The sequence below is a fragment of the Leptospira congkakensis genome (genome assembly GCF_004770265.1).
Taxonomy (GTDB): Bacteria; Spirochaetota; Leptospiria; order Leptospirales; family Leptospiraceae; genus Leptospira_A; species Leptospira_A congkakensis.
The window spans coordinates 634,384-682,760 of record NZ_RQGQ01000016.1; the positions used below are offsets into that span (position 1 = coordinate 634,384).

Annotated in this window: 41 protein-coding genes (1 of these 41 running past the window's edge); 16 read left to right on the forward strand and 25 right to left on the reverse strand. The window is 38.5% G+C overall.

From position 1 onward, the window contains the following. The 7 genes from EHQ70_RS13295 to EHQ70_RS13325 all read right to left on the reverse strand — a co-directional run. Positions 1–873 carry the 5' portion of a DUF342 domain-containing protein gene (locus tag EHQ70_RS13295; protein ID WP_135587098.1) on the reverse strand. 798 nt of this gene lie to the left of the window's left edge, so the window shows 873 of its 1,671 coding nt (coding positions 1–873); the start codon lies at positions 871–873; its stop codon lies off the left edge, out of view. Further along, complete coding sequence (locus EHQ70_RS13300) at positions 874–1,941, reverse strand: glycosyl transferase (RefSeq protein WP_135587100.1); 1,068 nt, start codon at positions 1,939–1,941, stop codon at positions 874–876. After that, positions 1,938–2,771 carry a TrmH family RNA methyltransferase gene (locus EHQ70_RS13305; protein ID WP_135587102.1) on the reverse strand — a complete coding sequence of 278 codons (834 nt, stop codon included), beginning with the start codon at positions 2,769–2,771 and terminating at the stop codon, positions 1,938–1,940. Before EHQ70_RS13305 ends, EHQ70_RS13300 begins: the two co-directional genes overlap by 4 nt. 25 nt (positions 2,772–2,796) lie before the next feature. Continuing rightward, positions 2,797–3,630: a class I SAM-dependent methyltransferase gene (locus tag EHQ70_RS13310; protein ID WP_135587104.1), complete on the reverse strand. Its 834-nt coding sequence runs from the start codon at positions 3,628–3,630 to the stop codon at positions 2,797–2,799. Further along, a complete protein-coding gene (locus tag EHQ70_RS13315; RefSeq protein WP_135587106.1) occupies positions 3,627–5,558 on the reverse strand; it encodes a SpoIIE family protein phosphatase in 1,932 nt (643 codons plus the stop codon). Before EHQ70_RS13315 ends, EHQ70_RS13310 begins: the two co-directional genes overlap by 4 nt. A gap of 49 nt (positions 5,559–5,607) precedes the next feature. Continuing rightward, positions 5,608–6,897: a citrate synthase gene (locus tag EHQ70_RS13320; RefSeq protein ID WP_135587109.1), complete on the reverse strand. Its 1,290-nt coding sequence runs from the start codon at positions 6,895–6,897 to the stop codon at positions 5,608–5,610. 68 nt (positions 6,898–6,965) lie between these two features. Continuing rightward, positions 6,966–9,233, reverse strand: a complete 2,268-nt coding sequence (locus tag EHQ70_RS13325) for a lytic transglycosylase domain-containing protein (protein ID WP_135587111.1) — start codon at positions 9,231–9,233, stop codon at positions 6,966–6,968. Positions 9,234–9,281: 48 nt separating this feature from the next. On the opposite strand from EHQ70_RS13325, the gene EHQ70_RS13330 reads away from it, so the two are divergent. The 7 genes from EHQ70_RS13330 (at position 9,282) to EHQ70_RS13360 (ending at position 15,033) form a co-directional block, all read left to right on the forward strand. Next, complete coding sequence (locus tag EHQ70_RS13330) at positions 9,282–10,481, forward strand: LBF_1011 family protein (RefSeq protein ID WP_135587113.1); 1,200 nt, start codon at positions 9,282–9,284, stop codon at positions 10,479–10,481. Between the two features lies 1 nt (position 10,482). Then, positions 10,483–11,256 (forward strand): hypothetical protein, encoded by a 774-nt coding sequence (locus EHQ70_RS13335; RefSeq protein ID WP_135587115.1) that lies wholly within the window; start codon positions 10,483–10,485, stop codon positions 11,254–11,256. A gap of 68 nt (positions 11,257–11,324) precedes the next feature. Continuing rightward, positions 11,325–11,765: a bactofilin family protein gene (locus EHQ70_RS13340; protein ID WP_002989231.1), complete on the forward strand. Its 441-nt coding sequence runs from the start codon at positions 11,325–11,327 to the stop codon at positions 11,763–11,765. After that, positions 11,766–12,710 (forward strand): PdxA family dehydrogenase, encoded by a 945-nt coding sequence (locus tag EHQ70_RS13345; RefSeq protein WP_135587118.1) that lies wholly within the window; start codon positions 11,766–11,768, stop codon positions 12,708–12,710. Beyond that, positions 12,707–13,132, forward strand: a complete 426-nt coding sequence (locus EHQ70_RS13350) for a hypothetical protein (protein WP_135587120.1) — start codon at positions 12,707–12,709, stop codon at positions 13,130–13,132. Before EHQ70_RS13345 ends, EHQ70_RS13350 begins: the two co-directional genes overlap by 4 nt. Positions 13,133–13,144: 12 nt before the next feature. Continuing rightward, positions 13,145–14,266, forward strand: a complete 1,122-nt coding sequence (locus EHQ70_RS13355; protein ID WP_135587122.1) for a DegT/DnrJ/EryC1/StrS family aminotransferase — start codon at positions 13,145–13,147, stop codon at positions 14,264–14,266. Continuing rightward, entirely contained in the window at positions 14,266–15,033 is a 768-nt protein-coding gene (locus tag EHQ70_RS13360; RefSeq protein ID WP_208729548.1) for a hypothetical protein, read from the forward strand. The genes EHQ70_RS13355 and EHQ70_RS13360 overlap by 1 nt, the downstream gene beginning before the upstream one ends. Positions 15,034–15,061: 28 nt before the next feature. Here the strand turns inward: EHQ70_RS13360 and EHQ70_RS13365 are convergent, their stop codons facing one another. The 4 genes from EHQ70_RS13365 to odhB all read right to left on the reverse strand — a co-directional run bounded on the left by EHQ70_RS13365 (position 15,062) and on the right by odhB (position 21,502). Then, positions 15,062–15,898 carry a hypothetical protein gene (locus tag EHQ70_RS13365; protein ID WP_135587126.1) on the reverse strand — a complete coding sequence of 279 codons (837 nt, stop codon included), beginning with the start codon at positions 15,896–15,898 and terminating at the stop codon, positions 15,062–15,064. 164 nt (positions 15,899–16,062) lie between these two features. After that, positions 16,063–18,831, reverse strand: coding sequence for a 2-oxoglutarate dehydrogenase E1 component (locus tag EHQ70_RS13370; protein ID WP_135587128.1), 2,769 nt, complete (start codon positions 18,829–18,831; stop codon positions 16,063–16,065). Between the two features lie 34 nt (positions 18,832–18,865). Next, a complete protein-coding gene (gene lpdA / locus EHQ70_RS13375) occupies positions 18,866–20,272 on the reverse strand; it encodes a dihydrolipoyl dehydrogenase (RefSeq protein ID WP_135587130.1) in 1,407 nt (468 codons plus the stop codon). A gap of 6 nt (positions 20,273–20,278) precedes the next feature. Then, positions 20,279–21,502 (reverse strand): 2-oxoglutarate dehydrogenase complex dihydrolipoyllysine-residue succinyltransferase, encoded by a 1,224-nt coding sequence (gene odhB / locus EHQ70_RS13380; RefSeq protein WP_135587132.1) that lies wholly within the window; start codon positions 21,500–21,502, stop codon positions 20,279–20,281. 157 nt (positions 21,503–21,659) lie between these two features. Here odhB and EHQ70_RS13385 point away from each other — a divergent pair, with 157 nt between their 5' ends. Continuing rightward, complete coding sequence (locus EHQ70_RS13385; RefSeq protein ID WP_135587134.1) at positions 21,660–22,193, forward strand: gamma carbonic anhydrase family protein; 534 nt, start codon at positions 21,660–21,662, stop codon at positions 22,191–22,193. 192 nt (positions 22,194–22,385) lie between these two features. On the opposite strand, the gene EHQ70_RS13390 is transcribed toward EHQ70_RS13385, so the two are convergent. From EHQ70_RS13390 to EHQ70_RS13410, 5 genes are all read right to left on the reverse strand, one after another. Next, positions 22,386–23,042 carry a hypothetical protein gene (locus EHQ70_RS13390; RefSeq protein WP_135736268.1) on the reverse strand — a complete coding sequence of 219 codons (657 nt, stop codon included), beginning with the start codon at positions 23,040–23,042 and terminating at the stop codon, positions 22,386–22,388. A 102-nt stretch (positions 23,043–23,144) separates the two neighbouring features. Beyond that, a complete protein-coding gene (locus EHQ70_RS13395; RefSeq protein ID WP_135587138.1) occupies positions 23,145–23,660 on the reverse strand; it encodes a hypothetical protein in 516 nt (171 codons plus the stop codon). 26 nt (positions 23,661–23,686) lie between these two features. Next, entirely contained in the window at positions 23,687–24,436 is a 750-nt protein-coding gene (locus tag EHQ70_RS13400; RefSeq protein WP_135587140.1) for a hypothetical protein, read from the reverse strand. A gap of 103 nt (positions 24,437–24,539) precedes the next feature. Continuing rightward, a complete protein-coding gene (locus EHQ70_RS13405; protein WP_135587142.1) occupies positions 24,540–24,815 on the reverse strand; it encodes a hypothetical protein in 276 nt (91 codons plus the stop codon). A gap of 200 nt (positions 24,816–25,015) precedes the next feature. Further along, positions 25,016–25,366, reverse strand: a complete 351-nt coding sequence (locus EHQ70_RS13410) for a VOC family protein (protein ID WP_208729549.1) — start codon at positions 25,364–25,366, stop codon at positions 25,016–25,018. A 206-nt stretch (positions 25,367–25,572) separates the two neighbouring features. Between EHQ70_RS13410 and EHQ70_RS13415 the strand changes: the two genes are divergently transcribed. The 3 genes from EHQ70_RS13415 to EHQ70_RS13425 all read left to right on the forward strand — a co-directional run bounded on the left by EHQ70_RS13415 (position 25,573) and on the right by EHQ70_RS13425 (position 28,564). Then, complete coding sequence (locus tag EHQ70_RS13415; RefSeq protein ID WP_135587144.1) at positions 25,573–25,794, forward strand: hypothetical protein; 222 nt, start codon at positions 25,573–25,575, stop codon at positions 25,792–25,794. A 47-nt stretch (positions 25,795–25,841) separates the two neighbouring features. Beyond that, the gene (locus EHQ70_RS13420; protein ID WP_135587146.1) at positions 25,842–26,606 is read left to right on the forward strand and encodes a GNAT family N-acetyltransferase; all 765 of its coding nucleotides are present in this window, start codon (positions 25,842–25,844) and stop codon (positions 26,604–26,606) included. Between the two features lie 161 nt (positions 26,607–26,767). Next, a complete protein-coding gene (locus EHQ70_RS13425) occupies positions 26,768–28,564 on the forward strand; it encodes a methyl-accepting chemotaxis protein (RefSeq protein WP_135587148.1) in 1,797 nt (598 codons plus the stop codon). 65 nt (positions 28,565–28,629) lie between these two features. On the opposite strand, the gene EHQ70_RS13430 is transcribed toward EHQ70_RS13425, so the two are convergent. Next, entirely contained in the window at positions 28,630–30,393 is a 1,764-nt protein-coding gene (locus EHQ70_RS13430) for a GAF domain-containing SpoIIE family protein phosphatase (protein WP_135587150.1), read from the reverse strand. A gap of 318 nt (positions 30,394–30,711) precedes the next feature. Here EHQ70_RS13430 and EHQ70_RS13435 point away from each other — a divergent pair, with 318 nt between their 5' ends. Beyond that, positions 30,712–31,770, forward strand: coding sequence for a BPSS1187 family protein (locus tag EHQ70_RS13435; RefSeq protein WP_135587152.1), 1,059 nt, complete (start codon positions 30,712–30,714; stop codon positions 31,768–31,770). 16 nt (positions 31,771–31,786) lie between these two features. Here EHQ70_RS13435 and EHQ70_RS13440 read toward each other — a convergent pair whose 3' ends face one another. From EHQ70_RS13440 to EHQ70_RS13460, 5 genes are read right to left on the reverse strand one after another with little or no spacing between them, the layout of a single operon-like run. After that, complete coding sequence (locus EHQ70_RS13440) at positions 31,787–32,521, reverse strand: SDR family NAD(P)-dependent oxidoreductase (RefSeq protein WP_135587154.1); 735 nt, start codon at positions 32,519–32,521, stop codon at positions 31,787–31,789. A gap of 45 nt (positions 32,522–32,566) precedes the next feature. Beyond that, positions 32,567–33,598, reverse strand: a complete 1,032-nt coding sequence (locus EHQ70_RS13445) for an MBL fold metallo-hydrolase (RefSeq protein ID WP_135587156.1) — start codon at positions 33,596–33,598, stop codon at positions 32,567–32,569. A gap of 10 nt (positions 33,599–33,608) precedes the next feature. Continuing rightward, positions 33,609–36,035 carry an ATP-binding protein gene (locus tag EHQ70_RS13450; protein ID WP_244288336.1) on the reverse strand — a complete coding sequence of 809 codons (2,427 nt, stop codon included), beginning with the start codon at positions 36,033–36,035 and terminating at the stop codon, positions 33,609–33,611. A 45-nt stretch (positions 36,036–36,080) separates the two neighbouring features. After that, positions 36,081–37,016: a sigma-70 family RNA polymerase sigma factor gene (locus EHQ70_RS13455; RefSeq protein ID WP_135587158.1), complete on the reverse strand. Its 936-nt coding sequence runs from the start codon at positions 37,014–37,016 to the stop codon at positions 36,081–36,083. Then, positions 37,013–38,194: an NAD(P)/FAD-dependent oxidoreductase gene (locus tag EHQ70_RS13460; protein WP_135587160.1), complete on the reverse strand. Its 1,182-nt coding sequence runs from the start codon at positions 38,192–38,194 to the stop codon at positions 37,013–37,015. Before EHQ70_RS13460 ends, EHQ70_RS13455 begins: the two co-directional genes overlap by 4 nt. 101 nt (positions 38,195–38,295) lie before the next feature. Between EHQ70_RS13460 and EHQ70_RS13465 the strand changes: the two genes are divergently transcribed. After that, a complete protein-coding gene (locus EHQ70_RS13465; protein ID WP_135587162.1) occupies positions 38,296–39,546 on the forward strand; it encodes an OmpA family protein in 1,251 nt (416 codons plus the stop codon). A gap of 34 nt (positions 39,547–39,580) precedes the next feature. Here the strand turns inward: EHQ70_RS13465 and EHQ70_RS13470 are convergent, their stop codons facing one another. Further along, positions 39,581–41,104, reverse strand: a complete 1,524-nt coding sequence (locus EHQ70_RS13470) for a malate:quinone oxidoreductase (RefSeq protein WP_135587164.1) — start codon at positions 41,102–41,104, stop codon at positions 39,581–39,583. A 69-nt stretch (positions 41,105–41,173) separates the two neighbouring features. Between EHQ70_RS13470 and EHQ70_RS13475 the strand changes: the two genes are divergently transcribed. From EHQ70_RS13475 to EHQ70_RS13485, 3 genes are all read left to right on the forward strand, one after another. After that, positions 41,174–42,373, forward strand: a complete 1,200-nt coding sequence (locus tag EHQ70_RS13475) for a metallophosphoesterase (RefSeq protein WP_135587166.1) — start codon at positions 41,174–41,176, stop codon at positions 42,371–42,373. Between the two features lie 137 nt (positions 42,374–42,510). Beyond that, positions 42,511–44,292, forward strand: a complete 1,782-nt coding sequence (locus EHQ70_RS13480) for a methyl-accepting chemotaxis protein (RefSeq protein WP_135587168.1) — start codon at positions 42,511–42,513, stop codon at positions 44,290–44,292. Between the two features lie 310 nt (positions 44,293–44,602). Then, positions 44,603–46,363, forward strand: a complete 1,761-nt coding sequence (locus tag EHQ70_RS13485) for a methyl-accepting chemotaxis protein (RefSeq protein ID WP_244288338.1) — start codon at positions 44,603–44,605, stop codon at positions 46,361–46,363. A 158-nt stretch (positions 46,364–46,521) separates the two neighbouring features. Here the strand turns inward: EHQ70_RS13485 and EHQ70_RS13490 are convergent, their stop codons facing one another. Next, complete coding sequence (locus tag EHQ70_RS13490; protein WP_135587170.1) at positions 46,522–47,124, reverse strand: hypothetical protein; 603 nt, start codon at positions 47,122–47,124, stop codon at positions 46,522–46,524. A 27-nt stretch (positions 47,125–47,151) separates the two neighbouring features. Continuing rightward, positions 47,152–47,985 (reverse strand): hypothetical protein, encoded by an 834-nt coding sequence (locus EHQ70_RS13495; protein WP_135587172.1) that lies wholly within the window; start codon positions 47,983–47,985, stop codon positions 47,152–47,154. Positions 47,986–48,377: the final 392 nt, after the last annotated feature.

The window sequence follows — 48,377 nt, forward strand, 5'->3', positions numbered from 1 at the left end:
GGTTCCTGGAAAATCAATATTTCCTGTAGAATAGTCTACTGCTTCTAGTTGGATGACTTCATCCACTTTGATTTCCATGGCAGCAGAAAGGACTGGTCGGCCAGCAATTTTGGCGTACAGTTTGTCCTCTTTTAACTCTACATTGGGACCAAGATGCCAATCCACGGCTTTTTCTTCTTGATAGGGGATGATGGTTCCGTTGACGGTTTTTCCAAATTCCCCTTTTTTGGGAGGAATTCGTTCGGCAATGAGATCCCCCGGTTTTACGGATTGGATGACTGCTATGTTTTTATAATCAATACGACCGTGTTCATCTTCTTCTAGTTGGGGTTTGTTGTCTGAACGGAAGTATATTTTGATTTGACCATCTTTGCCTGGTACTGGCGGAAATCCTTTGGCAATGGTATAAGGAACAAAAAAGTTTGGGTTTTTGATTTGATTTTGAATGACCACATCAATGATACCGACGGAAATTCCCACCGAAGCAATTTGTTCACGTAACTGGTATTCGGTGAGAAGGTCCCCTCCATGTTTGGGTGGGTGGAGAACCATTTTGGCTTCCATATGATCTTCAGAGATAGTGATGTCAGCATAGGAACTGATAGGATCACCCTTAGACCAAGTTCCAATTTCTATTGGTTTGTTTTCGGCAAGGGCAACGATTTTTTTGATTTGTTCCTGGTTGTAACCTTCAACTCCAAAAAGTTGCACCCTTGCGAGGACATCTTTGTAATCGACTTTTTTACCTTTGGTCCCAGGTTTTGTGATTTTTAATACGGCTTTGCCACCGGAGTTTTCGATTTGGAAATAACCGTTTTCGGAGGCTTCTAAATCTTGTAGGATTCGATCTGTATAAGAGTCTGGGCCGGGCATTTAATTGTATTCTAACAAACGAGAAACAACATCCTCCTCTCCATCGGTTTTTAGTTCTAACTTCGGAGTCATGGAGTCGATTGTATTAATTAGAGTCAGCACTTCTTCAAATTGACAAGAAATTATTCTGCGAAGATCCATATAAGCAGAGCGAAAGTATAAATCCAGAGCATTTACCAAATGGATGTATTCGCTAAAATCACCACGATCTGTATAAAGAATAGGAGTTTTGGCATAATAACATTCGGCTAAAATTCCATATCCAGGTTTTGTACAAACAAAATCAGCAGCTGTCACTAGATCGGGATAATGTGATACTTCAGGGACTAAAATCCCTTCCGTTTGAATTCCGGGAACTCCATAAGCCACGAGCTGAATGGACTTTGGAAGATTTTCTGTTTGTAGTTTGGTTCCTTCTAGGCCATAAGCTCCAAAAGATAAAAGGATATAAGTGGTGTCGTCATTGAATCCAAATTTTTGTCTCGCTTGTAATTTGGAGAGGGTTGGTTTTCTCCCCACAAGACCAATGTTAGTTTTTTCTAAGAATGGAGGCATGGGGCAAAAAAATGGTAATACAAGGGCCTCTGTCGCAAATCCGTATTCCACTTCTAGTTGCTCACTTAAGTTCCCAAAATAGGAATCATCTTTTGCGTAATTTTTATAAATATAATCCCAGGTAAAGTTTCCAATGAAAATACTAGGAACTCCTGTTTCTAGAGCAATGGTGATGGGAAAAGAAGAACTATCGGTTAAGATTAAACCTATTTTGTTTTTTTTGCAATATTCTGTTTCTTCTTTTAGTAGTGATGTTTTCTTTTTTTCAAAATCGATAAGTTCATCTTTGGTGGTTTGTAAATCAATGGATAAAGAATTTTTTTGTGATACACCCACATCTAGTTTTAGGTTCCGAGTTTTTAGTTTCGGATGGGTGAAATCTAAAAATGAAATTCGAGTGCTGATTAAATGAATTTCTTCGATGAACTCTTCTTTTAGAAGACGCCTTATGATATTTCCAGACCGACTGATATGACCAAATCCATGGCCTGAAATATAAAAATAAATTTTCATTTGTTTCTTTGGCGAATGGATTCGTACAGTACGATTCCACAAGACATAGCCAAATTTAAGGAATCAGCTTCTCCGAGCATTGGTAAGTGGAGAGTGTCATCAGAAAGATTTTTTGCATCAGGACTCAGTCCATATTGTTCGCTGCCAAAAAGAAACACGGATTTTTCCTGCATATTGACGGAAGTATATAAGGTTTTTCCTTCGGGAGTGACCGCATAACGTTTGTATCCTTTATCATGGAAATTGTTAAGGACTTCTTTTAAATCTCCAATGTAAACTGGCAAAGTGAAAATAGTTCCAGTGCTTGCACGCACCACATTCGGATTAAAAAGATCGATCCTTGGATCGGTCACAATCACGAGACCAACACCAGCTCCTTCTGCTGTGCGGAGGATGGTGCCCAGGTTTCCCGGTTTTTCCACTCCTTCAATGATGAGGATGGGATTGGTATCGATGGATTTTATTTTTTCCCAAGGAACTTGTGCATCCGGCGTTTCTGCGACTGCGATAAGCCCGTCAGGTCTATCTCTGTAAGATATTTTTTCAAAAATTTTGCGAGGAAGTTCAAAGATAGGACAATGAACAGATCTAATGAGTGTTTCTTCATTTTCTCCCAAAAAACATTCTGGGGAAATGAATAAACTTGTGATGTTCACTGGCAAACAAGGGATAGGCGAGTTTTGGTTGTTTGTGATTGCTTTTTTAATTTCGCGATACCCTTCGATGAAGAATTTTTTTTCTTCATCGCGGTTTCTTTTTTCTTTAAGTCCAGCCACCCATTTGACTTTGGGATTGGAAAAACTAGTGATGTATTGTCTTCTGTTTGGCATACCGCTCTTTTAAGTTTTGCCTAATTTATTTAGAGAAGAAAGTACAAAATCCAGCAGGATATTTTTTCCCTGATTTTTCTGGAATGAATAATTCGGATGTTTGGTAGTTCCCTTTGGTTTTGATTCGTGAAGATAAAATTCTTTCTAATGTCAAAGGACTAAAACCTTGGCTATGACAACTGAGGATGACAAATTCAGGTTTGGAATCGGAGAGTTCCATGAGAGCATCCATCAGTTCACTTAAGTTCTCTTCAATTTTCCAAACCTCACCTTTGGAACCGCGTCCAAAACTAGGTGGGTCGAGGATAAGGCCTTGGTATTTTTTTCCGCGTTTGATTTCGCGTCGAATGAACTTCATCACATCATCCACAATCCAACGCACAGGTTTCGAATCGAGTCCAGAGAGTTTTGCATTTTCCCTTGCCCAGTCCACCATTCCTTTGGAAGCATCCACATGGCAGACACTCATCCCTGCATCAAGACATGCAAGTGTCGATCCGCCTGAATAAGCAAACAGGTTTAAAACTTCCAGGCCTTGTTTCTTTTTTCCAATCTCTCGGATGCGGTTCCAATTGGTTTCTTGTTCTGGGAAAAGGCCAATATGACCAAATGGAGTGAGTTTGATTTTAAAAGTTAAATTTGAGAATTCGATGGTGAAACTTTCGGGAACTTTTTTTTGGAAATTCCAATGTCCCGACCCAGAATCATTTTTGATATAATGGGCATGGAGGTCGTTCCAAATCTCAGGATTTTCTTTTCCATACGCTGAAGTGGGGGAGGAACGATGGAGTTTGTAACCGCCAACGATTTCTAATTTGGATAGGTCACCAGAATCCAAGAGTTCGTAACTTTTTGTCATACCAATTCCAGAAAAATAAAGGTTAGGTCGTCGTCCCAGTCTTTTATTTCTGTTTTAGAAAATGACTCTAAATCTTGGATGAGTTTTATTTTGAAAAGATGGTTTGGTATTTCACGGTTCACACGTAAAAATTCGAGAAGGCCTGATTCTCCATACATGGCACCTTCTGGATTAAAACATTCCAAAACTCCATCACTTAAGATAAGGATTCTATCTTTTGGTTCCACTCTATGTGTGGTTTCTTCGATTTGAATTTCTGGAAAAACTCCAATGATTTTCCCCTTGGGATGGACTTTGATGATCTCACCGCCCACCCTTTGGAGGTAAGCACTCGGGTGGCCGGCCCTTCCAAATCTCCAAACTTTGGTGGATGTATTGAGATATACATATGAAGCCGTAACATACTGCGGATTGCAGTTCCCGTATAACACGCGATTCATTCCTTCTAAAACTTGTTTCGGGGATGAGATATTGTCTTTTTGCGTGGTAAAGGCAACTTTCCCCATAGCAGAGATGAGAGAGGCAGGAATCCCATGCCCTGAAACATCACAAAGAACAATCCCTAGTTCATAAGGATTAGGAGAAAAGTATTCGTAAAAATCCCCACCAACATCTTTCATCGGTTGGATGTAAATTTGCATTTGTAAGTTTTTTACATCAGGAATTGTTTTTGGTAGGGACTGCATGAGAATGTCCCGAGAAATTTTTCTTTCCTTTCGTAGACTTGTGACTTGGGCCAGGGCTAAATCTTTTTCTTGTCGTAATAGTTGGATACGATCAGCCAAAGCAAATGCAAACAAAGTGATGTCTGCAAGGGAAGCGATGGGAAATAACATCTCTTCTAAAAATGGATTGGTAGAAAGAAATCCAAATTTGAGTAATCCATAAACAATACAAGTAATCAGTAATAAAACAAAGGCGATGGCAAAATAATAAAAAGACCTAAGCCGTTTAGAAATTCCCCAAATCAAAACTCCGAGTAAACTAAAACAAATGGATACGGAAAGCCAAGTCACACCAATCGATGCTTCTGAAATTCCACCAAACAAAGCCACTGCGGCATTGAGGAGTGAAAAAAATCCTAAAACCTGATAGAACCGAGCTATTTTAGGAACTCTGATTTTTAGTTTTAAAAAATTAGAAGTGAATAGAACAAAGAAAAAAAGACAGATACTAAAAAAAACAGGAATCCCTATCCGTTTCCAAAAATAGGAATCGGGAACAAAAAAATAACCCCAGAATCCGAGTAGAGAAAGTTGTCCGAGTCCAAAAAACAATACATAACCGATATAATAAAAATAGTTTCGATCTCTAACAAAAAATGCTATGGCTAGATTGTATAAAATGATGATTCCTAAACTTCCAAAAAATAATCCATAAATCCATTGTGTGATATAATCTTCTCTTTGGAGATTTCTTTGGTTGGTAAAAATAAGAGAAAACTGCAAAGAAATTTCTGATTTCATTGCAATGAGTATGGTTTCTCTTTCATGTCCGATCCGAAAGACAAAATTTCTATGAGGGATTTCTCTTTGGAACACGGGTTGGATATGCCCTGATTTGGAAATTATATATTTTGAACCATCGTTTTTGTGGAATAGTTCCACCAAATCAATATTATGTGCCTGTATGAGGAGGAGTGGGTATTTCGAAGGATCGGGAAAATCTTTGGGATCGAGCCTCAGCCAAAGTGTCCCTTCTAAAAATCCAAAGTTAACAAAGGGATCTTTTAATTTTTGGAAAGAACCAGTTTCTAATACAGATTCTAAGGGAACGGAAGAGGTAGGATCAATCCAATAAGAAAACTTTGTAGTATGGATGATCCTTTCTCCAATATCATTTTGGGTTTCTGGAAAAAGAGGATGGGTAAAAAAAAGAGTAAGGATGGAAAAGAGGAAGAAACTCGGAGCGGCGAATGGTTTTTTCAATTGTAGTTTGCGGACAAGGGTTTTATCCCTTGCCCTTTTTCATTAGGTGTTAGGCCTGTTTTTTGGCTGCTTCGTAAGAGATTTCTTGTGGACCAGTGTAAATTTGGCGAGGTCGGCCAATCTTTAAACTTGGGTCTTCGATCATCTCTTTCCACTGCGCAATCCAACCTGGAAGTCTTCCCATAGCAAACATTACTGTAAACATATTGGTAGGAATTCCAAGAGCACGGTAGATGATTCCTGAGTAGAAGTCTACGTTTGGATAAAGTTTTCTTTCTACAAAGTACGGATCGTTAAGAGCTGCTTCTTCCAATTCTTTTGCAATGTCAAGAAGTGGGTCTTTGATTCCTAGTTTGTTTAAAACTTTATCACAAGCAACTTTGATGATTTTTGCTCGTGGGTCAAAGTTTTTGTAAACGCGGTGACCAAATCCATTCAATCGGAAACTGGAGTTTTTGTCTTTGGCTTGTTCTACGATTTTTTTCACAGATAGCCCGCTCTTTTTGATTCCTTCTAACATTTCCAAAACTTCTTGGTTGGCTCCACCGTGACGTGGTCCCCAAAGAGCTAGGATTCCTGCAGAAATCGCACCATACAAGTTGGCAAGGGAAGATCCCACCAAACGCACAGTAGATGTAGAACAGTTTTGTTCATGGTCTGCGTGAAGGATGAGTAGTAGGTTGAGTGCCGAAACAATTTCTGGATCGATATGGTAATCTTCAGCAGGAACCGCAAACATCATATTCATGAAGTTAGATGCATAATCTAACTCGTTGAGTGGATGGATGATCGGTTGTCCGATAGATTTTTTATAAGCGTAAGCAGCGATCGTTGGAAATTTTGCAAGAAGTCGAATGATGGAGATTTCTCTGTGTTCCTCATTCATTGGATCATAACTATCTTGGTAGTAGGTAGACAAACATCCCATCATACAAGACATGATCGCCATCGGGTGTCCATCTTTTGGAAAACCGTTGAACAGACGTTTGAGATCCTCATGGATCATTGTATGGTTTGTAATGGAGGTATTCCACTCTTTGAGTTGTGTATCGTTTGGAAGTTTGCCGTAGATGAGTAAATAAGCTACTTCAGTAAAGGTAGACTTAGCGGCCAAATCATCGATAGGAATTCCGCGATAACGAAGAATCCCCTGTTCTCCATCGAGAAAGGTAATCTCACTGGTGCAAGCACCTGTATTTAAATAACCGGAATCAATCGTAACATAACCGGACAATTGGCGGAGTTTAGTAATATCAATTGCCTTCTCGTTTTCACTTCCTGTTAAAATCGGAAGTTCAAACTCTTTTCCATCCACTTTCAGAATTGCCTTTTCGGACATATCTTCTCCTGTATATCTCTGTCTATTTCTAATGATAGACAGAGGAAAGGGTGGGGAAAAGTCATTTTTTACAACTTATGGTATTTTTTCATGATGTCATATGCGTAGAAATTCGAAACTACGATGCGACAGTAATCCCTTGATTCTTTGTAAGGAAGATCTTCCAAAAAATGGTTAAAATCGCCGGTATAAACGGACTTCTTCCACTTCCGTAAATTCCCCGGGCCTCCGTTATAAGCAATGGAAGCCCATTTCAATTCGTTCCCATTGGATTTCAAAAGGTAGGCCAAAAACTTTGTCCCCAAACGGATAGAAGTTTCTGGTTCGTAGAGAGAGTAAGAATTGATTCCCATCCGAGAGGCTAATTCCTTCCCTGTGGCTGGCATAATTTGCATAAGGCCCCGCGCATTGGAACGCGAAGTGGCAGTTTCCTTAAAGAAGGATTCTTGGCGCATCAGAGCATAAACTTTGTCTTCCGAGATATCATTTTCCTGCGCGTAACGGGAAACAATACTTTGGTGGGGTCTGGGATAGATTCTGACGGAGAGGGAAGTGGGTAAAAGGATGGGATCATCCGGGATAAAATGTCTTTTGAGTAGAGACCTTGTATGAAATGCCGTATAATACGTGTTATATGTTAAGTCACCAATCCCCACCAAAATTTCATCCTTTTCTTCATCTGAAAGGTTTTCTCTTTTTGTGTGAAAGTTGACTAAACTTAAACCCAAACTATCTTCTCCCAATCGGAAGTATTCTTTGGCAAGATTTAGAAGTTTATGCCCTTGGATTCTCGAACTCATTCCACCTAGTTTGTTTCCAAGTTCATAAGAATCTTTTGGATACACAAATCCTAAGTTTCGACCAAGGATGGAGTAGGACTCTTCTGGAATTCCTGCCGTATAGGATAAATATTCAAAAAGATATTCTTTGTTATAGGTGGGATTGTCTGGTTTGTTTCCTTCTTTGATAATGGATAAAAATTCTTCGCGGATGACCCTTGTGTAATAGGATCCAGGACAAAGGGCATAGTATCTTTTTAGTTCTTTTTTTAATTTCTCTGTATCACCACTTTCTTTCAGAGATCGTAAATACCAATACACAAGTCGGCCTTTGACGGGAAGGTTTGGAATTTCCGCGAGTGCTCTTTCAAATTTTGTTAGTGGTGCATAATTTGATTTGTCTCCTTTTCGATTCACTAAGTATTCGATGAGACGATCTTGGTAAAAAAGATTAAACGGATATTTTCCTAAATATAAAATTAGGTTTTCAAAATACATTTCACGGTCACCTAATCTGTCGTAAGTGGCAGCAAGGACTCGGTAATAACCCGCATCTTTCCCTGGAAATGTTTTTAAAAGTTCAATGGCATTTTGGAATTTGTTTTGTTGGTATAAAATATCAGCTAAGCTAACAATATACGAAGAATCCATATCTACAAAGGTTTTATTGGAACGTAAAACCCTAAAAAGTTCGTTTATTTTCCCCGTTTTTGTTAAAATCGATGCGAGGTGTTTGAACCCTTCGTAATAAGCAAGTCTAGTAGAAAATAGTTCGGGTCTTGTTCGGAACAAGGCTTCTTTATCATTATTACTGATAGCCGGAAGTAATAATGTAAGTTCTGACGGAGCCAGTTGTAAAATACTTCCCGAACCTTTGTATTTGGACCAGTCAGCGGCGATTAGGTGGACCGTAGAATCGGAAAGCCCTTCTCTTGATAGGCAGTTCAACCATTCTTCAACCGCCGATTTTTCATCACCTAAGACAAGTTTTGCTTTTCCGTATCTGTATTGGGTGTCCCCAGTCAGAAGGTATTTTCTGTGAGATTCTTGGACGGAATTAATTTTATCTAATATTTCTTTCCACTGGTTGTTTGCGGCGAGAAGACGAACCAGTTCATCGAGAAGCCTACGACAAATAGGATCTTCTTCTAAATTCAATCGGTTTAGGTATTGGATTCTTTCGGCTGGGGTGAGGTAGTTTCTTTGTGTGATTTCCGTGTATAATTTCCAATAACTGAGTTTAAAAATAGTCGTTTGGAAAGGCATGGTTTGTGTCAGGATTTTTCTTACTTCTTCTTCCGAAGATTCTGTGACAAACACACCACGGACTAAGGAAATCAAATACCGAAATCGTTTCTCCTTTTCCCCGTTAGGTGATTTTTCGTGGAATTCGATCAGGCTGTACACTTCACTTTCGCGGGAAGGATTTGTATTTCGAAAATGGTTTTCGATTTGTCCCCATTGGTGTGATTTGATTAAATATTGAAGGTCAGTCTCCGCAAATAGGGATGTTGTGAAAAAGAGAAGAATTCTACTTGCTAACCAAAAATGCCTCATGCATACTTCCTATGATTACGAATTTAGAGAGGGAAGGTTCCTCTCCTTATGAGCTTACAAACAGAATACAAACTGCAATGGCCGGAATATCGTATTGAATTCCACCAAAGGCCTCATATTCCAAAATCGGCTACACTGCCGGAGCTCTGGCCGAGCTTACGTGCCTTTTTTTCAGGCAGTCAGTCTCGTTTTGCAAACTATCTCTTTTATTTATCGACCGATTTTTCCGGTGGGTTCAGCCTTTGTTCCATTTTAGGCGAAAATGAGGCAAACAATCGCTTCCGCGACCCGCAACTTCTCTCTCCCACTCCGTTTCCAAAAGAATCTTTGGCCGAGATCTGGAAACTTTGCCAAAATCGTGAGTTTGAAGAAATGGAAAGAGAGGATTGGGAACTCATTGGATTTGGATTATTGTACTCGGGTAATCTATTAGAGTTTCGCAATTGGGTGCTGAAAACCAAAGAATTCTTTGGTCAAACTGATGACAATCGTAGGTTTCTATATTTGCTAGGTTGGGAATCTTCTGTTTTCCCGTATGAAAACTCCATATTGCATATGTTAGTTGAGTATGTAAGGGGAAATTCCAATGTTTTGGATTTTAAAACTCTTACTGATGCAGTCATTGTCGATTCCCATTGGCAAATTTCAGGTGTTTTATTTCATGCGATTGAAACAGGCTGGTTTACAGGAGAAGAAACCTTCCGATTTTGGAAGTTCCTCATTGGATTTTATGCGGAATGGGAAGATTGGGAAAAACAAAAATTTCGTTCTGTATCTCTTGGAAAAATTCCTGCCTTCCCCGCATTACGATATGCCAAAAGATATTTCCCGTTAGATACATTTCACTCTTATCAAGTAGAATTAGAAACAAACTTACGTGGGGATTGGACTTATGGTGATGGATTTGGTTATGAGCTGACCCACCAAATGGATCCCTTTGTGGAAACAGTCGTAAGGTTTCGGAGCGATGGAGAAAGTTTCATAGACGAATTAAAAAACGAACTCATCAAAAGACCTTATTCTTATTTTCTCAATTTACAATTGGCATTTATTAGTTTTGTGAAAAAGGAGAACCAAAACTTTTTAGATTTTTATAAAAAAGCAGGGCGACTCAAATATTTACCTTTGGCTTTGAATTTGTATTGGCGTGTTTTAAAATCAAACGGTGAAGAAGTTTTGGCAAAATCCATTGAACGAACATTAGTTGCTACTGGGGAATCCACAAACATTCCAGAGGGTTGGGAATAAAATGCCGCTTTCGCAAGAACAGATTATGGAACTCTCCAAATTGCAGAAAATGCTAAGAAATTTGGAGAAAATTGAAAGAAATGCCAAAAACGATCTGCAAAAAGAACGAGTTGCTTTCGACATAGAACGTTACAGGCGGCGTATGCAAGAAGTGTCCCCAGAAGGAATTCCGGATAACTTGGAACAGACGATGCGGAATGCAAAAACCAGAGAAGAAAATCCTGAGAACCTCAAACACAAAATTATTTCTCAATATCCAGTGATGAAAGTATCTCCCAATTCGAATGATAGCGAAATCAATCAAATTGGAACCCTCGTGAATATTATGGATTTGGAATACATTCCTATCCTCGGTGACGGTCATATTAAATTTGATTATTCCCATGCCACAGAAAGGGATTCGGTTCTTAAGTATATGGAGAACTTACGCCGGAACATGAAGATCCTTGTGGAAACAGTGGAGGAGTATGCCGCTGCCGACAAACAAGAGTTCCGTGAACAGCTCTCCCGAATGAAAAACAAACAGTCTCGAATTTTCATTGCTGAGTCCTTTGAAACCTTGGGTAAATTCAGAGATTTCCTCACGGCGGTAAATAAGGACATCAAAGAGGGAAATAACGTCATTATGAATATGGAAGAACCGCTCAAATTCAATCCTAGGTTTGAAAAGGCCACGGTTTTGGAAGGTCGATCCATCATGGAAGGACTTCGCGAATTCCAAGAATTTGCAGAAGAGGCATGTGATTTGATTCGACTCCCGTCCTTTCGAGGGTAAAAAAACCTTTTCATTCCCGGGGGGAACGAGGACACTGTGAAAAATCACATTCACGGACTCGTAACAGCATGGCATTAGTCAAAAATCAGACCGAAGTTACCAATTCAACTATTGGAGAGAATTCTTACTTTAACGGTAAATTCTTCATCAATGGATCCTTAAAAATTGACGGTAAATTCGAGGGAAAATCCCTCCAAGCCGAACACCTCTACATTGGTGTTACAGGAAAGGTCAAAACCAATATCACTGCTGCCAGTGTCATCGTAGAGGGAATTGTTGCCGGAAACGTAACTGCAAGAAACCGCGTGATGCTCCTTCCTACTTCCAAAATTCTTGGAGATATCAAAACTCCAGAGCTTATCATCCAAAATGGGGTGATCTTGGAAGGACGTTGTATGATTTCCAACGACCTCAAACACAGCGCGAAAGACTTAATTGAATTGGAATACTCAAAAGATTCTTTAAGTGTTGAGAAGATTTTTGGGAAACAACCAAACGCAAAAGAATAATTGAAAACCATTCTGATTTCGGAAGGCGATCCAACAAGTATCAACTACGAACTTGTGGTTTCTGCCTTCCCTCATTTGTTAGCCTTAGGGAAACACCACCGCATCTACCTTGTACGCGGACCCCACAACCAAAACATTCCTTCTCTCCCCAATTTAACAAAACCCAGTAACGAACCGGGATTTTATGCTCTCTCTTGGAAAGATTCTAAAAAAACTCGTTCCTTTGTTCTAGGAAAACCTTCCAAAACTTCGGGCCAGATGGCTTATGATTCACTACTTGCTGCCATGGACTTGCAAAAGGAACTGGGAGCTGATCTCATCACTTTGCCTCTCTCTAAGGAGTGGGTGCAGAAAGCGGGGATCAAAGGATTTCGGGGCCATACGGAAACTCTCGCCGAGTATTACAAACGACCTACCTTTATGATGATGTCAGGGGAAAAATTAAACGTCATTCCCTTAACCACCCATGTTCCCTTGAAAGACGTGGTAAAAGAATTGAAAAAGTTTTCTTGGACGGAACTGAGTAAGGCCCTAACTCGTTCTCCCTTTTTAAAAAATCCCAAAATTGCCTATCTGGGACTGAACCCTCATGCTGGGGAAGGCGGAAAGATTGGGGATGAAGAATTGACCATTCTTGCCGGTGGCATTAAGGTTCTACGCAAAGCAAAGTTTTCTGTTGAAGGTCCTCTTTCTGCAGATTCTGCTTTTTTACCAGGAGCTCGCGCGTACGATTTGTATTTGGCAGGTTACCACGACCAAGGTCTCATTCCATTTAAATTGCTTGAAGGGAAGAAGGGAGTTAATATAACCTTAGGACTGGATTTTACCCGAGTTTCCCCCGATCATGGGACTGCCTTTGACATTGCAGGGAAGGGGAAAGCAGATCCAACAGGACTCATTTCCTGTTTAGAACGACTAACGGAGAATACAAAAACAAATTCATGACACTATTGGAAGTTGTTGCCTTTCCGGTTCTTTTCATTTGGTTTGTGGGACTCCTTCTCACTCTGTTCCGGAGAGATTTGGAATCTCATTGGAAGTTTTTTTTCTTTCTCGTGTTTTGTTTTTATTTGGTCCAATTCTTTCCTGAATTTTGGGAAGGGGTAGCGCGTTGGAAGGAAAATCCTAAAGCTGAGGTTCTCCTTTGGATTTCCGCTATGGGAAATTCTATCTACGTGTTTTTATTCTTTTTGTGGCCTCTTGTTCTCATTCGAATTTATTATTCCGCATCCAATAACTTAAGTAAAACCTTGATCCCTGCACTTGCTTATGGGACGGTTCTGTATTGGGCTTTATTTTTTCTTTGGACTATGTACTCCAAAGAGTTCAATGGTTGGCTTCATCAAATTTTCACAATAAGTAAATAAAAAGGGCATACAATGGCAGTTCCATTTATAGATATCAAAAGATTTGAACCAGGATTTTTGGACACCTGGAATGAAAAAGTAAAGTCCATGTCCGTAAACGCACAGTTTATCGGTGGAAACGAAGTTACCGATTTGGAAACAAATCTTGCTACTTGGGCAGAAACAAAGTATGCCGTTGGTTGTGCCAATGGAACCGATGCTTTACAATTGGCCCTTCGTGCAGTTGGTGTGGGTCGTGGTGATAAAGTTTTGTTACCGGATTCAACATTTTGGGCAACCTTTGAAGCGGTTGTGAATGTGGGTGGTGATCCTTACACGATTGATACCAATCCCGTTGACTTACAAATGGATTTCCAAGTGTTCCAAGAGGCAGTCGAAAAAGTAAAACCAAAGGCTGCTCTTGTGGTTCATTTGTATGGTTGGGGAACGGCAAAAATTGCAGAACTTCGTAAGTTCTGCAAAGAAAAAAATGTAGCTCTCATTGAAGACGGAGCTCAGTGTTTTGGCGTGAAACACAATGGGAAGTCTTTATACAAAGATGCTCTTATCTCCACTACTTCCTTTTATCCTGCAAAGGTGTTAGGTGCTGCTGGTGATGGTGGTGCTGTATTTACAAATGATGAAGAGTTATCTATCGTGACTCGCCGCCTTGTCAACCACGGAAGAACTTCACATTACGAACATGGACTTGTGGGTTGGAACTCAAGACTTGACTCACTGCAAGCTGCCTTTTTAAACTTATCTTTGAAACACTTACAAGCTAGGATTGATTCTCGAAAAAATTCTCAAAACGTATACTATAAAGAACTACCAGGTTTAGGGATTGGGGCCATCCAACCACCGAATGGATATGAGGAAAACGGATACTGTAACGTGACTTTGGTGGATCCTGAAATTCGCCCAAAAATTGAAGCAGTCCTCAAAGACAAAGGGATTGGGTTTGGAAATATCTATCCTGGGGCGATGTCTGACCAACCAGGTGCGAAACCATACTTAATCGAAAGATTTGGAAAAGATGGAAATGCTCGTAGGATTTCCAAATCCGTTCTGAATTTTCCTCTGTTTGCTTATATGACAAATTCAGAGCTTGATGAAGTATTTAGTGCAATTAAGGCTTATAACGCTAACAAATAATGGAAAAGTTTAGAGTCGGAGTTTTTCTATTTTTTTTACTCATCTTGGCGGTGTTAACTTTTAGTTTATCGAAGAGTTGGCGCCTCTATGACGATGGGTATGAGGTCACAGTAGAAACTCCCGAATCTAAAGAAAAAGACAATAGTCCCGAACCATCGGATACTTTGGATTTAGAAGATGGGAACGGAAAGATCTATTGGAAACAATACTTCATTTACCCACATGGACTTGTCACTGAGTCTGGTGGGTTTGGTCCCGACGGGATTTTATCACACGCCAGGAATTTATACTCTATCAACTTAAAAGATGGAAAAGTTCAAAAACTTTTTCCTCATGATGTTTACATTTGGGATTTTTTTGTGGGAGATTTTGCAAAAAAATCCGTTTCGAATACAATTGATGATCCCAAAGAAGATGTTTTATCCCTAGAGAAAAAAATCATCATCCTTGCTGTGACTGAAGATAGTAATTTGGATGGAGTCCTTAATTCTAAAGATCATAAACTGGTTTATCTTTTTGATCCTGAAACAAGTGGACTCAGCCGTATACTTCCTTTAGAATTCCATTTCCGAAAATTGGTATATAATTCTGCGAAAAATCACCTAACTTTGATTTTGGGGAAAAATCCTGATAAACAAATCAACAAACGCAAAAAACTCCCTGAACCAGAAATCAAACTTCATATTTTTGATTATGATGTGAATTCTGCCAAAGGGGTTTTGAGTGGATCTTTAGAGGCGATGGTCGCACCAACATCCAATCCTTAATTGGAAAAAATCCAAAATGCATAACTTTTTATAATTGGCCAATATTGTCTAAGTTGAAAAGTACTCCGAACTGAAAACCAACTTGATCAAATGATTCCGACGGGAATGCGCTTGATTTTAACATCCGTTTCATACCATAAACTTCTAACATCAATCCAAACTCTGGTGTGATATGATAATTGAATCCAGAGGCAAGCCTTCCACTATAACCAATTCCAGAAACCATTGAACTATATAAAAAATTGCTGTTGTTGGTATAAGAACGATATGATGTTCTAAAATTTACTAACCCTAGTTCGATTCCTACATATGGATCAAATTTTGATTTAGAGAGTATGTGATAATTGAGTCCTAAACCATAAATTTTATCTTCGTAAAAAGTATAGGATGTGGGTAATACTTCTAGATATGGACTATATCCATTTGGATTTGTACGATCAGCAGAGATGAATTGGTTTAACCGTTTGCCATTTACTGTGTTGTTGGATAGAGATGCTGTGAATCCGATATGATCTGTAATTCCATATTCAACCACAACTCTTTCTGTTCTGCCTGTATAGATTTTACTTTCAGGCAAAGGAATTCCGTTGGGAACATTTATACCGCCGATAAAACGTTTCGGAAGGACTCCCCAGTCGGCTTGTGTTTTGAGAGAGTTTTGGAGTGAAGTTTCGCGTTTTAGCAAACTACCTCCTGTAAAAATAATATCTCCACCTGCCAATTGTAAATAGAATCCACCTTTGTAAAACCCGCTATAAATTTCTCTTTTGGGAGCTGGTGTGGTTTGGGAAAAAACTGATACTGTAAGTCCAGTAAAAAGGAATAAAATACTGAAAAGGTAACTGAGGTTAGTAGCAAATTTCATTGTTAGGAGATTCTAACGACTGCTTAATGAACTGTCAAATGCAAAATTCAATGAATTTGCTTTATTCTAAATTAGGAATAGTCAATGTAGAAATAAAAAAACCTTGAGATTTCTCCCAAGGTTTATCATTACAACAATATATTTGTAGTTAGATGTTTTATTTTTTAAGACAAAGCATCCTTTACTAAATCTTCTTGTTCTTTTAAGTGTGTGACTACGTGACCACAAGCAGGGCTTGGGAACTCGGAACGACCTGCGTAGTGGAGGCGTTTGTTCTCAGGCATCACAGCTTCAATTCGATCCCGAACAAAGAACCAAGCACCTTGGTTTTTCGGCTCTTCTTGTACCCATACAAATTTTTTCAGTTTTCCATAACTTGTAATCATTTGTTTGATATGGTTTTCTGGGAATGGATAAAGTTGTTCAATACGAACAACAGCTACGTTTTCCAGTTTTTGGGCATCTATGGCTTTGCGTAAGTCATAGTAAACTTTTCCAGAACAGAAAAGTAACTTCTCTACTTTTTCTGGTTTTGCTACTGGATCCGGAAGGATCTTTCTGAAGGCACCGGTTGTGATATCTTCCAAACTAGAGGCCGCATCTTTCAAACGAAGGAGTGACTTCGGTGTCATGATGATGAGTGGTTTTCTAAAACTTTGTAAGATTTGACGACGTAAGATATGGAAGTACTGCGCCGGTGTGGTTAGGTTTGCCACTTGGATATTGTCCAAAGCACAAAGTTGGAGGAAACGTTCAAGTCTTGCAGACGAGTGTTCCGGACCTTGTCCTTCGTATCCATGAGGGAGTAAACAAACAAGACCAGACATCCTTTGCCATTTGATTTCCGAACTGGAAATGAACTGATCAAAGATCACCTGTGCGTTGTTTGCAAAGTCACCAAACTGCGCTTCCCAGATCACAAGGCTATTTGGATCAGCAAGGGAATATCCATATTCAAATCCGAGACAAGAATACTCAGAAAGGGAAGAGTTCACGATATCGATCTTTGCTTGTTTCTCGCTAATGTGATTGAGAAGAGTGAGTTTTTTTCCGTTCACAATGTCCGAGAGAGTGGCATGTCTGTGAGAAAAAGTTCCTCTTTGTGCATCTTGTCCTCCGAGACGAATCGGAAATCCATTTTCCAAAATGGAACCAAAAGAAAGTGATTCTGCAAAACCCCAATCGATCGGAAGTTCTCCCGCACCCATCTTTTTACGGTCTTCTAAAACTTTGATGTGTTTGGGGTTCGCCGTATATCCTTCGGGAAGAGTTGTGACTGCTTTGACAATCCCACCTAATTGTTGTTGGAGGAGTTGTGTGTGGACATCGGAATCCAGAGGTTCTTTTGTGTATCTTGACCAAACACCACCGAGTGTGTCTACGGTAATGCGGGTGTCTTTTTCCTTTGCTTGTTGGAAAGAGTCTTCAAGTCCTTGCGCAATTCCATCTTTTATAAATTGAATTTCTTCCTGAGTGATGTCACCACGTTGCAACAATTTCTCTTCATAAATTTTGATGGTTTTCGGATGTTTTTTGATGATATCATACATCTGTGGTTGTGTGAAGGTTGGTTCATCCGTTTCGTTATGTCCAAGCCTTCTGTAACAGATAAGATCGATGATCACATCTTTTTTGAATTTTTGACGGTATTCTAACGCCAGTTTTGTGACTCGGTAAGTTGCTTCTGGATCATCTCCATTCACATGGAAAATGGGAACTTGGAAACCTTTGGCAAGGTCAGTAGCATACAAAGTAGATCTAGATTCGCTAGGTAGAGTGGTGAATCCAATTTGGTTATTGATCACGATATGGAAAGTTCCCCCAACCGTATAACCATCTAGGTTCATCATGTTGAGAGTTTCTGCCACCACACCTTGTCCGGCAAAGGCGGCATCTCCATGGATAGCCACTGGCATAAACTTGGAACGGTCTACGTCTTTTGCCATTTCTTGGCGGGCACGAACCGATCCAAAGATGACTGGGTCTACGGCTTCTAAGTGAGAAGGGTTGAAGGCAAGGGAGAGTTTGACTTCTTTTCCGTAATGGGTCATGACATTGTTGGAATACCCAAGATGGTATTTAACATCCGCATAACCAAGTTGGCCTGGGTTTAGTTTTTCTTCGAACTCAGCAAAGATAAGGCCCGCCGGTTTACGAATGATATTCACAAGAACATTGAGTCGTCCCCGGTGTGCCATACCAATCACAAGAGCATCCATTTTATGGCCACCCGCTTCTTCCACAAGGGTATCAAGCATAGGGATCATGGTTTCCCCACCTTCGAGAGAAAAACGTTTTTTCCCTACGAATTTTTTTGCGAGGAAGTTTTCAAAACTATCAGCTTGGTAAAGTTTTTCAAACAAACGTAATGCGGTCTTTTTGCTGATAGGTTCGTTATTTGCCAGTGGTTCCATTCGGTCTTGTAACCACTCTCTTTCCTCATCATTGACAAGGTAGTAGTGCTCACAGCCAATCGAACCACAGTAAGTTTTTTCAAACCAATCAATCACATCTTTTAGTTTTGCTTTGCCAAGATTGACGACACCAGAATCCACTTCTGTTTCTAAGTCGCTGGATTTTAGGGCTTTGACTTTGAGATCGATGAATTCGCGGTTGGGTTTGTTGATTCCGAGTGGGTCAAGGTTTGCCGCTAAGTGCCCTTGTCTTCTGTAGGCATTGAGAAGGTTGATGATACCGAAGTCGCTGAGTGAAGAACCTTTTCGGTGTTCGGTGGATGCGTAGTTTACATATCCATTTCCGTTAAACCCATTTCCGTTGGATCCATTACTGGATACGGATGTTCTTTCAAGTTCTCCAAAAAAGTCGATCCAGTCTTTTGAGAGACTTTGTGGATCTTCTTTGAATTGTTTGTAATACTCTTCCAATAATACGACGTTATCGCCGTATAAACTCATCATCTGGTCGGTTGTCATATACTCTCCCTAAAACAACAAAACAACAGTTAAATTACGAATGGATGGACCATTTCGCATCAGCATCCATCGCCGCTTCCCGAAGGACTTCGGAAAGAGTGGGGTGGGCATGTGTAGAACGAGCAATGTCTTCCGCACTGGCACCAAATTCAAAAGCAATCGCTGCTTCTGCGATCATGTCCGAGGCTCTTGGGCCTACGATATAAACTCCAAGAAGTTTATCCGTTTTTTTGTCAGCGATGACTTTGACTTGTCCATCCGTTTCGTTCATGGCTTTGGCACGAGCGTTGGGTTTGAACATGTACTTACCTACTTTGTATTCGATACCTTTGGCTTTGAGTTCTTCTTCGCCTTGTCCCACCCAAGCCACTTCGGGCCAAGTGTAAACAATCCAAGGGATGGCTTTGTAATTCACATGGCCATATTTACCACAAATGAGTTCGGCAACGGCAATCCCTTCGTCTTCAGCTTTGTGAGCAAGCATCGGGCCATCTACCACATCCCCAATGGCATAGATATTCGGAATATTGGTTTGGAATTTGTTAAGTTCTACTTTGACACGACCACGGTCTGTCATCTCGATTCCAATTTCTTTGGCACCGAGTCCGTCTGTGTTCGGGCGGCGACCAATGGAAACAAGAACCTTGTCTCCTTCGAGAATGGTTTTTTTGCCGTCTTTGCCTTCGATTTCTACTTCTACTTTTTTGCCTTTTACCTTCGCACCATGCACTTTGGTTTCAAATAGAAAGTTGATCCCCTGTTGGGTTAACAATCGTTCCGCTAGGCTTGCAATGGCTTGGTCAGCCGTTCCGAAAAGACGCGGCATGAGTTCCACTACCGTGACTTTCGCACCAAGTCGTAACCAAACTGATCCGAGTTCGAGGCCAATCACTCCTGCCCCGACAATGATAAGGTGTTCTGGAACAGAATCCAATCCAATGGCATGGTCAGAGGTGATGATGTTTTTTCCATCCACAGGAAGGGGAGGAATTTCAATCGGAGTGGAACCGGAAGCAATGATGATGTTTGTTCCCGAGATGGATTCTTTTTTTCCATCTTCTGCAGTAATAGAAACTTCTGTTTTAGAAACAAAACTAGCATGACCCAAATAACGAGTGATTTTGTTTTTTTTCATCAGGTAGTCGACACCGGATGTCACTTCACTCACCACTTTGTCTTTACGAGCCATCATCTTAGCGATGTCGATTTTTACATCTTTCACAGAGATTCCGTGATCCGCTAATTTATGTTTTGTTTTGTGATATTCTTCAGAAGAATCGAGAAGGGCTTTAGAAGGAATACAACCCACGTTGAGACAAGTCCCACCGAGAGTTTTTCTTTTTTCAATGATGGCTACTTTTTTACCAAGTTGAGCAGCACGAACGGCCGCCACATACCCACCAGGACCTGCACCAATGACAATGATATCGTATTGTTCCATATATCCTTATACCTCAAAGAGGAGTCTAGTTGGGTCCTCTACCATTTCTTTGATCTTCACAAGGAACTGCACCGCTTCTTTTCCATCCACGATTCTGTGGTCGTAAGAAAGAGCGAGATACATCATAGGACGAATGACAATTTGGTCATTCACAACTACCGCGCGTTTGACGATATTGTGCATTCCGAGAATTCCCGATTGTGGAGGGTTTAGAATTGGAGTCGACATCATCGATCCATACACACCACCGTTGGAGATGGAGAAAGTTCCCCCTTCCATATCTTCGAGAGAAATCTTACCGTCTTTCACTTTCCCGGCAAGTCTTGCGATCTCTTGTTCCACACCAGCAAAGCTGAGTAGGTCTGCGTTACGAACAATCGGAACCACAAGACCTTTTGGTCCACCCACAGCCACTCCGATATCATAGAAGTTTTTGTAGACGATGTCTGTTCCGCGAATCTCTGCATTGATGGCAGGATAAGCTTTGAGTGCGGCCACCACTGCTTTGGTAAAAAGTGACATGAACCCAAGACCCACACCGTGAGTTTCTTTGAACTTGTCTTTGTATTTATTACGAAGGTCCATAATCGGAGACATATCCACTTCGTTGAAAGTGGTAAGGATGGCAGCTGTATGTTGTGCACTTACCAATCGATTAGCAATCGTTTGGCGAAGTTTTGTCATCGGCACAACGGTTTCTCTTGGACCGGCATTTGCCGAAACCACAACCGCTTTTGGAATCTCTGGACTTGCCGCCTTAGGAGCAGAGGCACTGGCGCCACCTTTTTCCATAAAAAGGATCACATCTTCTTTTGTGATTTGTCCGTTGCGACCGGTACCTGTAATTTTGGATGCGTCTAACTTATTTTCTTCGATGAGTTTGCGAGCCGCAGGAGGAAGTTCCTCATTCACTTTGCCCGTGTTAGGTTGGGCACTTGCAACTTCTGTTTTCGGAGCGGGAGCGCTGGAACTAGCAGGAGCCGCTGCAACAGCACCTTCTTCAATGATACCCATGATATCACGCACGTGAACCACATCCCCCACCTTTTTGGCGATGGATTTCAAAACCCCGGATGTGGGAGCAGGAATCTCTAATGAGACTTTGTCTGTTTCTAAAATAGCGAGCACTTCGTCTACTTTTACAGCATCGCCTTCTTTTTTGGTCCAAGCACTGATAGTCGCTTCGGTTACGGATTCCCCCATCTCGGGGACTTTGATTTCTATTGCCATGAAATGTTCCTTAGCAGGTTTTTAGAGAAAAATAGCGTTTTTGAGGAGTGAGATCCCATTTGAATCTAAGACTACCGTAACTTGTCGGAAGGTTAAAACGCAAGCGGAAAAAACGAAAAGGCCTTGAGTTTGTGCCTGTTCGCCTGTGCTTAGAACTATGATCCGTTCTTTTCAAGGCCATACACCTTCTATCCACCCTACGGCCTGGGTGGCACCTTCTGCTGACATAATGGGCAAAGTTTCGATCGGCGAAGAGTCGTCTATTTGGTTCCAATGCGTACTCCGTGGTGACGTAAATACCATCACCATTGGCAAACATGTGAACATCCAAGACATGACTTTGGTACATGTGGCAAGAGATCTGTTTCCCGTCACCATCGGGGATTATGTATCCATCGGCCATCATGCCACCATCCATGGTTGTGTTTTGCGGGATCATAGTTTTGTGGGGATGGGAGCCATGCTTATGGATGATGTGGAGATTGGGGAATGGTCTTTTGTGGGCGCCGGTTCCCTCGTTCCTCCTGGGAAAAAAATCCCGCCAGGAGTTCTCATTATGGGTAGTCCTGCCAAAATCATCCGCGACATCACAGACAAGGATCGGGAAATCATCACCCGCACCGCAAACAACTACGCGAAGTATAAAGAAAACTATCGCAGTGAAGGCATTGGGGGCACATCCCTTTCCTAACGGAAAGGGACCGCGCTATCCGCTCCAATCTTATCGCATCCTGCGATAAGGATTTCCGCTTCTATCCCTTGTGCGGGAACGAATTTTCATCATAGATTCCCTTGGTTTGGTTTTATAACGATCACCTAACTTAGTATTGAGTATATTCTAAGAGAGGAAGTCAATAGAAACTTGGTTGTCTGATTTTTGTTTCTATAAGATTCCATAATGATCTAAATGGATGAATATATCTTTTTGTACGAGTCCAAAAAATCCATGGAAAACAAGAAAGGGGGCATAGGGGTATAAAACAAATATTGAACTTCTGCCTAACCAGAAACTTGAAAACAGGGACAATATAGTACTTTCTGAATTGATTTGATCCGGTTCCGAGAGGGAAAACTCAAAAGTTTTATTGTTATAGGATAATTCCAGATTTTTGCAAGTGTGGATAGAATACTGGCTCGGTGTTCCCATCTGCCTATAAGTTTTTCTGAAATGACAATTGGCACCTGAGGTTTCCAATGTTGTATCATGCCGATTCAGACCGAAGAACAATTCGTGATACCCTTTGATCCTTGTGTAATAAGGAATTAGATTTGTTGATGTTATTTTTAACGAGCCGACATATTCTCCCTTAGGTATTTGGATATCGATAAAATCACCATCAATCGTTTCGTGAAAAGTATATTGTGGTTCGAATTTATAATTTTCTGATTGGAACGAATTGTATTCCTGTAAACCCAAACTAATTTCTGTTTTAGAATTTTTGAAATTGTTTAGTTTTATTCTTATGAATCGATCCTTCTCATTTTTGGCTTCAGGTTTCTGTTTGTTTAGATTAATTGTATCATTTGTAGAACAATTCATAATAAAAAATGTCAAAATAAAGATCGGAACTAAACTTTTCAATTTGATGTTTCTATGGTTTGCACTGAATATTAAAACAAACTGTGTTAACGGAACCAATTGTTATTTAACATTGTCCAAATCTAACAAGAACAATCGGATATTCTCTTTCGCTGCATATTCGTTTGCTCGGTTCGCTCTGTAGACTCCAATCAACGTTTCCTCCATTGTTGCAGTTCCTATCGAGTAAATTTCTTTGTTGTATACTTGTATGTTATTCTCATTGTATAGGATGTACCTAACAGTTAGGGAATGAGTGAAGTCTATTCCAAACCAAGGATGATCCCAATTGGTGATTTCAACTTCCAGTCTCCAATGGTTAGAGTTGTTATCTGAAATTTTTTGAAATTTTTCAGAATTTAGAACGGAATTTTTGATAGCTTGGGTAAAATTCTCGTTAGAAATTTTCGGTATCCAGAATGGTAATGTGATTTCCCCACCTTTGGATTCATTGATAAATATTTCGTTATTGATTTTATTGTTAGCTTTTACGCTGGAAACAACCATTTTATCAACTCGTGCAGGGATGGCGCAGTTCAATAATGTCAAGGTTGTGATTGAGTAGATTAGTTTTTTCATGGTGGTTCCTTAGTGATAAGATTTGTTTAAATTGCAATCCCTGCATAAAATGAAATGAACATATACTCGCTGTTCGGTTTATTTCGATCTCTTAAGATGAGTTGATCGGTAACATAACGGCTTGGTAAACCGTTGTAATACCCTGGATCAAAAGTATAATGTTGGTTTGTTTTTCCAGAATTCATGACTCCATATTCGAACTCAGTTCCCAAAATAAAATATTCGAAGATTTCTTTTCGATAACCAATTCCAGCGGAAGCAAAATGACGATCGGAATAAATTGTGCTTTTTGAATATGGTATTAGCTGTAAGTTATTCCCTTGAAATTGTAAAAAGTTTTTTTCTTCAATTCTATACCCTTTTTCCAAACCAAGATTGATGCTTCCGTAAACATTTCCGCCGAAAAAGTATTGAGTTCTAAAAACAAAATATTCACCTTCCCTTGTTTTTTTATATTCTTGAGTCCCTGATGAATTTCTTGGTGCCGTATAAGCAAGTATTCCTCTCTCTTCTGGATTTTCTCCTCGACTATAAGAAATACCCATATATAGGTTATTGGTAAGTCCATAGAGAGCTGTAAGAGTTTTCTTCTCGGGTCTAGTTCTGAACGGGTATTCCGTGTATCTTGATAAATATACCGGAGTGATGTAGATATGGAAATTTTTTCTTTCATTGTTTGGTTCCGGGTTGGTATCCGGTTCCGCTTGGATTTCAAAAGTGAAAAGCATTATGCAAAAGAATAATGCTGAGAATGTGTATTTAGTTTTTTTCTTCATTGTAAGGTTTGCTCTCTTGCGTATTTTGTTTCTTATTTGGGTGACCAATATACCGATTTAATTAGCGTAACATTCTTTTAAATGGTTATAGATATGGGTATCGCTATTTTTTATATAAAGGAGTTTTGATTTTGTTAATTTCTATTCCGAGTGCAACAGCATCTGATCGATTATTTTCTCCAACTATTCCTTCGAATCCATTGAACAAATGAATATTAAAATTAGTGAAAAACCGGTCTTTGATAGTTTTGGCAATAGTGGATTTTCCTTTTCCATTTTTGCCATAAATATAGTTTATTTTATTTGAAATCGTAAGTATAACGCTGTTTTCTGTGAATCTTTCGGAATAACTAGATAAGTTAATTTTTAAATCGGTCACGTTCGTTTTCTCGAAAGTTTTTAAAATTCCGTGTAACTCGTAATATTCGACTTCCCCACCTAATAAAGTAAACGATTATATTCGTTTTTTTGTATGGGTTTTGAGGTTTTTATCGCAATTTTTTGTATGAAGCCCGCGACCTACTACCATCGATTATATGGGGTTTTGTTTGTGAAGTTTTAATTCCTTTCTTTGGTCTCTTATCCAAATTGCAGCAGATATCCATTGTTGTCGTGAATGGCAAACTCTCGCATCCCATAATCAAAGTTTTCAATCGGGTAACAGACTTTAGTTGTTTTGTAAACTTTTCCCCAGATTTCGTCCACATTCTCTGTATGTAAATAGAAGGAACCTGTAAAAGAAGGTTTTTCAAATGGGATATGATCGTTTGGCTTACTAATCATAATTTCTGCTTGGTCCAGTCGTAGTTTTGCCCATCCCCATTCGGGTTCTTTTGTTAAACATTCAAAACCAATTGTCTTTACATAAAAGTCAATGGTTCCTTTTATATCGTTCGTGTAAATCATGGGAGTTAGGCTATTTATTTTCATACCTACCGAAATATGATTCAGATTATCATTTTCTCAAGTATAAAAAATTAAAGCTTTTCTAATGATTCGTTGAAGCCAAAATAATAGATTTGATTGATTTACGGAGGATGTTTAGTCGGATTTTGTTTTTGAATGAAGTGTTAATTTTTTATTTGTATTGCTGTCTGCTAACAGAAATATGAATTATAAAAGGTAAAGGTTTAAGTTTGTATACACTCATTCGTTTTGAAAATGTAGAACTAGCACATATCCAAGTAGAGAAGGGTGGATTGAAATCTTTCCCTTGTGGATTTGATCCTTCCAAACATACGATGGAAAAATCGTCGTTACGATTGGATCTAAAAAAAATTAGAGTGGCTGTGGCAAAATCTGCTAACGCTGACTCTGATATTTGTGGAACCTGCGTGGGCGCTTTGTATTCAAATTAACCAATAGATTTGCTATTTTCTACGTCTTTTGATTTCTGTGATATCATATGAGACTCATTGGCATAGATAAAGACAATATTGATAATGAACATATTTGTTGTGCAATTGGAAACGATCTAAAAAATAAAACGAGAGCAGAATCCAAAAAACAATGGATGCGGGATCGTTTTGATGAGGGTCTTATCTTCAAACGTTTAGATGAAAGGGGGAAGGTATTCATCGAATATATACCCATAGAGAAAGTCTGGAAACCCATTCGTGGCAAAAATTTTATGGTGATCCATTGCCTTTGGGTTTCGGGTCAATTCAAAGGAAAAGGTCTTTCTACTTTACTACTAAACGAGTGTATTCATGATGCGAAACAGAAAAAAATGGATGGGATTGCTGTGGTTACTAGCAATCAGGTAAAACCATATTTGACTGATAAAAAATTCTATTTAAAACATGGGTTTGAGCTTGTGGATACGGCACCGCCTTATTTCGAACTACTTGTTCTGAAGTTCACCCAAAAAGCAAAACTTCCTTCCTTTTCCGAACATACAAAATCAAATCTTAATTCCCGTAAGAAGGGATTTACATTTATTTATTCGAACCAATGTCCATTTATGGAAGAATACATTGTCTCACTTGCTAATCTAGCTAAGAAAAATAGAATCCCTGTGGATATTAAAAAACTGAAAAGCTTTAAAGATGCACAAACCATTGGAAGTCCGTTTGGAACCTTTGGGATTTATTATAATGGATTATTTTTAACTCATGAATTGTTGACCGAAAAAAAATTCGAAACTCTCATTGCTGGTTTAGTTTTCTAAATCCATTTTTTCAAAAACATCTAATGAGTGTTTATGAACCGAAAAGAAATTCGTAGAATCCCCTAGGCCCTATTGACAAATATCAAGGTAGTTTGGGGATAAAAAAATGACAACCTAGTTGCTACAAATTCATATATTTTTAGTATATAACATGTTAGTTGATGAAAAAACTAAAAAGACTCAATAGTCTTTTGTTTTTTGGAAAACAACTGCAGACCACAATTTTGATTGGGGATTATCAATTGAAAAATATAAAAGTGAATTTAGTTGAGAACATACTTACGAACGCTGATGTCATCATCAGTCGTACTGATGCAAAAGGGATAATCACTTATGTGTCTCCCGATTTTGCAAGGATATCCGAATATTCTGCAGAAGAAATGATCGGAAAACCACATAATATCGTCAGGCATCCGGATATGCCGAAAGTTGTATTTGAAGAACTTTGGGATTATATAAAGGTTGGGCTTCCTTGGACGGGAGCTGTTAAAAATAGAGCTAAGTCAGGAAATTTTTATTGGGTAGATGCAACGATCACTCCCATATTGAATGAGGAGCGGAAAGTTGTAGGTTATGTTTCCGTTCGAAAAAAACTAGCCGATGATAAAAAAGAATTTTATGATCAGTTATACAAAAAAATGGGGAAACGCTCTTTTTTTCTAGGGAAAAAAGGAAAGGTGATGAAAAACCTTAGAACCATCAAACTCCTAGAAGTTTTTTTTGTATGTTTAAGTTCCTTACCTTTTTTGACTCTTTTTGCCCTTGATGTTTTCAAAACACCATTGTTCTGCGGCGTTTTGTTTTCTATACAAACGATTATCTCCGCTTCTTTTGTATTTGTTCTTTCGAAGAAAAATAGAAAGTTACAAAAAGCAACAGAATCAGTTATCTCTGTTTCTTCTGGAAGATTTCAATACCCAGATCATTTTCAGAACGATAGTAGTGATGAAGTAAAAATTATGTTACTCTCCATGAAAAGTATGAGTATCAATCTTTGGGGGATTATTTCTCAAATTCAAAAAGCATCACAAGTTTGTTTTCGGATCTCAGAAGAGTTGACTGACCTCACCAAACATTTTTTTTCCTCAACTCATTCTATGGCCTCAGGAAGTGAAGAAGCCGCAGCTTGTATGGAAGAATTAACTTCTGCACTTGAGAATATCAAACAAATTACCGCAAGCCATTCCATCATCATGTCCGACATGAAAGATTATATGAATGCAGTGAATCTAAACTTAAATGGAACACAGACTGCCTTAAAGGGTTTGGGAGATTTATCTCTTAGATCCACAGAAAAAGCAGATTTGGGAAAAAAGAAAATTTCCGATTCTTTGGAAGGAATTGATTCTATCAAACAAGTTTCTAACAAAATATTAAACATCGTTTCTATCATTACAGAGATTGCCGACAGAACCAATTTACTTTCTTTAAACGCATCCATAGAAGCTGCAAGAGCGGGAAATGCTGGTGCTGGATTTGCGATTGTTGCCAAAGAAATGATGAGTTTGAATGAACAGATTGGTGTTTCAGCGGAAGAAATAAAAACATATGTAGATGAAACAATGAACGTAATCAAAGACACTTCTGCAAAAGTAAAAGATGCTTCTTTGGAGATTTTTTCGTTATCAGATTCGTTTCACGATATGAAGTCGATCATCAATAAAGTTTCTGTTTCTTTGTATCACGATCTTCAAGAATCAACTAGAGTTAAGTTTAAACTAGAATCGGTTGAAGACCAAGTGAAACAAATCGATCACTCGGTTCTCGAGGCAAATCTTGCTTCTAAACAAATTTCAAGTATCCTTCTTGGGCTTTCGGAACAGGCGCAGGTGATTGCCTATAAATCAGAAACCTTACACGAGAAGAGTTCTCTCGTTATCTCAGAACCCAAAAAGATCATGGATTTAGTGGAACATTATCATACTGGGGATACTGAAGTTTTGGAAATCGCTCCATAATTTTTTTGTATAAGGCGATTCACTTAGAAAGGAACTAAAGATTTTAAGACAAAACGGTTTTGTTTTTAAATACGATCCACTAACAAAACCGTTACGTCATCGGCAAAGTCATTTGTTCCTACATATTCTCTTGCTTCAGTTATAAGTTTGTCCGCTGAGTCTTGGGTTTTTAAAGTTTTTGTTTTTTGAATCGCTGATTGAAATAATTCTTCATCATAACGTTTGTTATGATCTTTGGACATATGTTCCGTGATTCCGTCTGTGTACATCACAAGTCGGTTCCCTGGAACAAAGTTAAAAGTTTTTTCTTCGTAAAACAAATCGGGAATCAGACCTAAAATTTTTCCTTTGACATCTAGTTGAGTGACAGGCGAATCTTTTGGGTCTAACAAAAACGGAGCATGGTGGCCTGCATTCGCACAGAGTATCGTATTGTTTTTTAAATCAATAATTCCATAAAACGCAGTGAGAAAATTTCCGGCCAATTTTCCATACAACATATGGTTGAGTGTTGTTAAAAATAGAGAAGGACTAAGTTTGATATCTTGTTCAAAGTTTTTTAATACCATGTGGGCCATTGCTGCAAGGACGGCTGCAGAAAGTCCGTGCCCTGAAATGTCCGCAATCAAAATGGAATACTTTGAATCCTCTAGTTGAGTAACATCATAAAAATCACCACCCACTTGTTCTAAGGGAATATGTGCCACACCAAAGAGAAGTTTGTTGGAACTAGGAAGGTTGGACGGCATGATTTTTTTCATGATATTTTTTGCACGGTTCAGCTCTTTACCCGTATCCACAATCTGATGGAAGAGTTGTGCATTTTTGATCGTGCTACTGAGCCTTGCTGCAATATTTGTGAGTAAGTCTAAATCCGAATGTTGGAATGCATATCCAGATGTTTTGTTATTGATGCTGATGACACCAAGAAGCTCATTTTGAAAAATCAAAGGAGCTGAAATAAGAGACTTGGATTCAAATTTATAAGGCGATAGTTTGTTGTAACGTGGGTCCAAATCTAAGTTGTGGATGAGTAGACTTTCTTTTTTTTCGGCAACCCAACCAGAAACACCTTTTCCATAAGGAACTTTGATTTGGTCGTACGCATCTTCCGGAATTCCTTTTGCTGAAAGAATGCTTAATTCTTGTTTGTCGGTATTGGCAAGGTAAATGGTCCCAGAGGAAGCACCTAAATATTCTAATACACGATTGAGTATCCATTTTCCAAGTTCGTTTAAACTTTTTTCTGAAACAGAAAGTTTTTCGAATTCATACAACAAAGATAATTCCAGGATTCGTTTGTCTAAACTATCTTTTGTATTTGCATTTTGGATAGCCGTTGCGGCCACTTCCGAGAGAGAAATTAAATATTCTAAATCAGAATGATCAAAAATTCGATTGTTTGTTTTGTTGATGACTTCAAGAGTTCCAATGAGTTTGTCTTCGATGAATAGAGGCACACAAATGAGTGATTTTGTTTTAAATCCAGTGCGTTTGTCCATACTATCATTGAACCTTGGATCCTTGTAAGCATCTTCCAGAGCAATGGGTTTTTTCTCTTGAGCAACTTTTCCTACAATTCCTTCACCTAACTCTAACCTGGCGTATTCTTGAATGATTTCTCCCTTTTCCCCGAGAGCCACTTCGCAGTATAAAAAATCTTCCTCTTCCAAAAGAAAAAGAGAACTGGCCTCAGCTTCTAATAAATCTTTAGAATACAACATGATGAGAGGTAGGAGCTGGTGCAAATCTAGGTTTGCATTCAGGATGGAAGAGATATGGAGTAGGCTACGAAACTTACTAAGACTTTCTTGGAGATCTAAAGACATGGGGCACCAAACCCATATTTATCCCAGATTCTCATTCGTCGATTTAGAATTTCACATTCGTTTTTTAAGAATTCTGAAAATGACATAAAAATTGCTTTTTTTGGTCTCTGTGTTAGGCTTTTTACCTTTTGTTCTGGGTCAAAAACCGAAGAGAGTGGTATTTTTTTTGTTCTTTTTCGCTTCATTTCTCTTCATCTTGTTTGTTCCTTCAACAAAAAGAAAAGATAAGGAGAAATCATTCAGAATTTAGAATTGATTGCACTCGAAAGAATCATTTTTTAGAATAATCCAAAAATCAGTTTTTTTAAGGAAGCTTTTTTGGATTCTTTTCTACCTCGTCAAATTCTTCGCAGTGTCATCATTTTATTCCTACTTGGTTCCCTTCTTCTTTCCTGTAAAAAGGAATCGGATGATAAAACTAATGAGGATTGGGTTACCCTCCTTGGTCTTGGTTTGTATTCTAGGTCCTGTGTTGGTCAAAACAGTTTTCCTTCAAGTGGTGCTGTTGGTGCCCTAACGAGATTACAAATCCAACCTTCGCAAACTTCGACTTCTATTTCAACATACAATAGCCCACATCATGTTTATCCACCGCAATCAAACGTTAGTCGAAAAAATATTCTTTCTGTCTTTTATCCAGGGACAGGATCCAGTCCTTGTGAAATTGGTGCTATTTTACAACAAGGTGCGTCTCGTGGGTATCATATCATTGGTCTGAGTTATCCTAATAATGATGCAGTGAATAGTATTTGTAACCAAGGAGATGCTCGTTCTGATGTTAACTGTTTTGAAAATTTCCGAAATGAAGTGGTGACAGGTGCCGATGTTTCCCCATACATTTCTGTGGATGTAAACAATTCCATTGAAGGAAGATTACTTTTTCTTTTACAATATTTAGTCGCAACAAGACCTAGTGAAGGTTGGGATCAATATGTAACTGGAAACAGTATCAATTGGTCTTTGGTTTATGTGGGAGGGCATTCCCAAGGCAGTGGGCACGCGGCCTATCATGGTAAAAGAAGAGCAGTGGCTCGTGTATCCATTTATAGTGGGGTTTCTGATTATAGTTTACAGTTTTCTTCACTCCCGTCATGGCTTGCGAGTGCACAAACGGCACCGGCTGGATCGTATTATGGACTCATTCATGAAAATGACACTGTCGCCAATTTTAGTGGGAATACAAACCAGGTAACAGATGCTTGGTTGAATCAACTGAGTATGACAGGAACTCTAACAAATACCAGTGTGGGTGCTCCCTATGCCAGTAGCCACCGTTTGGTGACAAGTGCTTGTAACGGAATGGGAGCGGCTGCCTTACATAGTTGTCCTATGGTCAATGGGTTTCAAACCATTTGGAACTATATTAGTTTTCCTTAATCTTTTACGGAAAATATCAGAAGGGGGGGAGACGTTTGAATATCCATTCGGGAATCATTCGTATCACTCCCATGATCAAACGCCATGGCCAACGAATATAAACAATATCCTTTTTGTTTATACCTGCTTTTACAATCAGTTTTGCTGCCGTCTCTGGTTTTAAGGTGAGCCAAGGCATGAGGTTATGACCAAAAGACATTTTCGTATACACAGGTCCAAGTTGGATGGAACAAACATGGACTCCCTTTTTAAAGAGTAAAGACCGAAGTCCCGAGAGGTAAGTGGTGAGACCTGCTTTAGCACTTCCATAAATATAGTTCATTTGTCTTCCGCGTTCCCCCGCAACAGAACTGACTGCAACTATGGTTCCTTCTTGTCTTTTTTCCATATCCATGGAAATGATATTTATGAGAGAAACAATTCCTGAATAATTAGTGTGAATTGTTGTTAGAAGTTCCGATTGGTTTTCTCTGGCTTTTGTTTGGTTTTGGTAGTATCCGGCAAGAAAAAATACAATATCAGGTTTTGGATTTAGTGAGTCATAAAATTTTGAGTGTGAAGAAAAATCCGTAACATCCAATTCATAAGTCTCTAAAGAGACAGGATATTCGGTTTTGATCTTAATTTTAATTTCATTTAACTTTTGTTTGTCTCTTCCGGTTAAAAAAAGAGAAAACCCTTGTTTGGCAAGAGTTTCTGTTATATGAATTCCAATATCGGAAGTGGCTCCAATTACGAGTGCATTTTTCATTGGGATAAACCTGGATTTTTAGTTTTTAGAAAACTAGGTTCTTTGTCACTGAAAATTCCACCATCCATCCACACTCCCGGATCCAGTAAAAGAAAAACTCTCTCCAATTTTAGGAACTTGTAAATTTAATTTTAAATTCTGTGATGCAACAAGCACTCGTTTGATGGGATCGTTCCAGGGATGCATAGAGAGGATAAATTTTCCCCAATGAACGGGCACAAAAGATTTTGCTCCGATTGTTTTTGCTGCTAAAGCTGTTTCTTCGGGACGCATATGAATGAAAGGCCAATCATCTCCATACTGTCCGCATTCTAAAAATGCTAAATCAAAGGGGCCATATTTTTTTCCAATGGATTCAAATACAGAACCATATCCTGAATCCCCACCAACAAAAACTTTGTATTCGCCAATTTTTAAAACATAAGAACACCATAAACTTTTGTTCCTTTGAATGCCTCTTCCCGAAAAATGTCTTGTAGGTGTGGCAGTTACATTTAGGTCTTTCACAATTTCTTTTGATTCAAACCAGTCCAACTCTACAATTTTTGACAAAGGCACACCCCACGAAAGTAGATGGGCCGAAACACCTAACGGAACAATGATGGTTTTCGTTTTTGGGTGTAACTTAATAACTGTTTCGTAATCCAAGTGGTCATAATGATCATGTGTGATGAGTAAAATGTCTAAATCGGGCATATCTTCCGGTAAATAAACATCTGTTCCTTCAAAGGATTGCACCGCAAAAGGAATCGGTGACGCATAACCAGAAAAAACGGGATCTACCAAAATCTTTTTACCACCGGCAAGTAAAAGATAGGAAGAATGCCCAAACCAAATGTATTGAGGAGTATTTGCATCTAATAACTTTAAATCGATTTTAGTGGAAGGAATTGGAGAAGAGGGCCGGATCGAATTCGGTTTTTGCCAATATTTGATAGCCATTTTAAAATAAGAACTATCTGGTGCTAACATCTCAGTATGTTCTAAGTTTTTAAAACTACCTGATTGAAAATGTTCTGAACTAGAAATTCGTTTGAGAATGTCGCCGTGAGGAAGTTTGCCGAGAGTTGTAGCCAAAATAGAGTCCTTACTTATTTGACGGTAATAAATCCTTTTTTGCCCATTTTCGGATCATGAAATCCAAATCCCGCAAGAGGAGTGGTTTTGTCATAAAATCATCCATACCTGCCGAAAGGCATCTTTGTTTTTCCTCTTCCAGGACATTGGCGGTAAGGGCAATGATGATGGGTTGTTTGGTGATGGTTTGGGATTGGCGGATACATTTTGTAACCGTAATCCCGTCCATATCAGGCATTTGGACATCCACAAACAGAAAATCCGGACATTCTGAACGTACCATATCCAAAGTTTTTCCTCCATTATCTGTTTGTAAGTTGCTGTACCCCAGTTTTTTTAAGAACAAACTCGAAACTTTTTGGCTGATGGGATCATCATCGGCCACTAAAATTTTTAGAGGGTATTTTTCAGCGAGTGATTTTTCTTTACCTACCTTCGGGTTGACTTCCGTTACATTGGGAGTTTGGTCTTCCGTAAGAATTGCTTCTGATTGGCTTTGTGAAACAAATTGAAATGTAAAATCGGATCCTCTCCCGTAAATACTTTGAACGGTAATGGAACCACCCATCTCTTCGATTAGTTTTTTTGTAATGGTGAGGCCAAGGCCAGTACCAATTGTTTTTTCTGTTAGATGGGAATGAACTTGTGTGAAAGGTTGGAATAAAGTTGCCATTCGGTTTTCTGGAATTCCTATTCCAGTATCTTTTACAGAAACCTTCAAACGAATCGAATCTTCTTTAAAAGGAATGGTTTCGACAAGAACAGTAACAGCACCTTTTTCTGTAAATTTAACTGCGTTACTCAGTAAGTTCGTTAAAATTTGTGCGAATCTTCTTTGGTCTGTTTTCAAATAAGCAGGTGGAGGGTTTAAAAATTCTAATTCAATTTTTAGATGATTTGGATCTGCCTGTGATTTAAAAAGATTGATACAATCATTCATAAATTTTTGGAGAGGAACAGGTTCTAAATGTAATTCAAATTGCCCTGATTCTAACTTGGTTAAATCCAAAATGTCGTTGATCAGTAATAAAAGATTGTCTCCACTGAATTGAATCAGGTTGATATATTCTTTTTGTTCTTCAGATAGTTTTGTTTGTTGTAAAAGCTGAGTCATCCCCAAAACCCCATTCATTGGAGTTCTGATTTCATGGCTCATTGTGGAAAGGAAAGTAGTTTTGAAGTTTACTTTTGCTTCTGCATTTTCCTTTTCTTGTTTAAGCCTTTCTTTGTTTTTGAAGTTTTGTATCATCCGGTCGGCGATGAACAAGGCTTGTGAGAGTCCAAAAACTAAAAATCCGTATTGCGCTAGATAGGCGGTTCCTTTTTTTGCAAACTCTGTCAGTATATCCAAAGAAAACAAAGTCATCGTTGCAATTACGGAAAACAAAAACAATTTGCTTCCTGGTTTTTTTAAAATCACACTATGAATGATCGGGTATAATAATCCAAAAAGTGCAAGTAGTGATAAAACTAAATGGAAGGCTAAAAATTTAGAAAAAGTTAGTAAATCAAGTGGCAAAGCCAAAAAAAGCAAAGATGCCACAAAGAAGTTTATACGGTATATGATTTTATATTTTTCATCGTTATATATTTCTCGAACATACAATACAAAAGATAAATATAATAACACAAAACTAATTCCATTGACTCGCACCATGATTTCATACACGCCGAGTGGTAGGTAATTGTATATAAATCTGGTTTCACCAATGCTTAATAAACGAAGAGATGCTAAAAAACTAACTGCTGCAAATAGAATGTGAGTTTTTTCGTCTCTCCAAAATATATATAAAACAAAATGAAAGAACGCGAGTGTGAGTAGAGAAGTTAAAACAAAGATATCCCTACTTGTTGCCTCCAAAAATGATTTATTGATTCCCTGATTCGTTCCCAAAACATAAGGAGTTGCCACTCCACAAATATGATAATGAAAACAGGAAATATTTAATGAGAGTTTTATCTCTTGTTTTTTTGTCTCTGGTAAGGCAATTGTTTGGATATTGAGATGAGGAACTTCCGAAGTAAAACTTTCTCCGATGATTCCAGACTTGTAAATGGTTTCATTATTAATGTTGATTTCAAATGCATTGCGGGTAACACCATTTTGAAGATAGAGAGTTTTTGTATTTTCTGGAACTAAAATGGTCAGACTGAGTTTGGCAAATCCTGTTGGATATTTTTTAGAAGCAGAATTGGTCCAGTGCCCAGGTACGATCGTGAATTCAGACTGTTCTGAGTTTTCTTTTGGATTCCAATTTTTCCAATCGATTTTCCATTCACCATCGAGTGCCGCATTCCCCATGGTTTCAAAGTTCCATTCACGAAGATCAATGACTCCCTTCTTCGCGAGAGGTACATTTTCTTCCTTACTGAGCCCGCAGCCGTAAAGACAAATGCTCAGCCAAACAGAAAGGAAGATTGGATTTAGGATCTTCATCGTCTCTATATATAAGACGAAATAAATCAGCGAAATCTCTACCTTTTACGCTGGAGAAAGCCACCGCCTTACAAAGACAAGAGCCCATTCAAAAAAATTGGGTTTTCGTAGATATCCTAGTTTTAAAAGTGACTCTTTATTTCGAAATGCTTTTAGTTTATCAGGATTTACTAAATTATATATTTCATCGATTTGGTTATCTTTGGTAGTAAAAATTTGGACAACACTTGGTTTGTCTTCTGAGTATCCAATGAGGGCTGGAGAACCGTTGGCATAACCAAAATAGATTTCAGTGGAGTTGGTCGCTTTTGCAGTTGTTCTTGTGAGTAAAGTCACAACTCGACTAATTCCTGGGATAGGAATTCTTGCTGCATGGACTTTCCCCCCTCCATCGGAATAAGCGATGACATCCTCTTTTAGTAATTTTGTCAGAGTTTTTGTGTCTTGGTTATAACAAGCAAAACTAAATTCAAGTAATAGTTTTGAATGTAGTTTTGGGTCTGGTTCAAATTTTTTCTTTCGAGATTGGATGGCCGAACGAGCACGACTTAAAATCTGTCTACAATTCTCGGAATTTTTACCAACAATATTGGAAATGAATTCATAATCAAAGTCGAATAACTCTCGTAGAATGAATACAGCTCGTTCCGTTGGATTGAGTGTTTCTAAAATGACAAGAAATGCAAAATTGATTTTTTCATCATCCATAACCTCTGCTGTTTCAGGGATTGGTTCGGGTAAATAAGGTCCAATGTATGTTTCTTTTTTTCTGGATGCTTTTTTCAAAAGATCAAAAGCAAGTCGGGCCGTGATACTCCCCAAATATGATTTGTGGTTTTGAATGTTTGTTTTGTCGGCGGAGAGCCATCTAAGATAACTCTCCTGAACAATATCCTCTGCATCCACATAACTTCCTGTAATGCGGTATGCTATAGAAAAAAGATAATGTTTCCACTCTAAAAAAAGTTCCAAATCGGTCATACCGCCAAATCTCCTACGGGCATTGGTTTAGAAACAGATTTGATTTTTTCTTGGATTGGATTTCCTTTGGGCCAAAGATAAAACCGAAATGGAAGTTTTTTTTCCAGAATCAGTGAAACCAATGTATATTTACAGACTAGTTCTTTTACCAGAGCTCCCCATTTCCCTTTAATGATCATTTCTTTGGGTTTATCATTTCCTTCTGTTAGTTGGATCATTCCAACGTTACGACCAAGAGATACACATCTTCCCGCAAATTGAAAGGAAAAAGGAGATAAATTTTTCCCTTTGAATAAATTGGCAAGGTGGTCTGCTACATAAGCACCCATTGGCAAAGCGGTTACACAACCCATACGTAAAATAGAATTTTCTAAATAAGCAGAATCTCCTGCAACAAAAACTTCCGGAAAATCTAAGGATCGCAAAAATGGATCTACATAAATTTGGTTTTGCGAATTGGTTCTAAATCCAGATTCTTTAAGAATAGGAGGTGTTTGAAATCCCGTACAATTGATAATAGAATCAAAAGATAGTTTGGTTTTATTCCCGATTTCAATTTCATTCCCCTCGATTTTCTCTATATTCATTTGATCTAAAATTCGGATTCCATTCTCTGAAAGGTAGGATTTCAAATAGGTTTGGCCTTTTTTAGAAAATGAAGATGCAAAAGAATTTCTGTCAATAATCGTCACCTCGCCTTGGGGATGAAAATATTTCCATTCGGTGGCCATCTCGATTCCAGTAAGCCCACTACCAACAATACATAAATTTTGTATGTTTGTTTGAGTTTTGTTTTTTAGAAACTCATCCACCGCGTCTTTCGATTGTATGGAATTTTCGTTTTTGGTTATTTTGCGAATTTGAGAACTACCAAGTGTTATGACCAAGTAATCATAACTAATACTTTGATTAGTTCCTTCTATTGTGACTCGTTTTTCCTTAGGAAAAATTCTTGTGACTTTGTTTTGTAAGAAGTTAACATTTGTTCGAAGAAGGTTTCTGACTTTCCATTCTTTGTTTTGTCCACCAGATGCAATTTCGTGAAAACGAATTCTTTCCTGAAAAAGAGAGGACTCTGAGATTACGGTGATTTCAGAATCTTTTACTTGTTTGTCTAAGCGGTTTGCTGCAATTATCCCTGCATAACCTGCGCCTAAAATGAGTATTTTTGCTTTCATTTGTGACCTCGAGATAAAGACGAAATGTGGTTTATGTTTTGTGACAAGGTTTGAGAAAAATTTCAGCTTGATTTAACAACTGATACTTTCCAAAGTCACTCATGCAGAAAATGAATTGGAAATTGTTTCTTGTTTTGTCCGGATTTTTACTTCAATCCCCCTTTTCATTGCTTTTTGGCCAAGGATTTGATCGCGGAAAGTTAATTCTTTTTGGAAACGGTGCCTTTGGTATTGGAGACAATTCTGGCACCATGGAGAAAAAAGTTGAAGAAACAAATTTTCCAGGCTATCTAGCTCTAAATACTCCTTATGCTGATCTCACATCTAACTATGCAAATTATTATATAGTAAAATCACTTGTAGCAAAACGAACAGAACTTTCTAGTCATATAGGGGAGTTGGGTTTTGAATATGGGATTTTTCGCAACATAGGGATTGGACTTTCTGTATCTAACCAAACCATTACGGCTTCTAGTTTTCGTTCGATTGATGAAAGATATATTGTTTTATTTGCTTTGATGGCTTCCGATTCTGGAACCTTAATGAATCGTTTGAATCAAGGCGATATTTCGGATGCAGCTTTGCAAAAACGAAGGGCTGTTTTTAATTCTACTTCAGGTGACTTAAACTTATTTTTCCATTTCAAACCTAACGATCCGATAGACCCCTATATTCGAGTGGGTGGTGGGGCTGGATATGAAAGATTGTTCGGAGGAGCCACCAATCGCATATTTGGTGCTTTCGGTGTAAGATATCACTTTGATGAGTTATTTTTTCTGAATGCAGAATTAGAACATTCGAATGTGTATATGGTAAAATACGAAACTCCAAATTCAGGACATCGAAACAAAGGAAATTTCGAAGAATCATTTTTTAAATTTGGAATGGGAATGTCATTTCCTCTCCATGGATCCAATTCTCCAGAACCGGAAATCAAAACGACAAAAGTAGTCAATACTGTCGAATCAGAAGTGCCGACCCAAACAAAAGAACCAGTTCTTGAAACCAAATTGGATCGATTTGTATTTCTTGCGAGTGAGATCTTTGATTTGCCATCAAGTCGAATCCATTTAGAAGGGAGGGCCAGGTTAGATGCGATTGCTCGTAGTTTGGAAAATGAATACAAAGATTTTGATGTGCAAGTAATTACTTATACAACGCCATTTCGAGAAGATGTTCCCGGAAATTATGAAAACTATGATTTGGGATTTGAACGTTCTCAAGCTATCTCTAGAGTGCTTCGTGAAAAAGGTGTAAATTCCAGAAGGATCATTGATTCTACACAAGGTTCCGCTATGTACAATGTAGACTCAAAAGAAAAAGTAGTGATTGAGCTTAGAAAAAAGAATTAATCAATTTTCTAAACTCAAATTTCTAAATAAAATTTTATACTCTAGAGCTAACACCTGCTCCTTGGTTTAATTCCAGTAGTTGTTCTGTTTTGTTCCGACTGGAGATACATATCTCTGGATTGTCTTTCATTGACTCGCCGAAACTAGGAATCATTGTTTTTAACTTAGATTTCCATTCGGCAGATAACATTTCTTTTGGGAAACAATCACCTAAGACTTCCAACATAATCGAAACAGAGGTTGAGGCACCCGGGCTCGCTCCCAGAAGAGCTGCAAGAGATCCATCTTTTGCGGAAACAACTTCAGTTCCAAATTCCAGAACCCCGCCTTCTTCTTCATCTTTTTTGATCACCTGAACTCTTTGGCCTGCTACTACCAATTCCCAATCTTCTGATTTCACTTCAGGAAAGTATTCTCTTAGTGCATCGATTCTGTCTTCATGGGACTGCATGGCTTGGCTGATCAAATATTTTGTTAATGGCAGGTTATGCATTCCGGCAGATAACATTGGGAAAATATTATCGAACTCCAGAGACTTCACTAAATCTAAGTAAGATCCTTTTTTTAAAAACTTAGTCGTAAAACCAGCGTAAGGTCCAAATAATAATTCTTTTTTTCCTTCAATGATTCTTGTATCTAGATGTGGAACAGACATCGGGGGAGAACCAACATTGGCCTTCCCATAAACTTTTGCAAAATGTTGTTTGATCACATCACGATTGCGACATCTTAACCACTGCCCGCTTACAGGGAATCCACCAAATCCAGCTGCCTCAGGGATATCCGATTTTTCTAAAAGAGGAAGGCTTCCACCACCAGCACCAATAAATATAAATTTTGCTTCATGATGTTCTTTTTCATGGGTTTGGATATTGTTTGAAGTTAGGTGCCAGAATCCATTTTTTCCACGTTCTAAATCTTTAACATCTTCAAAGTAATGTACGTGGACATCGGGAAAACTTTCTAAATAACGAAACATGGCTCTAGTCAATGTCCCAAAGTTAACATCGGTTCCCAGTTCCATCTTGGTCGCTGCCACTGGTTCGTCATCGTTTCGACCTTTCATCACAAGAGGAAGCCATTCGGTTAAAGTATTTTTATCTTCTGTGTAAACTAGGTCTTTAAAAAGCTCATACTGAGTTAGGGCTTCAAAACGTTTTTTCAGGAAAGATACATTTTCTTCTCCCCAAACAAAACTATAATGAGGAACAGAGTGGATGAATTCATCGGCATCTAAGATTCGTTTGGTTCCGGCAAGGTAAGCCCAGAATTCTTTTGAAATTTCAAACCATTCCGCAATTTGAAGGGCTTTTTTAGTTTGGATGGATCCATCTTCGTTTTCAATGGTATAATTCAATTCACAAAATGCAGAGTGTCCGGTTCCTGCATTGTTCCAGGCATTGGAACTTTCTCTTGCAGCCGCATCCAATCTTTCTAAGACTGTGATTGTTAGGTGGGGTGCAAGTTCTTTTAATAGAACTCCCAGGGTAGCACTCATAATTCCAGCACCGATGAGTATTACATCGGACTTCGTTCGAACTGTATCTTTTTCTTTCATCCTAACCTTCTGAATAAATATTGACAACTTTCCTGATTTCCACCCTGTCCAAAGAGTAGGGTAATTTGATTGAAAGCATTCTTCCTATTTTTGTCCGTTCTGACATCCTTACTCGGATTTATCTATTATTATTCTACCTTTCGTTTAATCTCAGGACTTTCACTGAATGGACCGGTGGTAACGTTGATTTTATTTGGAATTGGGGTCCTAGTTCTCCTTGTTCCGCTGACTTATGTAATGAGCCGGATCTCCAAACGAGAAAAAACCCAAACTTTTTTTGCCTATGTCACTTTTACGAACTTTGGATTTTTTTCCATTTTGTTCACCTTGGTGCTGCTAATGGATTTACTACGTCTGGTGGATTTAGGAATCATCACCCAGTATTCTCAAATTTTGTTTTCTAGTTTGCTTCGGTTTGGATTTCCCATCGATGGAGTGACTGAGGTAAAAAACTTTAGTTTGGCTTTCTCTACCATTGCCCTGGCAACGGCTCTCAGTTCTCTTGGATTTTACAATGCCCATGTTCGTCTGCAATACAAACGGGTGAAAATTCCTGTTAAAGGTTTACACCCTGATTTACGTGAGTTTAAGATTGTTCAGATCTCTGATGTTCATATTGGTTCGACCATCAAAGAAAAGTTTCTCCGCAGAGTTGTCGGAAAGATCAATGCGCAAACGCCCGATGTGGTGGTGATCACGGGAGATTTGGTGGATGGACCGGCAGCCACTCTGAAACACCATCTAAAACCACTGGCCGATATCAAATCCAAATATGGAACGTTTTATGTGACCGGGAATCATGAATACTATTCGGGTGTTCTTTCTTGGTTACCTGAAATTGAAAAATTAGGGATCAACATTTTACTCAATGCGAACAAAACTTTAACTGTGGGAAATGCCAAGTTGCTTATGGCTGGTGTGACTGACCTAACCGCTGGATCTATGATCAAATCCCACCAAACAAGTCCTAAACGAGCCATGGAAGGTGGAGAATCTTGTGATTATAAGATTCTACTCGCCCATCAGCCCAATAGCATTTATGAAGCCAGTGAAGTTGGCTTCGATCTACAGATTTCGGGGCATACTCATGGTGGACAATTTTTCCCAGGAAACCTTCTGATTTATTTGGCACAAAAATTTGTCTCTGGATTGCATCGTTACAAAAACACAGATATTTATGTGAGTCGAGGGACAGGATACTGGGGGCCTCCCTTCCGATTGGGAGCACCATCCGAAATTTCCGTTTTAGAGCTCCAAACTTTTGAATGATTTACCCTTTTGGTGAAGATTGAAAACGAATCCTGAACGAGTCTTTGTCTATGTTCTAGTGATAAAAAATACGAAAGTAGATGAAGTCTCTTTGGATTTCCTAAAATATTGACAAACCAGAAGGCGGTAGGTGGGAAATGATAGAGAATCGATTGATCAGAAAATTGACTGTTGCCATTGAAGCACCCTTATACTTATTAATCTTCCCTTACTTTATCAATTTTTGTTTATTCGCATCAGGTTTTGATACAGAAACACTCATCCATCTTGCTATTATTGGAACTCTTTTGTCCCTTGTTCCTTTGGTTGTGGGCATTGGTCTTCGAAACAAAAGACTCAAACGTTTGTTAAACTATACCGCAGAAAAGGACAATAATACTTTAGTTGGATTAAAAAAGGGATTACTCGAACATCCACATTGGGAAGGCAAAGTGATTCTGATTCGTTGGACTGTTTCCATTTTAGGTTTTTCTTTTATGGCAGTGACCATACTTGATCTTCCCTGGAAAGAGATTATGGCCTTACCCTATGCTTGTGTGATGCTTATGCCCATCATCTATTTGGCTTTTTATTTCCAAACTGAAGTGTATTTGAGTCCTGTGTTAAAGGCCAAAGTTTTGGCCGAAGTACTTTTGGAGGAATCCAAATTCCGAATCTTTGGAGTTTTCCAAAGAAATCTTTTTACCATGATTGCTGTGGCATTATTACCAATGTTGACTTTCGGTTATTATTTGTTTCTCATCCTTTTGACAGATTTTCGATCTCCCTATTGGTTCTACCAAATGCCCATTGTGTTTGGGATGATGGTTGTGATCATGATTTATGCAGCTTATATCGGTAGTAAATCTTTAAAAGATGATATTGGCAATTTAAACCATTCGATTGAAAAATTATCAAAAGGGGAACTTGCGGAAACCATTCCCCAACTTTCTGCTACAAACCTAAGCCATACCATTACCAAACTAAATTTATTTATGGAGTCGTTACGGAAATACTTTCAAACTGCAAAAGAGGAAGCTGTTTCACTTTCCGAAACTTCCAAAATCATTTTGGATAAAGGCGGTTTGATTGATTCGCAAGTTGTATCAGAAAAAAACAAACTTGATTCCACTTTTGAGTCAGTCAACCAAATCAAAAGTCTTTCCAAAGCAACTTATGAACGTGTCCTTTCCCAAAAAGACAAAACAAATTTTTTAGCAACAGAACTCACTCGTGTCACAGAAGAGATGACGAACCTTTCTAAAAAAGCAGATGAGTTATCACAAAACACAGTCCATTCGATTGGAACGGTAAAGCTTGCAAAAGACGCCATCCAGTCGGCTTATGAAAAAGTGGAAATGATGAACCAGATGAGTGAAAATATCAAAGCCGCCATCTCTATCGTAGAAGATATATCGGATCGGGTGAATTTACTTTCTTTAAATGCATCCATTGAAGCGGCGCGGGCTGGCTCCATGGGACGAGGATTTGCCGTAGTGGCGGGCGAAGTTTCTCGCCTTGCTGATGAAACAGCAAAAAATATAGAAGAAATCAAACGAGTGGTGAAGTTATCACAAGTGGCTTCTAAAGAAAGTTTAGAATCTATGAAAGAGATCATCTCTACAAACGAAGATGTAAAATCTAAATTTGAAGAAATCTCACAAGTAGTTCAGATGTTTGGTCGCACCAGCGAAACTAGTTCTGAAAATGTAAAATCCTTAAAAAACCTAGTGGGGGAGTTTCAAGAAGACGCGGAACAAATCACGGGAGAGATGAAATTACAAACAGGATATACGGAAACCTCAAACTCCAACTTACAAGAGTTATGGGAAAATCATTCTAAAATTTCTACTACTTTCAGTGAAATTTCGGAGGAGGCAAACCGATTGCAAAGGGTTTCTGATTCTATGGAAAAGATTGTCTCAAGGTTTCGATTTTAAAATCATCCGATTCAATTCTTTCTAAAACTATATATAACAATGAAAACCGTTGTAATCCATAAGGAATTGGAGTTTGAATTTTTGCCTTTGTTTGTAACCTATGTCTCATAATCCTGAAAACTAGGAATTGATTGATGGTTAAACTTCCAGTCAAAAAATATTTTTGATCTATCTTGTTCTTCACTGAATTAGTGAAGGATCGGAAGTTAGTATTTTTCCCTGGATTGCTAAAAACAGAGATTCAAAAAAAATACTTTCATTCCGTACAAAGTTTTTGTTTACTCTTAAATCAAACAATAGCTTTCAAAATATGATCAAACAAACTTTTCATAGACTCTTTTCTTTTAGCATTCGTACCCAATTGATGATCTTTATTTTTTTGATTCTCAATTTAGTACTGGGTCCAATTTTTTACCTCGTCTATCAATCCGCTAAAAACCAAATCGTAAATCTTGGCGCAGAGTTATTTAAAACCTTAGCAACTGATTCCGTAGCTGTGATCGATTTGTTAAATGAAGATGTAAAAGCCGGAAAAATAAGTTTAGCGGATGCCCAAGAAAAGGCTAGGATCTATATTTTGGGACCGAAAGGTGCCGACGGCGTTCGCGACCTGTCCAAAGGAAAGATGTCTGCCAAATTGGATATGAGAGTTTGGGCCTCTCAACCGAATGGTGTTTTTACAATGAACCCTTTTAACATTGAAGGAGTGAATCTCTGGGATTACCAGGTCGACGGAAAATATACTGTTCGAGACACTTGGTCAAACAAGGAAAGAACCGGAAAAATTGTTTATGAATTATGGCAAGAGGGAAAGGAACCCACTCATTCTTGGATTGCTTATCAAATATATTATGAACCTTGGGATTGGATTGTTGGTTCCGGTGGTCGAGAGACCATTTTTTACGAAGAACGTCTTAAGTCACTTTCCTACTTATTTTTATTCGGAGCCATATTCGCTTCTGTCATTTCGTTAGTATTTTCCTATTTCTTTGCAGCAATTTTTGCACGGAAAATTGATCAGGTGAAGTCATTAATTGAAAAAGCACGAGAAGGTGATTTGACATCAAGTTCCACTAAAGTGTATCGAGATGAGATTGGTTCACTGCTTACTGATTTTGATCAAATGACAAATAGTTTACGTACTATGATTCAGGTTGTTTCACAATCTTCGAATGAGGTTCTAAAATCTGCTGACAAACTGATCGAAAGTGCAAATGGTTCTGCTAATGTAGCTGTTACGATTTCGGAATCAATGACACAAGTGCGAACTAACTCCAATACACAATTGGAAGCTTTCTCTGAAAATAAATCTGCAGTAGAAGAAAATACTCTTGCGATCACAAAAATTGCAGAGGCCACCTATGTCGTTTCGGAATTGTCAAATGGTGTTTTGGAAAAAGTGGAAGAAGGCCAAGACATTGTTAGGAAAACGATTCATCAGATGGAAGTCATCAATTCCTCAGTCAATGGAATTTCTTCGAGCATCAATACGCTTGGAGCGAATTCAAAAGCAATTGGGCAAATTGTTGAAACGATCAATCAGATTGCGAGTCAAACGAATTTACTCGCTCTTAATGCAGCAATCGAAGCGGCTCGGGCAGGAGAGGAAGGGAAGGGTTTTGCCGTTGTTGCCGATGAAGTCAGAAAATTAGCGGAACGATCCGAAAGAGCGACCAGACAAATTTCAGTGATTATCGATGAAATCCAAAAGAACACACTTGAATCCATCCAAATGATGGAAAAAGGAAACCAAGATGTGGGAGTTGGGGTAGAGATGGTGAATGTAGTTGGAAATACCTTTCAATTGATTATCTCCGCGATCAAAAAAGTCAATGATGAAATCCATGGTGTTTCTTCCACTACAGAAGAAATATCTGCAAGTACAGAAGAGCTTAATGCAAACACAGTTCAATTGATTGAATTAACTAACATCATTAATGAAAGTACAAAAGAAGTTTCGATTTCCTCGGACTCTCAATTGTCTGAAGTATCGGCTGTGAAAGAAGCTGCGAATCGATTGAGTGAACTTGCAAAGGATTTGAATCAAGAAATTAAGAAGTTTAAAATTTGAAATACCCTTTGGAATTTCAAATTACCTGATGTTAGGTGGGAGGTTGAGAAGAGAAGGAAATATACCTTCTCTTCTCACAATTTAAAACGAAAACAATTTTCTTCAACAGGGAAAAGATTCTCATCCGGATTGGCTCAGAATGAGAATCAAACCTGGGTTTATTTTTTTAAATAACCTTTTTCTTTGATTTCAGCATATACAGAACTAAGCAAATCTCTTCTTTGTGCATCTATACTTGTCAGGGGATCTGCAAAAGGCATTGCGAATAGAAGTAAGATTTGGCCAACTTCAGTTCTTTTTTCTTCCCTTTTCATTTCGGCAATGACTTTCCCTTTTTTATCCTTAACTGCTAAGTTCAGTGTAAGATGGGATCCCGCGTAATACGGCAAAATTCCAAGAGTAGGTAAAGAAAACCAAATAGATACTTTGCCTGAAAAATATCCCTTATCTTCAGTTGCTTTGATATCAAAGGTATAATCTGATTCTGTTTGGCTTCTGGTCGAAAAAACATCTTCACTTTCGTTTAAAAGTTTTGCAGACTCATTCTGCCATCTTTGAATCAAAAATTCATGCGGATCTTCTGGTTCTCCATTGACTGTCCCCTGGTATGTGGCATTCACTTTCACGGCTATCTTTTTCGAAGTATTAAAGTTTTTGACTACAGGAGTTCCTTCATATTCCCCACTTCTGAAACTCAAACAGTTGATTGTGAGAATTCCAAAAGTAAGGTATGTTAACATTTTAAGAAAAGGTTTTATCATTTGTTTTCCTAATTGAATGTACAAAGTTTATTTTTTAAATTTACTTAGTTTTTTATCCGCAATTTCTTTCCAATAAGAGTTTGGATTTGCCTTGCTGATACCTTCCAAAAAAACATACTCATCAAAACCTGGTCTACGTAAATCTGGGTAATAGTATCTGTCTTTGAGTAATTCTAAGTTTGATTTTAGGATGAAACCATCATCTTTTTCTAATACAAATTTTCTTTTATTGGAAATACCTATTAATTCATCTAATGTTGCGGGAAGTGCAAATGGATCCTCGGAACTTGTTTCCTTTAATACACCTTTAAATAATCCTAAATATTGAATTTCGCCTGGTTTTGCTTTGAAGTTTAATATCTTGGCTGTATCTGCTGGATCAAAGTCTATCATGACATTATCACATTGTTGTTGGGTCGTTGGCACGCCGTTTACAAAAACAACTTTGGTATAACAATACACATAACCTGTTGTTGAAACTGTATACGATTTTCCATCAACGGGAACAATACGGGAAATATACGAAATAACTTGTAACTTTTTGCCGTTGTAAATTTTTTCCTTATCCGTTTCTTCCACTAGAACATCTGCCGGATCCGGAGTTCTTTTTTTTGCATTCACTTTGCTATCTGCGTCTAGAACTACTGTTAGGTCTCCGAAGGCCTGACCAAATTGGTAAATTTTTTCAGTCCCTAAAAGACCTGGTGGGTATTCTAAATAGATTCCATAACCAACTAAACCTACTGATTTAATTTCTTCCTTGGTTTTGGGTGATTCCAGTCTGTAGACGGAAGACTTACATGCAATTGCAAACATTAGAATGGGAATTAGAATGATTCCCTTGATTTGTAAAATTCTCATTTGTGGATTTCCTTAATTCGGGCAAGGACATCATTTTTCAAAAGAATTGGCAAGCATTTAGAAAAAATTGGGTATAAAACAAATCAAATTTTGAGCCCTAACAAACGACAAAGTTATGTTATACGCCTGTTTGGTTTATTGGAAAGGTGCTATCTATTTGCATTATGTTTTTCTTCCTTTGCCAATGTAACAATTGTTTTATCTCTCTGAAAAGATCCACCAAACACAATGAGACATAACGAAATTACCCTACGAATTGTCTTTTTCCCTGCTGAATGCCCAATCTTTCTTCGTAAAAAAAATGCAAATTGTCTCCTATTTCGGGACAATTTTTACAATAGTTGATTGACGTGGAGTGTACATTCCTAATGATGGTGAAACGGTGATTGAGT

Bases quoted from the DNA above. Each gene is read 5' to 3' on its own strand.
- EHQ70_RS13300 (WP_135587100.1), bottom strand. From the start codon at position 1,941: ATGAAAATTTATTTTTATATTTCAGGCCATGGATTTGGTCATATCAGT.
- EHQ70_RS13305 (WP_135587102.1), bottom strand. From the start codon at position 2,771: ATGCCAAACAGAAGACAATACATCACTAGTTTTTCCAATCCCAAAGTC.
- EHQ70_RS13310 (WP_135587104.1), bottom strand. From the start codon at position 3,630: ATGACAAAAAGTTACGAACTCTTGGATTCTGGTGACCTATCCAAATTA.
- EHQ70_RS13320 (WP_135587109.1), bottom strand. From the start codon at position 6,897: ATGTCCGAAAAGGCAATTCTGAAAGTGGATGGAAAAGAGTTTGAACTT.
- EHQ70_RS13325 (WP_135587111.1), bottom strand. From the start codon at position 9,233: ATGAGGCATTTTTGGTTAGCAAGTAGAATTCTTCTCTTTTTCACAACA.
- EHQ70_RS13330 (WP_135587113.1), top strand. From the start codon at position 9,282: ATGAGCTTACAAACAGAATACAAACTGCAATGGCCGGAATATCGTATT.
- EHQ70_RS13335 (WP_135587115.1), top strand. From the start codon at position 10,483: ATGCCGCTTTCGCAAGAACAGATTATGGAACTCTCCAAATTGCAGAAA.
- EHQ70_RS13340 (WP_002989231.1), top strand. From the start codon at position 11,325: ATGGCATTAGTCAAAAATCAGACCGAAGTTACCAATTCAACTATTGGA.
- EHQ70_RS13350 (WP_135587120.1), top strand. From the start codon at position 12,707: ATGACACTATTGGAAGTTGTTGCCTTTCCGGTTCTTTTCATTTGGTTT.
- EHQ70_RS13355 (WP_135587122.1), top strand. From the start codon at position 13,145: ATGGCAGTTCCATTTATAGATATCAAAAGATTTGAACCAGGATTTTTG.
- EHQ70_RS13360 (WP_208729548.1), top strand. From the start codon at position 14,266: ATGGAAAAGTTTAGAGTCGGAGTTTTTCTATTTTTTTTACTCATCTTG.
- EHQ70_RS13365 (WP_135587126.1), bottom strand. From the start codon at position 15,898: ATGAAATTTGCTACTAACCTCAGTTACCTTTTCAGTATTTTATTCCTT.
- EHQ70_RS13370 (WP_135587128.1), bottom strand. From the start codon at position 18,831: ATGACAACCGACCAGATGATGAGTTTATACGGCGATAACGTCGTATTA.
- lpdA (WP_135587130.1), bottom strand. From the start codon at position 20,272: ATGGAACAATACGATATCATTGTCATTGGTGCAGGTCCTGGTGGGTAT.
- odhB (WP_135587132.1), bottom strand. From the start codon at position 21,502: ATGGCAATAGAAATCAAAGTCCCCGAGATGGGGGAATCCGTAACCGAA.
- EHQ70_RS13385 (WP_135587134.1), top strand. From the start codon at position 21,660: ATGATCCGTTCTTTTCAAGGCCATACACCTTCTATCCACCCTACGGCC.
- EHQ70_RS13390 (WP_135736268.1), bottom strand. From the start codon at position 23,042: ATGAATTGTTCTACAAATGATACAATTAATCTAAACAAACAGAAACCT.
- EHQ70_RS13395 (WP_135587138.1), bottom strand. From the start codon at position 23,660: ATGAAAAAACTAATCTACTCAATCACAACCTTGACATTATTGAACTGC.
- EHQ70_RS13400 (WP_135587140.1), bottom strand. From the start codon at position 24,436: ATGAAGAAAAAAACTAAATACACATTCTCAGCATTATTCTTTTGCATA.
- EHQ70_RS13410 (WP_208729549.1), bottom strand. From the start codon at position 25,366: ATGAAAATAAATAGCCTAACTCCCATGATTTACACGAACGATATAAAA.
- EHQ70_RS13420 (WP_135587146.1), top strand. From the start codon at position 25,842: ATGAGACTCATTGGCATAGATAAAGACAATATTGATAATGAACATATT.
- EHQ70_RS13425 (WP_135587148.1), top strand. From the start codon at position 26,768: ATGAAAAAACTAAAAAGACTCAATAGTCTTTTGTTTTTTGGAAAACAA.
- EHQ70_RS13430 (WP_135587150.1), bottom strand. From the start codon at position 30,393: ATGTCTTTAGATCTCCAAGAAAGTCTTAGTAAGTTTCGTAGCCTACTC.
- EHQ70_RS13440 (WP_135587154.1), bottom strand. From the start codon at position 32,521: ATGAAAAATGCACTCGTAATTGGAGCCACTTCCGATATTGGAATTCAT.
- EHQ70_RS13450 (WP_244288336.1), bottom strand. From the start codon at position 36,035: ATGAAGATCCTAAATCCAATCTTCCTTTCTGTTTGGCTGAGCATTTGT.
- EHQ70_RS13455 (WP_135587158.1), bottom strand. From the start codon at position 37,016: ATGACCGATTTGGAACTTTTTTTAGAGTGGAAACATTATCTTTTTTCT.
- EHQ70_RS13460 (WP_135587160.1), bottom strand. From the start codon at position 38,194: ATGAAAGCAAAAATACTCATTTTAGGCGCAGGTTATGCAGGGATAATT.
- EHQ70_RS13465 (WP_135587162.1), top strand. From the start codon at position 38,296: ATGCAGAAAATGAATTGGAAATTGTTTCTTGTTTTGTCCGGATTTTTA.
- EHQ70_RS13470 (WP_135587164.1), bottom strand. From the start codon at position 41,104: ATGAAAGAAAAAGATACAGTTCGAACGAAGTCCGATGTAATACTCATC.
- EHQ70_RS13480 (WP_135587168.1), top strand. From the start codon at position 42,511: ATGATAGAGAATCGATTGATCAGAAAATTGACTGTTGCCATTGAAGCA.
- EHQ70_RS13485 (WP_244288338.1), top strand. From the start codon at position 44,603: ATGATCAAACAAACTTTTCATAGACTCTTTTCTTTTAGCATTCGTACC.
- EHQ70_RS13490 (WP_135587170.1), bottom strand. From the start codon at position 47,124: ATGATAAAACCTTTTCTTAAAATGTTAACATACCTTACTTTTGGAATT.
- EHQ70_RS13495 (WP_135587172.1), bottom strand. From the start codon at position 47,985: ATGAGAATTTTACAAATCAAGGGAATCATTCTAATTCCCATTCTAATG.